The 57,671-nt window shown below is 42.5% G+C and carries 60 protein-coding genes, 2 tRNA genes and 1 pseudogene (1 of these 63 running past the window's edge); 24 read left to right on the forward strand and 39 right to left on the reverse strand.

Translation table 11 applies throughout. The annotated features are described in order from the left end of the window. Nucleotides 1-222: 222 nt before the first annotated feature. Entirely contained in the window at nt 223-1,206 is a 984-nt protein-coding gene (locus tag F9817_RS09825; protein ID WP_161154968.1) for an integrase core domain-containing protein, read from the reverse strand. Between the two features lie 626 nt (nt 1,207-1,832). Between F9817_RS09825 and F9817_RS09830 the strand changes: the two genes are divergently transcribed. After that, nucleotides 1,833-3,689, forward strand: coding sequence for an FAD-dependent oxidoreductase (locus F9817_RS09830; RefSeq protein WP_161154971.1), 1,857 nt, complete (start codon nt 1,833-1,835; stop codon nt 3,687-3,689). Between the two features lie 72 nt (nt 3,690-3,761). Here the strand turns inward: F9817_RS09830 and F9817_RS09835 are convergent, their stop codons facing one another. The 6 genes and pseudogenes from F9817_RS09835 to tsaA all read right to left on the reverse strand — a co-directional run. Further along, a complete protein-coding gene (locus tag F9817_RS09835; RefSeq protein ID WP_161154974.1) occupies nt 3,762-3,953 on the reverse strand; it encodes a DUF4250 domain-containing protein in 192 nt (63 codons plus the stop codon). Further along, the gene (locus F9817_RS09840) at nt 3,953-4,159 is read right to left on the reverse strand and encodes a YaeP family protein (RefSeq protein WP_161154976.1); all 207 of its coding nucleotides are present in this window, start codon (nt 4,157-4,159) and stop codon (nt 3,953-3,955) included. The genes F9817_RS09835 and F9817_RS09840 overlap by 1 nt, the downstream gene beginning before the upstream one ends. Before the next feature lie 116 nt (nt 4,160-4,275). Continuing rightward, nucleotides 4,276-4,926 carry a tellurite resistance TerB family protein gene (locus F9817_RS09845; protein WP_161154978.1) on the reverse strand — a complete coding sequence of 217 codons (651 nt, stop codon included), beginning with the start codon at nt 4,924-4,926 and terminating at the stop codon, nt 4,276-4,278. Between the two features lie 218 nt (nt 4,927-5,144). Then, nucleotides 5,145-6,860, reverse strand: a complete 1,716-nt coding sequence (locus tag F9817_RS09850; RefSeq protein ID WP_161154981.1) for a proline--tRNA ligase — start codon at nt 6,858-6,860, stop codon at nt 5,145-5,147. A 98-nt stretch (nt 6,861-6,958) separates the two neighbouring features. Further along, nucleotides 6,959-7,177 carry a hypothetical protein gene (locus tag F9817_RS24510; RefSeq protein ID WP_427916705.1) on the reverse strand — a complete coding sequence of 73 codons (219 nt, stop codon included), beginning with the start codon at nt 7,175-7,177 and terminating at the stop codon, nt 6,959-6,961. A 17-nt stretch (nt 7,178-7,194) separates the two neighbouring features. Beyond that, nucleotides 7,195-7,654 (reverse strand): annotated as a pseudogene (gene tsaA, locus F9817_RS09855) (tRNA (N6-threonylcarbamoyladenosine(37)-N6)-methyltransferase TrmO); the annotation flags it as partial. Between the two features lie 142 nt (nt 7,655-7,796). Here tsaA and F9817_RS09860 point away from each other — a divergent pair. Beyond that, nucleotides 7,797-8,042 carry a type B 50S ribosomal protein L31 gene (locus F9817_RS09860; protein WP_161154988.1) on the forward strand — a complete coding sequence of 82 codons (246 nt, stop codon included), beginning with the start codon at nt 7,797-7,799 and terminating at the stop codon, nt 8,040-8,042. A gap of 191 nt (nt 8,043-8,233) precedes the next feature. After that, the gene (gene ykgO, locus F9817_RS09865) at nt 8,234-8,359 is read left to right on the forward strand and encodes a type B 50S ribosomal protein L36 (RefSeq protein WP_161154989.1); all 126 of its coding nucleotides are present in this window, start codon (nt 8,234-8,236) and stop codon (nt 8,357-8,359) included. A gap of 165 nt (nt 8,360-8,524) precedes the next feature. Here the strand turns inward: ykgO and F9817_RS09870 are convergent, their stop codons facing one another. After that, nucleotides 8,525-8,974, reverse strand: coding sequence for a YaiI/YqxD family protein (locus F9817_RS09870; RefSeq protein ID WP_161154990.1), 450 nt, complete (start codon nt 8,972-8,974; stop codon nt 8,525-8,527). Beyond that, on the reverse strand, nt 8,971-9,267 hold the full coding sequence (locus F9817_RS09875) for a hypothetical protein (RefSeq protein WP_161154992.1): 297 nt from the start codon (nt 9,265-9,267) through the stop codon (nt 8,971-8,973). Before F9817_RS09875 ends, F9817_RS09870 begins: the two co-directional genes overlap by 4 nt. Before the next feature lie 971 nt (nt 9,268-10,238). On the opposite strand from F9817_RS09875, the gene F9817_RS09880 reads away from it, so the two are divergent. Then, a complete protein-coding gene (locus F9817_RS09880) occupies nt 10,239-10,769 on the forward strand; it encodes a GNAT family N-acetyltransferase (RefSeq protein ID WP_161154994.1) in 531 nt (176 codons plus the stop codon). Here F9817_RS09880 and F9817_RS09885 read toward each other — a convergent pair. Next, nucleotides 10,726-11,028, reverse strand: coding sequence for a DUF3301 domain-containing protein (locus F9817_RS09885; RefSeq protein ID WP_161154996.1), 303 nt, complete (start codon nt 11,026-11,028; stop codon nt 10,726-10,728). The genes F9817_RS09880 and F9817_RS09885 overlap by 44 nt on opposite strands. A 10-nt stretch (nt 11,029-11,038) precedes the next feature. Further along, the gene (locus F9817_RS09890; RefSeq protein ID WP_161154998.1) at nt 11,039-12,076 is read right to left on the reverse strand and encodes a DUF3549 family protein; all 1,038 of its coding nucleotides are present in this window, start codon (nt 12,074-12,076) and stop codon (nt 11,039-11,041) included. 142 nt (nt 12,077-12,218) lie between these two features. Here F9817_RS09890 and F9817_RS09895 point away from each other — a divergent pair, with 142 nt between their 5' ends. Together F9817_RS09895 and truC are read left to right on the forward strand one after the other, a co-directional pair. Then, nucleotides 12,219-12,533, forward strand: a complete 315-nt coding sequence (locus F9817_RS09895) for a YqcC family protein (protein ID WP_161155000.1) — start codon at nt 12,219-12,221, stop codon at nt 12,531-12,533. Continuing rightward, complete coding sequence (gene truC, locus F9817_RS09900; RefSeq protein WP_161155002.1) at nt 12,533-13,258, forward strand: tRNA pseudouridine(65) synthase TruC; 726 nt, start codon at nt 12,533-12,535, stop codon at nt 13,256-13,258. The genes F9817_RS09895 and truC overlap by 1 nt, the downstream gene beginning before the upstream one ends. A gap of 147 nt (nt 13,259-13,405) precedes the next feature. On the opposite strand, the gene dxs is transcribed toward truC, so the two are convergent. From dxs to xseB, 3 genes are read right to left on the reverse strand one after another with little or no spacing between them, the layout of a single operon-like run. Then, nucleotides 13,406-15,271 carry a 1-deoxy-D-xylulose-5-phosphate synthase gene (gene dxs / locus F9817_RS09905; RefSeq protein WP_161155004.1) on the reverse strand — a complete coding sequence of 622 codons (1,866 nt, stop codon included), beginning with the start codon at nt 15,269-15,271 and terminating at the stop codon, nt 13,406-13,408. A gap of 20 nt (nt 15,272-15,291) precedes the next feature. Beyond that, on the reverse strand, nt 15,292-16,176 hold the full coding sequence (gene ispA / locus F9817_RS09910; protein ID WP_161155006.1) for a (2E,6E)-farnesyl diphosphate synthase: 885 nt from the start codon (nt 16,174-16,176) through the stop codon (nt 15,292-15,294). 20 nt (nt 16,177-16,196) lie between these two features. Further along, entirely contained in the window at nt 16,197-16,439 is a 243-nt protein-coding gene (gene xseB, locus F9817_RS09915; RefSeq protein WP_161155147.1) for an exodeoxyribonuclease VII small subunit, read from the reverse strand. Between the two features lie 810 nt (nt 16,440-17,249). On the opposite strand from xseB, the gene pomA reads away from it, so the two are divergent. The 7 genes from pomA (at nt 17,250) to rlmM (ending at nt 24,157) form a co-directional block, all read left to right on the forward strand. Next, nucleotides 17,250-18,014 carry a flagellar motor protein PomA gene (gene pomA / locus F9817_RS09920; protein WP_161155008.1) on the forward strand — a complete coding sequence of 255 codons (765 nt, stop codon included), beginning with the start codon at nt 17,250-17,252 and terminating at the stop codon, nt 18,012-18,014. A 14-nt stretch (nt 18,015-18,028) separates the two neighbouring features. Further along, nucleotides 18,029-19,021, forward strand: a complete 993-nt coding sequence (locus F9817_RS09925; protein ID WP_161155010.1) for a flagellar motor protein MotB — start codon at nt 18,029-18,031, stop codon at nt 19,019-19,021. 225 nt (nt 19,022-19,246) lie between these two features. Then, complete coding sequence (thiI, locus tag F9817_RS09930) at nt 19,247-20,695, forward strand: tRNA uracil 4-sulfurtransferase ThiI (RefSeq protein WP_161155012.1); 1,449 nt, start codon at nt 19,247-19,249, stop codon at nt 20,693-20,695. A gap of 455 nt (nt 20,696-21,150) precedes the next feature. Then, on the forward strand, nt 21,151-22,059 hold the full coding sequence (locus F9817_RS09935) for a transcriptional regulator GcvA (protein WP_161155014.1): 909 nt from the start codon (nt 21,151-21,153) through the stop codon (nt 22,057-22,059). Further along, a complete protein-coding gene (locus tag F9817_RS09940; RefSeq protein WP_161155016.1) occupies nt 22,052-22,678 on the forward strand; it encodes an alpha/beta fold hydrolase in 627 nt (208 codons plus the stop codon). The genes F9817_RS09935 and F9817_RS09940 overlap by 8 nt, the downstream gene beginning before the upstream one ends. Continuing rightward, nucleotides 22,668-23,069, forward strand: a complete 402-nt coding sequence (locus F9817_RS09945; protein WP_161155018.1) for a DUF423 domain-containing protein — start codon at nt 22,668-22,670, stop codon at nt 23,067-23,069. The genes F9817_RS09940 and F9817_RS09945 overlap by 11 nt, the downstream gene beginning before the upstream one ends. Then, nucleotides 23,066-24,157 carry a 23S rRNA (cytidine(2498)-2'-O)-methyltransferase RlmM gene (gene rlmM, locus F9817_RS09950; RefSeq protein WP_161155020.1) on the forward strand — a complete coding sequence of 364 codons (1,092 nt, stop codon included), beginning with the start codon at nt 23,066-23,068 and terminating at the stop codon, nt 24,155-24,157. Before F9817_RS09945 ends, rlmM begins: the two co-directional genes overlap by 4 nt. A 64-nt stretch (nt 24,158-24,221) precedes the next feature. Here rlmM and xni read toward each other — a convergent pair whose 3' ends face one another. The 5 genes from xni to queF all read right to left on the reverse strand — a co-directional run bounded on the left by xni (nt 24,222) and on the right by queF (nt 31,550). Continuing rightward, nucleotides 24,222-25,007 (reverse strand): flap endonuclease Xni, encoded by a 786-nt coding sequence (gene xni / locus F9817_RS09955; protein WP_161155022.1) that lies wholly within the window; start codon nt 25,005-25,007, stop codon nt 24,222-24,224. Nucleotides 25,008-25,096: 89 nt separating this feature from the next. Continuing rightward, on the reverse strand, nt 25,097-26,455 hold the full coding sequence (ppnN, locus tag F9817_RS09960; RefSeq protein WP_161155024.1) for a nucleotide 5'-monophosphate nucleosidase PpnN: 1,359 nt from the start codon (nt 26,453-26,455) through the stop codon (nt 25,097-25,099). 372 nt (nt 26,456-26,827) lie between these two features. Then, nucleotides 26,828-28,126, reverse strand: coding sequence for a GGDEF domain-containing protein (locus tag F9817_RS09965; RefSeq protein ID WP_161155026.1), 1,299 nt, complete (start codon nt 28,124-28,126; stop codon nt 26,828-26,830). A gap of 292 nt (nt 28,127-28,418) precedes the next feature. Further along, nucleotides 28,419-30,686: a tetratricopeptide repeat protein gene (locus F9817_RS09970; RefSeq protein ID WP_161155028.1), complete on the reverse strand. Its 2,268-nt coding sequence runs from the start codon at nt 30,684-30,686 to the stop codon at nt 28,419-28,421. A gap of 15 nt (nt 30,687-30,701) precedes the next feature. Then, on the reverse strand, nt 30,702-31,550 hold the full coding sequence (queF, locus tag F9817_RS09975; protein ID WP_161155030.1) for an NADPH-dependent 7-cyano-7-deazaguanine reductase QueF: 849 nt from the start codon (nt 31,548-31,550) through the stop codon (nt 30,702-30,704). A gap of 96 nt (nt 31,551-31,646) precedes the next feature. Here queF and syd point away from each other — a divergent pair, with 96 nt between their 5' ends. Further along, nucleotides 31,647-32,192, forward strand: a complete 546-nt coding sequence (syd, locus tag F9817_RS09980; protein ID WP_237476219.1) for a SecY-interacting protein — start codon at nt 31,647-31,649, stop codon at nt 32,190-32,192. Between the two features lies 1 nt (nt 32,193). Then, nucleotides 32,194-32,970, forward strand: a complete 777-nt coding sequence (locus tag F9817_RS09985; RefSeq protein WP_161155038.1) for a Zn-ribbon-containing protein — start codon at nt 32,194-32,196, stop codon at nt 32,968-32,970. 226 nt (nt 32,971-33,196) lie between these two features. Here F9817_RS09985 and F9817_RS09990 read toward each other — a convergent pair whose 3' ends face one another. After that, nucleotides 33,197-34,255: a potassium channel family protein gene (locus F9817_RS09990; protein WP_161155041.1), complete on the reverse strand. Its 1,059-nt coding sequence runs from the start codon at nt 34,253-34,255 to the stop codon at nt 33,197-33,199. 321 nt (nt 34,256-34,576) lie between these two features. Here F9817_RS09990 and F9817_RS09995 point away from each other — a divergent pair, with 321 nt between their 5' ends. The 7 genes from F9817_RS09995 to F9817_RS10020 are packed head-to-tail and all read left to right on the forward strand — an operon-like array spanning nt 34,577 to nt 38,900. Then, entirely contained in the window at nt 34,577-34,963 is a 387-nt protein-coding gene (locus tag F9817_RS09995) for a DUF2170 family protein (protein ID WP_161155044.1), read from the forward strand. Nucleotides 34,964-34,980: 17 nt separating this feature from the next. Continuing rightward, entirely contained in the window at nt 34,981-35,091 is a 111-nt protein-coding gene (locus tag F9817_RS24015) for a PspA/IM30 family protein (RefSeq protein ID WP_237476220.1), read from the forward strand. A 12-nt stretch (nt 35,092-35,103) separates the two neighbouring features. After that, nucleotides 35,104-35,667: a PspA/IM30 family protein gene (locus F9817_RS10000; RefSeq protein WP_345789722.1), complete on the forward strand. Its 564-nt coding sequence runs from the start codon at nt 35,104-35,106 to the stop codon at nt 35,665-35,667. 28 nt (nt 35,668-35,695) lie between these two features. After that, nucleotides 35,696-36,349, forward strand: a complete 654-nt coding sequence (locus tag F9817_RS10005) for a YjfK family protein (RefSeq protein ID WP_161155047.1) — start codon at nt 35,696-35,698, stop codon at nt 36,347-36,349. Continuing rightward, on the forward strand, nt 36,350-36,787 hold the full coding sequence (locus F9817_RS10010; RefSeq protein ID WP_408063514.1) for a DUF350 domain-containing protein: 438 nt from the start codon (nt 36,350-36,352) through the stop codon (nt 36,785-36,787). A 10-nt stretch (nt 36,788-36,797) separates the two neighbouring features. Continuing rightward, nucleotides 36,798-37,706, forward strand: a complete 909-nt coding sequence (locus F9817_RS10015) for a DUF1190 domain-containing protein (RefSeq protein ID WP_161155050.1) — start codon at nt 36,798-36,800, stop codon at nt 37,704-37,706. Between the two features lie 27 nt (nt 37,707-37,733). Continuing rightward, nucleotides 37,734-38,900 (forward strand): glutathionylspermidine synthase family protein, encoded by a 1,167-nt coding sequence (locus F9817_RS10020; RefSeq protein ID WP_161155052.1) that lies wholly within the window; start codon nt 37,734-37,736, stop codon nt 38,898-38,900. 236 nt (nt 38,901-39,136) lie between these two features. On the opposite strand, the gene F9817_RS10025 is transcribed toward F9817_RS10020, so the two are convergent. The 3 genes from F9817_RS10025 to metN form a co-directional block, all read right to left on the reverse strand. Next, entirely contained in the window at nt 39,137-39,943 is an 807-nt protein-coding gene (locus F9817_RS10025; protein WP_161155055.1) for a MetQ/NlpA family lipoprotein, read from the reverse strand. 83 nt (nt 39,944-40,026) lie between these two features. Next, the gene (locus F9817_RS10030) at nt 40,027-40,701 is read right to left on the reverse strand and encodes a methionine ABC transporter permease (protein ID WP_161155057.1); all 675 of its coding nucleotides are present in this window, start codon (nt 40,699-40,701) and stop codon (nt 40,027-40,029) included. Then, nucleotides 40,691-41,725: a methionine ABC transporter ATP-binding protein MetN gene (metN, locus tag F9817_RS10035; protein WP_161155062.1), complete on the reverse strand. Its 1,035-nt coding sequence runs from the start codon at nt 41,723-41,725 to the stop codon at nt 40,691-40,693. Before metN ends, F9817_RS10030 begins: the two co-directional genes overlap by 11 nt. 545 nt (nt 41,726-42,270) lie before the next feature. Here metN and gmhB point away from each other — a divergent pair. After that, nucleotides 42,271-42,822 (forward strand): D-glycero-beta-D-manno-heptose 1,7-bisphosphate 7-phosphatase, encoded by a 552-nt coding sequence (gene gmhB, locus F9817_RS10040; protein WP_161155064.1) that lies wholly within the window; start codon nt 42,271-42,273, stop codon nt 42,820-42,822. A gap of 135 nt (nt 42,823-42,957) precedes the next feature. Here gmhB and F9817_RS10045 read toward each other — a convergent pair. The 3 genes from F9817_RS10045 to F9817_RS10055 form a co-directional block, all read right to left on the reverse strand. Further along, nucleotides 42,958-43,042: transfer RNA gene (locus tag F9817_RS10045), tRNA-Tyr, on the reverse strand. 70 nt (nt 43,043-43,112) lie between these two features. After that, nucleotides 43,113-43,197 (reverse strand) — tRNA-Tyr (locus F9817_RS10050). A gap of 272 nt (nt 43,198-43,469) precedes the next feature. Then, the gene (locus F9817_RS10055) at nt 43,470-44,069 is read right to left on the reverse strand and encodes a YitT family protein (protein ID WP_161155066.1); all 600 of its coding nucleotides are present in this window, start codon (nt 44,067-44,069) and stop codon (nt 43,470-43,472) included. A gap of 444 nt (nt 44,070-44,513) precedes the next feature. Here F9817_RS10055 and glyA point away from each other — a divergent pair, with 444 nt between their 5' ends. Further along, the gene (gene glyA / locus F9817_RS10060) at nt 44,514-45,764 is read left to right on the forward strand and encodes a serine hydroxymethyltransferase (protein ID WP_161155070.1); all 1,251 of its coding nucleotides are present in this window, start codon (nt 44,514-44,516) and stop codon (nt 45,762-45,764) included. Nucleotides 45,765-45,857: 93 nt separating this feature from the next. Here glyA and F9817_RS10065 read toward each other — a convergent pair whose 3' ends face one another. The 13 genes from F9817_RS10065 to leuS form a co-directional block, all read right to left on the reverse strand. After that, nucleotides 45,858-46,184 (reverse strand): hypothetical protein, encoded by a 327-nt coding sequence (locus tag F9817_RS10065; RefSeq protein WP_161155072.1) that lies wholly within the window; start codon nt 46,182-46,184, stop codon nt 45,858-45,860. Between the two features lie 217 nt (nt 46,185-46,401). Further along, nucleotides 46,402-47,367, reverse strand: a complete 966-nt coding sequence (gene lipA, locus F9817_RS10070) for a lipoyl synthase (RefSeq protein WP_161155075.1) — start codon at nt 47,365-47,367, stop codon at nt 46,402-46,404. Then, nucleotides 47,360-48,013: a lipoyl(octanoyl) transferase LipB gene (gene lipB, locus F9817_RS10075; RefSeq protein WP_161155077.1), complete on the reverse strand. Its 654-nt coding sequence runs from the start codon at nt 48,011-48,013 to the stop codon at nt 47,360-47,362. The genes lipA and lipB overlap by 8 nt, the downstream gene beginning before the upstream one ends. Nucleotides 48,014-48,209: 196 nt before the next feature. Continuing rightward, complete coding sequence (ybeD, locus tag F9817_RS10080) at nt 48,210-48,488, reverse strand: DUF493 family protein YbeD (RefSeq protein ID WP_161155079.1); 279 nt, start codon at nt 48,486-48,488, stop codon at nt 48,210-48,212. Nucleotides 48,489-48,607: 119 nt separating this feature from the next. Further along, the gene (locus F9817_RS10085; RefSeq protein ID WP_161155081.1) at nt 48,608-49,786 is read right to left on the reverse strand and encodes a serine hydrolase; all 1,179 of its coding nucleotides are present in this window, start codon (nt 49,784-49,786) and stop codon (nt 48,608-48,610) included. Nucleotides 49,787-49,878: 92 nt separating this feature from the next. Beyond that, a complete protein-coding gene (locus F9817_RS10090) occupies nt 49,879-50,664 on the reverse strand; it encodes a septal ring lytic transglycosylase RlpA family protein (protein ID WP_161155083.1) in 786 nt (261 codons plus the stop codon). After that, nucleotides 50,665-51,783 (reverse strand): rod shape-determining protein RodA, encoded by a 1,119-nt coding sequence (gene rodA, locus F9817_RS10095; protein WP_161155151.1) that lies wholly within the window; start codon nt 51,781-51,783, stop codon nt 50,665-50,667. Beyond that, the gene (gene mrdA / locus F9817_RS10100) at nt 51,783-53,666 is read right to left on the reverse strand and encodes a penicillin-binding protein 2 (protein ID WP_161155085.1); all 1,884 of its coding nucleotides are present in this window, start codon (nt 53,664-53,666) and stop codon (nt 51,783-51,785) included. Before mrdA ends, rodA begins: the two co-directional genes overlap by 1 nt. Nucleotides 53,667-53,672: 6 nt before the next feature. Next, nucleotides 53,673-54,143, reverse strand: a complete 471-nt coding sequence (gene rlmH / locus F9817_RS10105) for a 23S rRNA (pseudouridine(1915)-N(3))-methyltransferase RlmH (protein ID WP_161155087.1) — start codon at nt 54,141-54,143, stop codon at nt 53,673-53,675. A 3-nt stretch (nt 54,144-54,146) separates the two neighbouring features. Continuing rightward, a complete protein-coding gene (gene rsfS, locus F9817_RS10110) occupies nt 54,147-54,464 on the reverse strand; it encodes a ribosome silencing factor (RefSeq protein WP_161155089.1) in 318 nt (105 codons plus the stop codon). A 131-nt stretch (nt 54,465-54,595) separates the two neighbouring features. Next, nucleotides 54,596-55,621 carry a DNA polymerase III subunit delta gene (holA, locus tag F9817_RS10115; RefSeq protein ID WP_161155091.1) on the reverse strand — a complete coding sequence of 342 codons (1,026 nt, stop codon included), beginning with the start codon at nt 55,619-55,621 and terminating at the stop codon, nt 54,596-54,598. 21 nt (nt 55,622-55,642) lie between these two features. Beyond that, nucleotides 55,643-56,278 (reverse strand): LPS-assembly lipoprotein LptE, encoded by a 636-nt coding sequence (locus F9817_RS10120; RefSeq protein ID WP_161155093.1) that lies wholly within the window; start codon nt 56,276-56,278, stop codon nt 55,643-55,645. 176 nt (nt 56,279-56,454) lie between these two features. Then, nucleotides 56,455-57,671 carry the final stretch of a leucine--tRNA ligase gene (gene leuS / locus F9817_RS10125; RefSeq protein ID WP_161155095.1) on the reverse strand. The gene runs 1,357 nt beyond the window's last position, so 1,217 of the gene's 2,574 nt are visible here — the last part of the coding sequence; the start codon falls outside the window, past its right edge; the stop codon is at nt 56,455-56,457.

Raw genomic sequence — 57,671 nt, forward strand, 5'->3', positions numbered from 1 at the left:
TGTACAAAGTGGACATCGTTTACGTTTTAAACCGGGGACATGGTTTACACCTGTCCCTAGCTTAGTCGAACAATTCTCTTCTGTCTTTCATCCAATAATCCTATTTTCATGAAGGAAAAATAGACTTCACTGACATCATCATTAAGCTGACGAAGCCCAATTGATTCGCCGGTTAAAGCAGAGTGGACGTACACTAATTGACCTTTCCATTTAATTTCCCCGCTATGTCTGACTTTTCTTATTTCTAAGGTCGTAGTTGATTTCATACTTATTGGGAACATAAATCCTTGGTGAATATTCATAATGTTCTGCAGGTCTTGTTCTNCCTAGAGCTTCATGTGATCTCAGGTAGTTATAGTTATCTCTAAATTGATTAAAACTCATCTGTTGCTTTTCTAACGTATGCTGCATCGGGTTCATTGATTCTGCTTTTAATGTACGATGCATACGTTCATGCCTGCTGTTCTGTGTTGGTTTTCCTACTGCGATTCTTTCTGGCGTGATACCCAATTTGATGAACCAAATTGAAAGATAACTTAACCCTGCCAGTGCTTTTGATGCAAAAGGAACACCGTTATCACTTTTAATGACTAGTGGTAATCCAAATTCATGAAAGTGTCTTTCCATTACCGCATGCACGCCTTGGAAACCTGTACTCATAAGACCGTCCACACCAATTAAAAATCGACTGAAATCATCAGTAACAGTTAATGGATAACACCATTGTGAGTTTCCCAATAAAGACTGCCCTTTAAAGTCGATATTCCAAACATCATTTGGTTGAGTCGACTTAGTCAGGTTTGCAGAATAAGGAGTGACAGAACGCTTTATTCGTCTCGGTTTGACTAAACCAGCTTGAGAAAAAATGTGTGCGGTTGTGCTATCTGCTGGGCAATGAAGTCGTGGGTATTTTATCTTGAAGAGATCATTAATTTTTTTCGGTCCCCAATGAGGATGCGACCTTTTTAATGCCAATAACTTGTCTGATATAGCCGGTGGTGTTTGATTAGGNGATGAAGCGGGACGGCGACTTCGCTCATAAAGTCCAGAAGGGCCATATTGAGAATAACGCGCAATCCATTTATCAACAGTNGGACGACTAATAGAATACTTACTTGATAACAATGTCTTAGTGTATCTACCAGATAGCCAGTCGGATATAAATTTGATTTTTAAATCCATAACACAAGTCTCTTTCCAAGCCATAGTTAGTCCTCCTAACTATGAGTTTTAACTTATGTAAACGAAGTCTCCAGATCATTTTGTAAAGTATGTCCCCGGTTTGTACATGCTGTTTGGTTTGGTGGTCATTGATGCATTGGCATTCTCTGCAGCTACCGCAAGTGGCTAACAGGCTCCCGAGATTTTATGTATATAAATGAAATATATAGGTGATAGACCAATATGGAATATCGAAAATTAAAGTGGGCTTGGTGTTTTAAAACAATGAGTTAGGTCTTGTTTCTGCAAGGGGGAACAAGAGTCGATAATGTTTATTGAGCGAGGTCAAAGTAATCCGTAAATGCTGTGCAAGAATGAAGCAATTATTTATTAGTGCGTCTACCTGCATAGAAAATCAAGTCAAGTTTCTCACTGTGCAGTAATTATCGGGAAATACCAGTAAAAATAACGTTAAATGGTGACATTAAGCAGAGATGAACGCGTGCCACTACATAAAAACGAGGGTATCTGAAGACTTCATTTATTCACTCATAAAGAGTTTGGTGTCAGGGTGAAAAGAAAATGAGGCGAATGGATATCGCATACAGTCCATCTTAAATAAAACGGACTGCGGATGTATTTCCCCTTTGTCAGTCTAGTCAGAGGAAATTATGGTCTGTATTACTCTTAACGGAAAACCTTACCAAGTTAAAGCGGAACTGTCGCTACTCCAAGCGGCTCAGAATTGTGGTGTGATGATTCCATGCCTATGTGGCACGGAAGGCATTCATGGTCATTGCGGCCTATGTGATGTTGAAGTATCGGGCCAAGGTGTTGTTCCTGCTTGCGAACTCCATCCTACAGAGGGTATGGTTGTCGTAACCAATAGCCCTCAATTAGAGGCAAGGCGCAAACATATTCTTGAGTCGATTCTCGCGAACCCAGATATCACGTGTAGTTTGCCCCCTTGCCAAATAGCATGCCCAGCGAAAGTGGATGTCCAGCTTTATCTCTCTTTAATCGCCAAAAATGAATTTCATAAAGCGGTTGAAATCATCAAGAATACGTTACCGATGCCTATGTCGATTGGTCGTGTATGTCCTGCTTTCTGTGAGCATGGGTGTCTACGGAATAATGTGGATCAACCACTCGCTATACGACAATTAAAACGCTATGCCGCCGATTATGACATCGCCACGCAAGATACTTACCAACCAGAACGCAAAGTGCTAAAAGACAAACGAGTTGCCATTGTGGGGGCAGGTCCAGGCGGATTAAGCTGCGGCTATTTCTTAGCACGTGAAGGCTATAACGTAGATATTTTTGAATCCATGCCGAAAGCGGGTGGATGGCTACGTTATGGCATTCCAGAATTTCGTTTACCTAAAGCTGTGCTTGATAAAGAAATTGACCTTCTATGCCGTGGTGGTGTTACCCTGCACACTAACCAATCGTTGGGTGACGATTTTACGCTTTCTTCCTTAAGTGCTGATTATGATGCGGTTTGTCTAGCGGTTGGCGCATCACAAGCCAGCGATATGCGTTATAAGGGGAGCAACTTAAAAGGCTGTTTCTTAGGCGTTGATTTCTTGAAAGATAACGTCATGGACCGCAAGTTAGATGTGGGTAAGAAAGTCGCAGTAATCGGCGGCGGTAACACGGCAATGGACTGCGCGAGAACAGCATTGCGTCGTGGTGCTGAGGTGACTCTCATTTATCGCCGTACACGTGATGCCATGCCTGCAGAACCTTATGAAGTGGATGAAGCGGAACATGAGGGCGTGACGTTCCAGTTTCTCACCAATCCCGTGGAGAATATAGCGGATGAAAATGGGCGGGTAACACAAGTTGTCTTGGAGAAAATGCAATTAGGCGCGCCAGATGCCAGTGGTCGCCGCCGACCTGAACCAACCGGCGAAACGATTACTGAAGCGTTTGATACAGTGATTGCGGCGGTATCACAGCAAACCGATACGCGTTTTCTTGAAGGGGAAGATATTCATTTAAATATGAGCCGCTGGAATACGATCAATGTTGACGAAGTGAATATGTTCTCTGGCGTAGGGAATATCTTTGGTATTGGTGATTTTCGCCGCGGACCAGCAACAGCGATAGAAGCTATCGCGGATGCTCGTTCTGCCGCGCAAGGGATAGATGAGTTTCTTGGTGGTGATATGGAACGTTTGTATACTCGTTCGTTCCGTTCTCGTAATGTGCCAAGAACCCAAAATCTAGTCCGTACTGATCATGTTGAACGCTTGAAAGAAAGCTTGAAAAGCATCGCTCAAGGTAATAATCCTCAAGTGAAAGAAGCAAACTATCAGCGTGCGTTGCAGGGAATTTTTCGTGCAAAAATGCCAGAAATAGATATGAATCGACGGTTAAACACTTTTGATGAAGTAGAAACAGGGTTTACGCCTATTCAAGTCAGCGACGAGTCTCAGCGTTGTCTAAGCTGTGGTTGTAAAGAAGGGAATAACTGTAAGTTGCGTCGCTATGCTACCGACTATGATGTACAAGTCTCTTAATCAATTATATACCTAGCTCGACATAGAAAAGCCGCAAATGTGCTTACTTGCGGCTTTTCTTTATGCAGAAGATTAGCGAAATTGCCCTGCTTCTGGAATAAAATCAAACCCTGCTTTGGAGAGTTTTGCCTCTAACGCAGCGCGGTTAATATCGTAGTAGCTTGCTAGTTTGTCCAAGTCTCCATCAAAATCATCTCGTAATTTGGTATTAATGAGACTGAACACTAAGATTGGGTCCATATTTTCAAAGTTGGATAAGTTCATTACTGGTCCTCAAAATCAGAAATAAGCAAGTTTGCTGCGGCAAAAGCCGCTTTGTCACGGGTAGGTTGTGGCAGTGAATCATCGCCAGCTATATCATTGAGTGCTCTAACGGCACATTCAATGGCCTTGGGAATGTAGCCTTGTTCACCACTGCCTATTTGAGCGTAGAGCTCTCGTACTAATGTACAGCAATCATAAACTTGCATGATAGCGCCTTACAAAAATCAATAAATGATAACTGCTCTCAACTATACCTGAGCCATCAGTGAAGACAAGGATAGAACCTTCACGTTGAGATGGCTAGGTGATATTTTCATCGCTCCTAGCGAGATTTAGCTTGGTTGGTCAGTTCTGTTATGAGCTCTTTATCTAACTCAAGCTGATTCGCCAGTTCTGCCAGATAACTTTTTTCCATAAAGTTTTGTTCGTCCGCAACCAGTACGGAGGCTAAATAAACTTCGGCCGCTTGTGCTGGAGAACGCGCTAAAGAAGCGATCTCTACTGGATCAATCGGCTTACTGAGTTCTTCTTCAACTAATGCTTGTACGGAAGCATCTGCGCCTAATTCATCCATGGCTTGATTGATTTTTTCTTGTTCACTGGCATCGATATGCCCATCGGCTTTTGCAGCAGCAATCACAGCCTTGAGGATGATCAGTTCGTGTCGAGGGTTGTGCTCATCAAAAGTAATCGTTGGGTTCGGTATTTTTTGTTTAGCTTGATAGTCGTTGTAAACTTTATAGGCCAGAGCGCCTAAAGCTGCCGCCCCACCAACTTTCAATGCAGTACTCCCCATTTTTTTGGTCTTTTTTGAGCCAAGTAATGCACCAACCAAGCCACCACTGGCTGCGCCTAGACCAAAGGTTTTTAATTGATTTGTATCGGTTTTATGACTGAGTTCAGCCGCTTTTTGCTTTCCTTGTTTAACAAGATCTGAATTGAGTGCCTGATTAAGAAGACTTTTTAAATCCATAGTTCACCTCATGCCATACATGCTATATCAAACAATAGGTTTGATTTAATGTCAGCAATATAGCAATTCGAGCCTGAACCTAGGATTAATGAGGGGGTTAGGTTTGTATGTTAAAAGGCGCAGTTGTGGGGAAGAGATCGGCACAACCAAGTTGGTTGAGGTGCATAAAAAAGGGCCGGAAACTTCCAGCCCTTGATCAGTATGGCGTTAAAAGATTATTACGCCAATTGATCTTTAATGTGCTCAACGATATCAGTCATTGCGATTGGTGTTTTGTCACCAGTGCGACGATTTTTGTATTCGAAGTTTCCTTCGTCCATACTGCGATCGCCAATGACGATAGTGTGAGGTACACCAATCAATTCCATGTCCGAGAACATCACACCTGGGCGTTCTTTACGGTCATCAAACAGCACATCAACACCAAGATCTTTCAGTTCTTGATACAGTTTTTCTGCAGCTTCTTTTACGCGCTCAGATTTGTGCATGTTCATTGGTACGATAGCCACTTGGAATGGCGCGATAGCGTCAGGCCAAATGATGCCGTATTTATCGTTATTTTGCTCGATAGCAGATGCAACCACACGGGAAACACCGATACCGTAACAACCCATTTCTAGGATAACGTTTTTGCCATCAGGACCAAGCACGCCACAGTTCATTTTCTCAGAGTAGTTTTTACCTAGCTGGAAGATGTGACCGACTTCGATGCCACGTTTTAGCATCAGTGTGCCTTTACCGCATGGGCTAGGATCACCTTCTACCACGTTACGTAGGTCTGCTACTTTGCCTAGCTCAACGTCGCGACCCCAGTTAATACCGAAGTAGTGCTTACCGTCGATGTTTGCGCCAGCGCCAAAGTCGCTCATTACTGCGACAGTGCGGTCAACAATCACTGGTAGTTCTAGGCCTACAGGGCCAAGAGAACCTGGGCCTGCACCGATTAGAGCGCGGATTTCTGCTTCTTCAGCCATTTCTAGCGGAGATGCGACTTCTTCTAAGTGCTCAGCTTTGATTTCATTTAATTCATGGTCGCCACGAATCATCAACGCTACGATCGGTGCGTCGATTGCATCAGATGCCTTAACAAACAGAGTTTTCACTGTTTTTTCAACTGGTAGGCCGTGTTGTTCTACCAACTCTGCAATGGTTTTCGCGTTTGGAGTTTCAACTAGCGTCATCTCTTGAGTCGGTGCTGCTGCTTCTGCTGCAGGAGCAACTGCTTCTGCTTTTTCAAGGTTTGCTGCGTAGTCTGACTCAGTTGAGAAGGCGATAAGATCTTCACCGCTTTCTGCTAGCACGTGGAATTCTTGTGAACCATTACCACCGATAGCACCGCTATCTGCTAATACTGGACGGTAATCAAGACCCATACGATCGAACGCATTACAGTAAGCGGTATGCATAGCATCGTAAGATTTTTGTAGGCCTTCTTTGTCAATATCAAAACTGTAGGCATCCATCATGCAGAATTCACGTGCACGCATCACACCAAAACGTGGGCGGCGTTCATCACGGAATTTAGTTTGGATTTGGTACAAGTTCAGCGGAAGTTGTTTGTAAGAACTCACTTCATTACGAACAAGGTGAGTGATCACTTCTTCTGCTGTTGGGCTGAGTACAAAAGGACGAGTGTGACGGTCAGTAAAGCGTAATAGCTCTGGCCCCATCTTTTCAGAACGTCCAGTTTCTTCCCACAGTTCAAACGGCTGCACTACGGGCATTAACGTTTCGATTGCCCCGGCATTGTCGATTTCTTCACGAACAATTGTTTCGACTTTACGCAGTACGCGCAGACCAGTAGGTAGCCAAGTATAAAGACCTGAAGCTAACTTACGGATCATACCTGCACGCAACATAAGCTGGTGGCTTACGATTTCTGCGTCGTTTGGAGTCTCCTTCAGAGTAGAAAGAAGATAATTACTGGTACGCATTTATGGTATCCGTTCATCAAAGTTAAGGGGGATTTATCGTGTTACTAGCGACGATAAATGGGTTATTAGCCGCTAATAATATCAGTCAAATGCTTTTGTCAAAAGGGGTCAATCGCAGTAACTGTTACTAAGTTGTCCTGAACGGTGAATTTCACATTTAAATCGAACAAATTTACTGCATATTCTTTACTGTCAGGTTTGTTTTTCTTATACGCGGGGCGCGGGTCTTGCGCCAGTACTTGTTCAATAACTTGCTGCTCTTGTACACCGTTAGTTCGAGCCAAAATAGACAGCGTTGCTTCGTTACTCCAGGCCACACTGATTGTATTTGGCTGTTGTGAAGCGTAACCGCCGATGGCTTCTGGAATGGAATCCGAGTAGGGAATATATGGTTTGATATCGACAATTGGGGTGTTGTCGACCAAATCGACACTGCCTACTTCGATGTAATATTGATCGCCTTCTTTTATTACCCCTTTAAGTTCGACTGCCGACATACCAATGCCATTGGGGCGGAATGTTGCTCTTGATGCAAGTACTCCAATTCTTTCATTACCACCTAATCGAGGCGGGCGAACGGTTGGCTTCCATCCTGCAGCTAAATTTTGATCAAATAAAAATAAAAGCCATAAATGACTAAATTGTTCAAGTCCACGCACTGCTTCTGCACAGTTAAGTTCATCAACCAAACGGATGCGAGCGGTTGCAGCTGGCACTAAACGCGGCTGACGAGGAACAGCAAATTTCTCTTTGTAAGGGCTTTCAACGAAAGCTATTGGGTGTACTTCGAACATATGACCGATCATCAATATAGTAATGCCGGAAAAAATATCACAATTTTTTTAATAAAGCCCTTGCAATCAATTGAGAGTTGTTGATAATGCTTATCACTTAATATGTTATAACATAACAATTTGAAACACAGATGAGGATACCATGAAAGAAGGCATTCATCCGGAATACCGTAAAGTTGTATTTCACGATACCAGCATTGATCATTACTTTGTTGTGGGTTCTACAGTACAAACTAAAGAAACGATTGAGTATGAAGGTGAAACTTACCCATATGTGACTATTGAGGTGTCTTCTGAATCACACCCATTCTTCACTGGTAAACAACGTGTTGCTCAGCAACAAGGCCGTGTTGCGAAATTCAAAAAACGCTTTGGTCAATTTAGTTAAGAGTGACGTGCTATCCCTTAGTTATCCTTTGATAGTGATGTCGATTTAGCGAATTTGGCATGCGCTTTGGGATAGGACGAATTACTGCTTTTGCTGCGCTGTAAAGAATGCAGAAGAGCGAAGTGTATCTGAAGTTGAAGATAAATTTTGGGCTGTGCAACGCTAGCGCAGCTAAATTTTAGGAGATCACAATGAAAGTCGTAAAATCATTAAAAAGTGCTAAAAATCGTCACCCAGATTGCCAAATCGTAAAACGTCGTGGTCGTATGTACGTTATCTGCAAAACGAATCCACGTTTTAAAGCAGTGCAACGTTAATTCCAATATGACTGCTGACTATGAATCGACTCGAAGACCTGATTCATGATCGGCTTTTTGCAATACTTGTTAATGCCATAACAAGCCCAAAAATAGCCCTACAACAAGATGTTGTAGGGCTATTTTTATGTAAATACGATCTGTTTTAAATTTACAACTTGTGGATTACCGTTTGGCTTTCGCCAGAAAACGATCGAGTTGATTGGCAAATTCTCGACGATCGGTTTGTGACAGGCCTGCAGGTCCCCCTGTTTGAATGCCGCTCGAGCGTAATGTATCCATAAAATCGCGCATGTTTAAACGAGCGCCAATCGTTTCTTTCGTGTAGAGCTCTCCTCGAGGGTTAAGTGCATGAGCACCTTTGGCGAGGACTTCCGCTGCTAACGGAATATCAGCTGTGATAATTAAATCACCAGATTCACAACGTTGCACAATTTCATTATCAGCCACATCAAACCCACTTTGTACTTGTAGGCGGTGGATGTTTTGTCTTTGTGGTAACGGGATTGCATGATTGGCTACGAACGTACAGTCGATACCTGTTCGCTCTGCGGCACGGATTAACGTGTCACGGATAACTTTTGGACACGCGTCTGCATCGACCCAAATATTCATTCTTTGTTTCCTGATAATTGTGCTTCTAATGCGATGACACGTTGGGTTAAGTCTTGGACTTGTTGCTCGAGTTGGGTGATTTTTTCTTCAGCCGTTTTTTCTATTTGCGCCGCAATTTCGACTTTGGGAATTCGGGCTGCGCTTTTCCAAGATTTTATAGCGGAGATAATTGCAGGTATTGGCACTGAACTACTAAGACGAGCTTTTACTAAAGCAACCGTAGGGGGTTTTCCCTGCGCTTCAATACTAGAAAAAATCTGTTTAAGCTCATCGGAGATATCTTTTGTGAGCATAATGGTTCCCTTTGATGTAATTTTGCGGCCAGCGTAGCCAAAACTCTAGCTGTTATTCTAACGGTGAAGCCTCATAATCCCAAATAACTTCGGTAGTTCGTGAGGTGTGCACAGGTTTTTAATATGAGTGAAACGAATGGCTTAGAGCAAAAGAGGTATTTACTTGTAAGAGATCTCTCACATCTGTTGTAAGAAAAATCATTTTTAAATAGGGTAATTTAACTGAATGTTACTTTAACTATATGATTTTATTTGTTTAATATCTAATTAATAAAACTGACACAGTATTTTGTGCTCTGAGTCCATTGTTTTAAATACTCAGAGCGGTAGATTGAACGCGTCGGAAGGATACTGACAAGGATAAATTGCTACGGAACAGTGGCGGCTTTGGGATGAAGCATCGATAACAGGAATTGTCGTAGCAAGGAAGTATTAGGACTCAGTACGGATACTTTCAATCAACATGGATAAGTTGATTGCAGGGATGAGCATGGACACACCTAAGGATTAGCGGAGTACCATCAGGATGATGGCAAGGACACCGCTCAAGGAACAAGTGATGTGCGCGATTCCGGATTGAGGTCGCAGTATGGATGCAAAGGACACCGCTAGGAAGGCGATGGATGGATATGGCAAAGGGCAATGCCGCTATTATGGATGATGCATGGAGCTTTTTTGTGGCCGGACTGCTGCGAGTGAGAATCAAGCCCCGATACTTTTGTGTCGGGGCTTTTCTTGGTTTGTGTTTAGCTAAAGGCAATGGGTATTAGCCCCGTTAACTGCTGGTTTTTTGATCTAGCTGCCTGTCATATGCACTAAGAAAGACGACAATATAAGCACCGATTGATTAAAACAATGATGAAAGCGATAACGCTGTGGTCGGTGACTTCTAATGATGCGACTCCCCAGGTCAGTGGATGACAGGGAGATCGCTCAAACTTAAAGAACATTTGTATCAACAAGGATAGTCCGTGACTATAGTGACACGCAGGACGCTATTAGTGCCCTATACCGACGCATTAGAATCTGAATTTTTAATGCTAAATTGTTGCGCTAAAAACCGAGCGCAAATGAATGGCCCTAAAACCGTTGCTTCTGCTCGACGTTTATTTAAAACGGTATTACACGATCCTGACATGCATTCTATGGCCGTTTTAGATAACTATAACCGTGAATACATGGGGCATGTTGTCATTGAAACTTACCTCAACGGTGACGCGGAGTTATCCTACCTCTTTGATAAAGCGTATTGGGGAAATGGTTATGCTTCGGAAGCCCTTAAAGCTTACTTTCCCCATATTTGTAAACAGTTAGCACTATCAATGGTGGTTGCAAAGGTAAATATTGGGCATGAGCCAAGCATCGCTATCCTAAACAAGCTAGGTTTTAAGCTGCAAGGTAAAGAAGAAAATGAATTCGGTCCTTATTATCGTTTCGAGTGGTATCAACGACCTGTGGTTAAGGAAGATGATGAGGTGGCAAGTGAAATTTTTGGGCTCTGAATCCTTGCATGACTAACTGACCTTGGTAGCAATCGTCTCCAAGGGCGGAAAACTCAAACCAGTAAACGGTATGCCAACGCCACTCTCCTTGTGGCGTTTTTAAATGATGACGACCAAATGAGACGCTCACTAGTTGTAAGTTGAGTTGGTCGCATTGGCGTTTAATGACATGTTTAGCGATTTCTGCCTGACGACGTTGTTGCCAAAATGCGTAAGAGAAAAGGCATACCAGCAGTATCCCCAGCAGATAATCATTCATTCCTAATCTCTCAACCTTTGGTATTACGCTGCAATTCCATCAGCGCCTGTGTGAGCTCTGGTGATGGGCTTGCATGCAATAGTGGCAGGATCACCATTCGCAGTTGAGGGAGCATCACTAAATCAGCGAACAACTGGTTGAATAGGGCTTGATTCCCTGTTTGTGCTAAACGCAGCAAGAAACGTTGTGCTCGGCCGCTATCAGCGAGTACATGCCATGAACGTCCCGCGATACCGATCAAAATTTCCTGATGGCTTAATTGCTCTGAACTTAAAAGTTTATCGACAATGTCTGTCAGATGTTTTTCAGGAGCGCCAGCTAATGCTCTCACTAAGGCGGAAAGTAAAAACAGATCGGGCTTATCACTGACGATCTCTTTATTCGCCATTTCAACGATTCGATCAGCTAATTTTTCAGGAAGATCAATGTGTTCTAACGCACCAAGTAAGGCATAAAGTGGCTGGGTTGGTAAATGCGCGATGGCCTTACGCAGTAATACGCCATTCTGTTCTTGTCCGATATGAGTACAGATATCAGTGATACCTTGTAGCCCAACTGTTTGCCAGTTATCCCATCCTAATCCACCTTTGAAGTAGTGCTGGGCATGCTCATAATATTGACTGCATGGCAGGGCTAAGTGAGAACGAATTAGGCTATGAAAGAGCGCCATTTTATCTTCATGGGGTTTGAAGGTGTATGGGTTGTTAGTCAGTTTTTGTTGCTGTTCTTCACTTAACTCATTCGTGAGCCGAGAGCCCATAGCCTCTAATACATATTGAATAAATTGGGTGACGTGAGATTGCTGTAATAAACCGCGTTCGTCTAATTCAAATTTTAAAAACCAGATCCAAGGTTGATTCGCTTCGTTCCAATAAGCAATGGCAATTTGCGCACTGCGCTGCACCGGATATGGATAAGGTTGAGAACCTTGTTCAACTTGGTGAAATTGTTCATTGGGAATAACTTGGATACGTCGACCGAGGTCGAAAACTTTATAATGATTGCCACTGGTTTGCAGTAGCTGACTTAATGTTGCGATGTTGTCCATGATACTCAATGGTCCGGAATGTCTTATCTAAGGCAATGGTAACCTATACTGAGGTCAGAATAAAATGTTCTCCAGTGATTGCATTTAAAGGTAAATTGAATACTATCGGGCACGATAGAAAAACAAACACCTTAGGACAGGAATGAGTAGATCTGTAGAAAGTTTGGTTACCATGCTAGAAGAGCTGGAATATGAATTACGTCGTATAGGCTTGTGGCAAACCCAAGTACCAAATATGGCGGCACTACAAAGTGAACAGCCATTTGCCCTAGACACGCTAGAGCCTCATGAGTGGTTACAATGGATCTTTATTCCTCAAATGCTTCGTTTGTTAGAACACGATCAGGTTCCGAGTGGTTTTGCGATTACTCCTTATTTTGAGCAGGTGTGGTCTGGTAAATATGAATACCGAGCTATTCTACGGGTATTAACGTGTATCGATGAAGTGGGGCAATAATGTTAGAAATCATTTATCAAGATGAACATTTTGTTGCCGTAAATAAACCGGCAGGAATGTTAGTACATCGCTCATGGTTAGATAAACATGAGACGCAATTTGTGATGCAGACACTGCGAGATCAAATTGGCCAACATGTATTTCCTATTCATCGTTTAGACCGACCAACGTCAGGGGTGCTGCTGTTTGCCTTATCGAGTGAAGTGGCGCGAGATGTTATGCCAATGTTTGCTAATCACGATATTGAGAAAACCTATCATGCGGTCGTTCGAGGTTGGCTAAAAGAAGAAGGGGTGCTTGATTATCCCTTGAAAGAAGAACTGGATAAAATTGCTGATAAACAGGCAAAGCAGGATAAAGAACCGCAAGAAGCCATCACTCACTATCGGCCCATTGCACAAGTGGAGGTTCCACACTCCACTGGGCGTTTCCCGACGACACGCTATGGAATGGTTGAACTCAAACCTAAAACTGGTCGTAAACATCAATTGCGTCGCCACCTAGCCCACCTCAGACATCCGATTGTCGGTGATACTAACCATGGGGAAGGGAGGCATAATCGTTTATATCGTGATCATTATGATTCACATCGCTTGCTATTACACGCTAGCCATATGAGTTTTAAACATCCTTATTCAAAACAAATCATAGAGCTACGAGCTGAGTTTGATGAAGTGTGGCATCGATTGTTTGGTGAATTTGCTTGGGAGCATCCGCACCGTTAATCGATGGACATAGCCCAAAAGCAGAGTTTGATAAGCAAGGAGGAGGCCGTTGAATGTCATTCCCTTGCTACGTTATTGATATCGATACAGAGATAAAAAATGCTCAGCCTTAGCTGAGCACTTTTTGTATTCAATACAACCGAAGTTCTATTTAGCTAGATAATCACGAATGGATTTTTCGATACCAGCGCCATCAAGGTCTAACTCTGCATGCAGCTCTTGCTGAGTTCCCTGGGCAATGAAGCGATCCGGTAAACCAATGTTTAGTACTGGTTTTAGCAGTTTCTCTTGCATCAGAAATTCGTTCACACCAGCACCGGCACCGCCTGCGATAGTATTTTCTTCTACAGTGACCAAAACATCATGTTCAGCAGCTAATTGACGAATTAATGCTTCATCTAATGGTTTTACAAAACGCATATCAGCAACGGTCGCATTTAATGTTTCTGCAGCTTCTAGAGCACTTGGTAAGAAGGTACCAAAGTTAAGAATCGCCACTTTTTCACCACTGCGCACCATGCGGCCTTTACCAATGTCGAGAGCGGTAAATTGAGTCTCAATTTCTGCACCCATACCACTGCCACGAGGGTAGCGTACTGCACAAGGACCTTGATGTTGATGACCGGTATACAGCATCTGACGACATTCATTTTCGTCTGCTGGAGTCATGATAGTCATATTAGGGATACAGCGCATAAAGCTAAGATCGAACGCACCTTGGTGGGTTTGGCCGTCTGCACCCACGAGGCCTGCGCGGTCAATTGCAAACATAACCGGTAAGTTCATGATTGCAACATCATGGATAAGTTGATCATAGCCACGTTGCAAGAACGTCGAATAGATAGCGACGATGGGGTGATAACCACCAATAGCCATCCCTGTCGCTAGCGTCACTGCATGCTGCTCTGCAATAGCCACATCAAAGTATTGTTCTGGGTATTCTTTGGAAAAACGAACCATCCCTGAGCCTTCGCGCATTGCTGGTGTAATAGCAAGCAGTTTTGGATCTTGCGCTGCCATATCACATAAGAAATCGCCAAAAATGTTCGAAAACGTTGGCTGGGTCGATTTACTTTTCGGCAGGCTATCCGTATTTGGGTCAAATTTAGGGACGCCGTGATAACCAATCGGATCTTTCTCGGCTGGTTCGTAACCTTTCCCTTTTTTGGTCATGACATGCAGGAACTGAGCGCCTTTCAAATCGCGCATATTTTTGAGGGTTTTAATCAGTTCTAGAACATCGTGACCATCAACAGGGCCAATATAGTTAAATCCCAGCTCTTCAAATAAAGTGCCCGGTACTACCATACCTTTAAGGTGTTCTTCGGTGCGACGAACAAGCTCTTTGATTGGCGGAATTCCGGAAAGCACCTTCTTACCGCCTTCTCGAATAGACGTATAGAAGTTACCGGATAACAATTGAGCAAGGTGGTTGTTTAATGCGCCAACGTTTTCCGAGATCGACATCTCGTTGTCGTTCAAAATCACTAGCATATCAGGGTTGATACCACCGGCATGGTTCATGGCTTCAAATGCCATACCCGCCGTAATCGCCCCATCACCAATCACGCTAACAACTTTACGTCCTTCACCTTCTTTCTCTGCTGCAACGGCCATACCAAGTGCAGCACTGATAGACGTTGATGAGTGACCCACTGACAGCGTATCGTATTCGCTTTCTTCACGCCAAGGGAAAGGATGTAAACCGCCTTTTTGGCGGATAGTGCCCATCTGTTCGCGACGGCCAGTTAAAATTTTATGCGGGTACGCCTGATGGCCAACATCCCAAATTAACTGATCATTAGGAGTATCGTACACATAGTGAAGTGCCACGGTTAATTCGACGGTGCCTAATCCGGAAGCCAAGTGACCACTGGATTGACTGACTGAATTAAGCAAAAATGTTCGTAGCTCATCGCACAACTGAGGCAGAACCTCCTTTGGCAGGCTACGTAAATCATCCGGAGTGTTAACAAGTGCTAACGTCGGATATTTAGAGATATCTAGAGTCATAGTTATGCGCGCTGATTGTGTTAGTTTTTGCGCTCGATAACGTATCGTGCGAACGCTTCGAGATACTCTGTGTCATAGGGAATTGCTTCTAATGCTTGAAGCGCTTCTTGCAACAGAGTTTGCGCTTTATCTATTGCACCTTCGAGCCCTAAAAGAGCCGGGTAAGTGCTTTTATGTAATTGTTGATCTGAGCCTTGTGGCTTTCCTAGTGTTTGTGTATCACTAATAATGTCGAGGATGTCGTCCTGAACTTGGAAAGCAAGTCCCACTGCGTCAGCATATCGATCAAGTTGAGGGAGAACCTCAAGACCTTTTTCGCCAGCTGCCATCGCACCAAGGCGAATAGCGCAACGCATTAGCGCACCAGTTTTATTGCGGTGGATATGTTCCAATTCTTGTAAACCAACCGAGCGATTCTCTGCCGCTAAATCCAGTGCTTGGCCAAGGCACATACCTTGCGCACCAGACGCTTGAGCTAAGGCCTGAATCATTTTTACTCGATTTTTTTCACCATTTAGGGATAAAGCGCCTTCAGATAAAATGGTGAACGCCAGAGTTTGCAGAGCATCTCCGGTTAAAATGGCTGTCGCTTCATCAAACTTAATATGGCAAGTGGCTTGGCCGCGACGCAATTCGTCATCGTCCATTGCTGGTAAATCATCATGAATCAGAGAGTAAGCATGGATACACTCTATGGCTGACGCTGGTGTATCGAGATCGTCTAACTCACAATTGAGCATTTGACCCGTGATATAAACCAAAAATGGGCGGGCACGTTTCCCTCCCAAAAGCAGTCCATAACGCATTGCCTGAATTAGGCTTTGGTTCTGATCTGGTAAATGGTTTAACCATAAATCAAGCTGTTGATTGTTTCTTTTCTGTAAAGAGGTTAAGGCCTCATTCATAGAGCTCTTTTCATCCATCATCATTCTTGCGAGTCGGCAAAATCACTCAGTGGTGCTTCATCACTATTACTAAGCAGAATACTGACACGTTGCTCTGCTTCATCAAGTTTAGTTTGTCCTGAACGTGCGAGGGCGATGCCTCGTTCAAACTTTTTCAGAGCATCGTCCAGAGGAAGTTCACCATTTTCTAGCTGCTCAACCAGAGTGTCGAGTTCGGTTATGGTTTCTTCAAAGGACATATTTTCCGGTTTTTTACTCGCCATAATGATTTTACCTTGAGAAAGATGCACGAAAGTTACCTTAGGGATTACCTACGGTCAAATTTAACCAAATAATTTTGTCACAAATAAACAAACTCTGTTAGCACTTAACGTGAAAAAATGCCTAAGTTGTTTAAGAGACATAATGATGCAATAGGGTGAATTGCAATATTTGTAAGCGAAAATTAGCTAGAGTGTTTAAAGAGTGACCTATCTGATTGAGTTGCAGAGCATTCTATCATGTTTTCAGGTGACACCGATGCGTAGTTATGCAACGATTTATTGGTTAATCTATTGAGCTTTAACGTTAATACTTAAATTGGCAGCTTATCTTATATGTACGATGCTGTGTGTGAATTTACGATAGAAATGAGATTACTGAACGGTGTTCACAAACCCTTGTTATTAACACGGGCATCAGGTTCATTTATCTATAGTTTTCTTAAAGAGCATCGTAATGTGGCATGAATGGAACTGTACTAAGGGCGAATACATTCTCGTTGAAACAGTCTCTTGAGGTTATTTGGGTATATATTAAATTTAACGTATCGCATGTTTCGGTTATCAAGGTGCGCTTCTATACTGCGTAGCTGATTTTTTGCATAGAATGACGATGTCTTCAAATCAGATTTTTACCTCAGAGTGAATACTTTCTCTTTGAACCCAAATTCTTGGGCTGACTTGGGTAGATAAGGTGAGAAAATCTGCATTTTACATTGCACTATATATAATTAACTCAAGGATTTGATAATCTTGCCGATAACGTTGAGTAAACACTTAAACGCGAATAAACAGTAGCATGAGGAGTGCTTCGTGGATTTAGCAACGCTAATAGGCCTTATTGGTGGCTTGGCTTTCGTAACAATGGCGATGATTTTGGGCGGCAGCATCATGATGTTCGTCGACGTCACCTCGATTTTGATCGTAGTTGGTGGGTCTATCTTCGTTGTTATGATGAAATTTACCATGGGGCAGTTTTTTGGTGCCGCAAAAATTGCGGGCAAAGCTTTCATGTTTAAGGCAGATGAGCCTGAAGATTTAATCGCCAAAGTGGTTGAAATGGCCGATGCTGCTCGTAAAGGGGGGTTCCTTGCCCTTGAAGAAATGGAAATTACCAACTCTTTTATGCAAAAAGGGATTGATTTACTTGTCGATGGCCATGATGCCGATGTCGTTCGAGCCACACTGCAAAAAGATATTGCACTGACCACTGAACGTCATGAAACTGGCGGCAATGTGTTCCGCGCGTTTGGTGATGTAACGCCAGCAATGGGGATGATCGGTACACTCGTAGGTTTGGTGGCAATGCTATCTAACATGGACGACCCTAAATCGATTGGCCCTGCGATGGCAGTCGCCTTGTTAACCACGCTGTATGGTGCTGTGTTGTCTAACATGGTGTTTTTCCCAATTGCGGATAAGTTAGCATTACGTCGTGATCAAGAAACGTTGAATCGTCGTTTGATTATGGATGGAGTGCTGGCTATTCAAGACGGTCAAAATCCTCGAGTTATTGATAGCTACCTGAAAAACTACCTCAATGAAGGTAAACGTGTGTTAGATGTTGATAACGAATAGTGGAATAAGTAGATATGGATGACGAAGAAAAATGTAAATGTCCGCCCCCCGGTTTACCTTTATGGATGGGAACATTTGCGGACTTAATGTCATTGCTGATGTGCTTCTTCGTACTGCTCCTTTCGTTCTCAGAAATGGACGTGCTGAAGTTTAAGCAAATTGCTGGCTCAATGAAATTTGCCTTTGGTGTGCAAAATAAACTGGAAGTGAAAGATATCCCAAAAGGGACCAGTATCATTGCGCAAGAATTCCGTCCAGGTCGTCCAGAACCTACACCTATCGATGTTATTATGCAGCAAACCATCGATATCACTCAGCAAACCCTAGAGTTCCAAGAAGGTGAATCGGATCGTGCTGGTGGTAGTCAGCGTGATGCAGGTAAACTCGATGGGGGACAATCGCCTGAAACTTCAACGGAAATGAACCAGAATACGGAATCGGTTCAACAGCAACAGCAATCTGAAGCGATGTCGGAAGAAGATGTTGATTCAACCGTTGAGAAGATTCGTAAAGCACTTCAGCGAGAAATCGCGGAAGGGGCCATTGAAGTTGAAAATCTTGGCCAACAAATTGTTATCCGCATTAAAGAGAAAGGGGCTTTCCCTGCAAGCTCGGCATTTTTACAGCCGAAATTCCGCCCATTGGTTCGCCAAATTGCTGAGTTAGTCAAAGATGTTCCGGGTAAGATTCGAATTACAGGGCATACCGATAACCAACCGATAGATTCGGAACTGTATCGTTCACTATGGGATCTGTCTGCTCAACGCGCGGTTTCAGTGGCACAGGAAATGGAAAAAGTGAAAGGCTTTAACCATGATCGCTTGCAAGTTCGTGGTTTAGCCGATACCGATCCATTGGTTCCCAATGATACACCTGAACATCGTGCGGAAAACCGTCGGGTTGAAATCAGCATTATGCAAGGTGAACCTCTATATAGTGATGAAGTGCCATCCATTCCCGGAGATGGGGGCGCTGGGCAAAATGCGCCAGCAACACCGAATCAATAATTCTGGTTATTGAACCCTTGTATACAAAGCGAGCTATGGCTCGCTTTGTTATTTTTAGTGAGTAATTTACTTACTCAAGCGCCTTAATCACAGCCATTTAGGCATAAAGCTTTTGACGCTATTCGAGATCGTGTATAATCCCGCCCCCTTAGCGGTGACGCTTGAGTCCTCGATTACTGAAATACTCTGCGTACCTGATGTCTAACTGAGATTGCGAATACACCTATGAAATTTATTGTTAAGCCTCATCCAGAAATTTATGTTAAAAGTGAATCAGTTCGTAAGCGTTTCACTAAGATTCTAGAAAGCAATATTCGCATCATTGTTAAGCGCAGAACGGAGTCTGTTTCGGTATTTAACCGTCGAGATCATATTGAAGTGGCCGCTGAAAGTGATGAATATTTCAACGAAGTATTGGAGATTTTGACCCATACTCCGGGCATTCACCATATCCTTGAAGTGAAACAATCGACTTTTACCGATTTGCATAATATCTACGAACAGGTTCTTGAGCACAGCAAAGATAAAATCGTAAATAAGACCTTTGCGGTACGGGCTAAACGTCGTGGTAAGCACGATTTTACCTCCATTGAACTTGAGCGTTATGTTGGTGGTGGTTTAAACCAAGCGGTAGAAAGTGCGAGTGTTAAACTGAAAAAGCCAGATGTGACTATCAATATTGAAGTTCGCGATGAGCTGTTGAATCAAGTTGATGCCCGTCATAAAGGGTTAGGTGGCTTCCCTCTTGGTACGCAAGAAGATGTATTAAGTTTGATCTCGGGTGGTTTCGACTCAGGTGTATCGAGCTACTTACATATTAAACGCGGTTCAAAAGTTCACTACTGCTTCTTTAATTTAGGTGGGCCTGCTCACGAGATTGGTGTGAAGCAAGTAGCACACTATCTTTGGAATAAATATGGTTCATCTGCCAAAGTGCGCTTTATTGCGATTGACTTTGAACCTGTTGTCGCTGAAATCTTGGAAAAAGTCGATGACGGCCAAATGGGTGTGGTGCTAAAACGCATGTTCATGCGTGCTGCTGGAATGGTGGCTGAAAAGTTCGGCATTCAAGCTTTAGTGACCGGTGAAGCGTTAGGTCAGGTATCGAGCCAAACCTTAACGAACTTACGTCATATCGATGGCGTAACCGATTCTTTGATTCTTCGCCCACTGATTAACTGGGATAAAGAAGATATCATTAATCTAGCGCGTGATATCGGCACGGAAGATTTTGCGAAAACCATGCCTGAATATTGTGGCGTGATTTCTCGTAAACCAACTGTAAAAGCGGTGAAAGAGAAATTAGAGAAAGAAGAAGCGAAATTTGATTTCGGTATTCTTGATCAAGTGGTTTACGACGCTCGTCAGATGGATATTCGTGATATTGCTAAAGAGAGTGAAGAAGCTGCTCCAGAAGTGGAATTAGTTTCTGCCGTGCAAGATCAAGCCGTCGTTCTTGATATTCGTAGCCCTGATGAGGAAGATGAACAGCCGCTAGAAATTGAGGGTGTTGAAGTTACCCATATCCCATTCTACAAACTGTCGACTAAGTTTGGTGATTTGGATCAGTCTAAAACTTACTTGCTGTATTGCCACCGTGGTGTCATGAGCCGTTTACAAGCGCTGTATCTAAAAGAGCAAGGGTTTGAAAACGTGAAGGTGTATCGCCCTTAATCGATAGAAATAATTCATCTATCACAAAAATTCAAACGTCACTGACATTATGCAGTGGCGTTTTTTTATGTCGGTAAAAGGGTATGTAGTAGGTGAATTATCAATAATGGATTGATAGATTATTGTGATGATTTTAATCTAATCTATTGAAATTTAGATAAAAAAACACCGCCCTGTTAGGCGGTGAAAATAAATTTGACAGACAGGTCAAAAAATAAATACAGGAAGTAAGTTCTGCACAGGGGATAACTGTACAAAACTGGATGGTAGAAACTACCTAACTCGAAATTCGAGTTTGCAAACACAACATCGCAACAAAAACCAATTGATTCAAAAAGAACCAAGCCGTTCAGGTTTTCGTTGCGGGGTGAAATATAGATTTTCTCTGGCTCGTTAGCAACGGACAATTTATAATGTTTCAGATAAGAAAAACTAATCCATGATAGAGCAAGCTAATGTCTAGAAGATTACCGCCACTGAATTCGCTCAAAGTGTTTGAAGCCGCCGCTCGACATTTAAGTTTTACCCGCGCAGCAGAAGAGCTGTTTGTGACTCAAGCGGCAGTGAGTCATCAAATTAAGGCGTTGGAAGAATTCCTTGGTTTAAAACTCTTTCGCCGCCGTAATCGCTCTTTGCTGTTAACAGAAGAAGGGCAAAGTTATTTTTCGGATATTAAAGATATTTTTACCTCTATCGCTGAAGCAACGGACAAGCTATTAGAGCGGTCTGAAAAAGGGGCGTTGACTATCAGTTTGCCACCAAGTTTTGCTATCCAGTGGCTGGTTCCTCGTCTGTCGGATTTTAACCAGCAGGAGCCAGATATTGATGTTCGGATTAAAGCGGTAGATTTAGATGAAGGTTCGTTAACCGATGATGTTGATGTTGCCATTTACTATGGACGTGGAAATTGGCCGGGCTTGCGTTCGGATCTTTTGTATCAAGAATATTTAATTCCTTTGTGTTCACCCACGTTATTACTTGGTAATAAGCCATTGGATAAATTGGCAGATTTAGCTAATCATACCTTGCTCCATGATACCTCTCGTCATTATTGGAAACAGTTTGTGAAAGATAATCACTTAGAAGGGGTAAATGTGAATCATGGCCCCATTTTTAGCCACACGACCATGGTGCTACAGGCGGCAGCTCACGGTCAGGGCATTGCATTAGGTAATAACGTATTGGCTCAGCCTGAGATGGAAGCCGGTCGCTTGATTGCGCCATTTGATGAAATATTGATGACCCCTAATGCTTTCTATGTCGTGTGTGATGAGAAACAAGCCGACATGGCGAGAGTGGCGACTTTTCGCGACTGGATGATTAAAAAAGCCCGCAGTGAGCAAGAGGAGATGTTAGATGAGTAATGAATGGCAAATGAATGGTGAGCCAGAGGCTCCCCTGTTTATATTTGCTCATGGAGCTGGCGCAGGAATGAATCACGAATTCATGGAAAATGTTGCGTTAGGATTAGTCGATAAGGGCATTCGTGTCTTACGGTTCAATTTTCCATATATGATTAAACGCGCTGAAGATGGAAAAAAACGTCCGCCAGATCGTGCACCAAAGTTATTGGCTGCATTTGAAGAGTGGATTGATAAGTTTGCCGATGAGAAGGTGGTTATAGGTGGTAAGTCGATGGGAGGACGTATGGCCTCTCATCTGGCAGAACATCCTAAGGTTGCTGCAATTGCGTGTTTAGGGTTTCCTTTCCATCCTCCGGGAAAGCCGGAGAATTTTAAAGGCGAACATTTAGCGACAATCACTAAACCTTGCCTTATTTTACAAGGTGAGCGAGATACCTTTGGCAAACGTGAGGAGTTCGCCGATTTTTCGTTTAGCGATAAGGTGCATTATGAGTTTCTGCCTGATGGTGACCATAGCTTTAAACCTCGTAAAGCATCGGGTTTTACCGAGCAAGGTAATATTGCACTTGCTGTAGAAAAATTAAGTCAGTTCATTTTTGAGGTGTACGATGCAAGCTAAATCTTTACTCGCGATTGGTGGGATATTTTCAGGATTAGGCGTTGTTTTGGGGGCGTTTGCTGCCCACGGATTGAAGAGCATCGTTACCCCAAAAATGGACGCAGTTTTTCAAGTGGGCGTACATTACCAATTTATTCATGCAGCGGCGATTTTGCTGGTAGGCGTGCTGATGTTATTACCTAACTTTGGTGCCGCGGCGCAAAAAAATTTCAGTCGTGCGGCGATTTGCTTTATCATCGGCATCTTTTGTTTTAGTGGTAGTTTGTATGCCCTTGCCTTAACCGGTGTGAAGTGGATTGGCCCGATTACTCCTTTGGGCGGATTACTGTTTATTCTAGGTTGGGTATTCTTTGTGGTAGCAGCGCTAAAAAGTAATGAGGTGAATTCGTGAAACAAGTCATGCTCTATTGTCGCTCTGGTTTTGAAAAAGAGTGTGCGGGAGAGATTCAAGATAAAGCGACGCAGTTGGAAGTATTTGGTTTCCCGCGGTTAAAAAGTAATAGCGGCTTTGTTTTATTTGAGTGCTACCAAGATGGCGATGCTGAAAAGCTGATTCGCCAAATCGATTTCCAAGCGCTGATTTTTGCTCGTCAAATGTTTGCTGTAGCGGCAGAGTGGCAAGATCTACCAAAAGAAGACCGTATCTCACCTATGTTAGCTGATCTGGCTGATGTAGAGTCTTTACCGCGTTGTGGTGAGCTTCGTATCGAAACACCAGATACGAATGAAGCCAAAGAGTTATTGAAGTTTTGTCGCAAGTTTACTGTGCCACTTCGTCAAGCGATGCGTGGTAAAGGTTTATTGCACAAAACAGAAAGCAATAAAAAGCCAGTTATGCACGTGTGCTTTGTTGCGCCTGGTCATTGCTTTGCAGGTTTCTCTTATCCAGGAAATAACTCGCAGTTCTTTATGGGGATTCCGCGTCTGAAGTTCCCTGCGGATGCACCTAGCCGTTCAACGTTGAAACTGGAAGAAGCATTTCATGTTTTCATTCCTCGTGATGAATGGGAAGAGCGCTTGGCGCCCGGTATGTGGGCGGTCGATTTAGGTGCTTGTCCGGGAGGATGGACTTATCAACTCGTCAAACGTTCGATGTTCGTTCATGCGATTGATAACGGTATGATGGCCGATAGCTTGATGGAAACAGGGCAAGTTCATCACCATATGGTTGATGGGTTTAAATTTGAGCCTCCGCGTAAGAATGTTACTTGGATTGTGTGCGACATGATCGAGAAGCCATCGCGAGTTGCTCAGTTAATGGGAGAATGGCTTATTTCTGGCTGGGCGAAAGAAGCTATCTTTAACCTTAAGTTGCCAATGAAAGGTCGTTACGACGAAGTGTTAGATGATATTGAGAACTTGAAGGTTTTCTTGAAAGAAAATGATGTGAAATTCCGTCTTCAAGCGAAACATCTTTACCATGATCGTGAAGAGATTACGGTTGCGGTACAAGTGTTATCGAATATTTCGCCACACTAATTAAGAATGAATAAAGAAAGGGCGCCGCAGTGACTGAGGCGCTCTTTTTATTTCTACTCGGTGGTTATGCTTGTTCGTTATCCGCTGGGTTAAAACGAATATCTTGCAGGTTAAATCCAAGCTCGATATCGGTTTTAAGCTTTGAAACCTGACGGCAAATACGTGCCATTTCTATATGTTCATCCAACTTTTTACGATATTTTTTTGGGAGTTCTTCACTGGCATAGGCACTTTCGATATCTGGAAATTGGGTTAAGATCTCTTTGGCGGCTTTAGGACCAATTCCCGGTACGCCAGGTACTTGGCTTGAGCTTACCCCGGTTAATCCCCAGTAGTCTGCAAGCTGCTCAGGTTTAACGCCAAATTCATCGGCAATAAACGGGGCATCTAACCAGCGTTGCTGAAAGTAATCTCTGATTTGTAGTGTAGGAGAAAGAATTTGGCAGTAACCTTTATCGGTCGAAATGATGGTCACTTTTTCTTGATGAGCAGCCACTTTTGTCGCTAGTGTCGCAACCAGATCATCAGCCTCATCTCCGCTAGAAAGCAGTGAATCAACGCCTAATTCCCACCATGCATCTTGAATGGACTCCAGTCCTTGTTGTAGTGGTTCAGGCATCGGTTTTCTTCCTGCTTTATACTCGGGTAGGAGCTCCGCGCGCCAACCTCTATCTTGTAAGTGATGATCAAATACCGCAATGATATGGGTAGGATCTGATTCGTTGATGATACGAGTGAGTGTTTTACTGGTGGTATCGATTGTGCGGGCAATATCCGTCGGATCCGTTTGGACCGCGTGATTGCGACGAATAAGGTTGAGAGCATCGATAATAACCAGATGAATAGACATAATAAATAAACAATAAGGGCTGATAAGCCCTTATTGTAATGATATTAAATGGAATTACTACCAGGGATAGTGGTTAGACATCTCAGGTATTATTGCACGATTTTATAGCAGGGTTCGTAGGCACTTCCTCCAGGAAGCTTCATACGATTTTGCGCAACAAAATCTTTGAGTAATGTATCCATTTTTTTCATTAATGATGGTTCTCCATGGATTTCAAATGGGCCATGTTGTTCAATTTCGGCAATCCCTTCGGATTTAACATTACCTGCAACAATGCCAGAAAATGCACGCCGTAAGTTAGCGGCTAACTCCTGCGGGGCCTGGTTAAGGTGCAAGTCCAAATTGGCCATATTTTCATGGGTCGGTTCAAATGGCATTTGGAATTCAGGAGCGATCTTTAATGACCAGTTAAAGCTGTATGCATCTTCCATATCTTTACGATGTTGACGAACCATAGGCATGGATTTTTTCATGATACGAGCTGCTTCTGCGGGATCGCCAATTACAATTTTATACAGTTTTTGGGCATCTTGGCCTAATGTATCGCCAACAAATTGATCGATAGAACGGAAGTAAGCTTCACTCTCTTTCGGCCCTGTCAGTATGATAGGCAATGGTTGTTCTGAATTATCAGGATGCATCATTATACCTAAGATGTAGAGCAACTCTTCAGCAGTGCCCGGCCCCCCAGGGAAGATAATAATGCCATGGCCCAAGCGAACAAAGGCTTCCAGACGTTTTTCAATATCTGGCATGATAATTAATTCATTCACAATCGGGTTTGGTGGCTCAGCCGCAATAATGGATGGTTCGGTTAGGCCGATATAACGTTGGTCGGCATAGCGCTGCTTTGCATGACCGATAGCTGCGCCTTTCATCGGGCCTTCCATCGCACCAGGGCCGCAACCAGTACAAACATTGAGTTTGCGCAATCCGAGCTCGTTGCCCACTTCACGAGTGTACTGGTACTCAATTTCGTTAATAGAATGTCCGCCCCAACATACCACTAGATTTGGAGTTAAGCCTGGAATCAGTGCGCCTGCATTACGTAAAATGGCAAAGACTAAGTTAGTGAGGTAAGTGGTGTCTGAATTATCGGCATTCGGACCACTTTGCAATTGCATATTGACGTAAACAATATCGCGTAGCACAGAAAAAAGGTGCTCTTGAATGCCGGTAATGATTTGACCATCAACAAAAGCATGTTCTGGTGGGTTAACCAGTTCTAGTTTTATGCCTCGTTCGCGGCGCATAACGTTGATGTCGAAGTTTTTATATTTATCAAGCAGCTCTTTTGAGTTATCGGTGTGGCTACCTGAATTAAGAACAGCGAGGCTGCAATTACGGTACAGTTGGTACAGTTCGCTAGTCGCTGTATTTTTAAGTTGTTCTACTTCCAGCTGCGATAACAAATCCATACTGCCTGCAGGGCTGACTTGTGTAATCATACTGGCCTCCTTACTACGAGGAAAATAAAACCACTTCTGTGTTAGCCGCTTTGAGCGCTCAGAAATGGAAGTGGTCGGTTAATTAAAGCTCAATATGTCCAATAAAGAAATGTGACCGTCGGTTACGCCTAAATCTTTGTTGGTTAGAAAGTGGATTAAATATAGCTAATATCACTTATTCAATCACTTAGCTCGTATAGTTAACAATCTAGTGTGCATTTTTAGTGATCGGGAATCGTTCATTTATCAGGATGTGAGAGGGCGCACGTTATTCTTGCTAAATCGCTGGTTTTTTGTACACGGTGTGTTTAGGCGGGGTTATGCGAAAAAACCAGCATTGAATGTGCAAAGTGATTTGAGAGTAGGAGTCTCTTATATCCAAGCTAATTGATTAGAGCCAAAGTTCTTTATTTCTGTTAATGATTTTCCGAGTTGATCGAGCAAAATATCAGGAGTGTCAGCATCTTGGAATGCAGAACATGCAACGCTTACTGTGATTTGTAAACTACGGTCGCGAAACTTAAATGGTAATAACGCGATGTTACGTTGGATTTTTTGTATCAACACAAGTGCTTCTTTATCTGAATGATTGGGCAGAATTAGGCTAAATTCTTCTCCACCGAAGCGTGCTAACACATCGTTTTGTTTCAACTCTTTATTGATGGTACGAGTGATTATTTTTAATGCCTTATCACCCGCACTATAGCCAAAATGTTCATTCACCTGTTTAAAATTATCAATGTCGATTAAGGCAATACGCAGGCTATGTTGATTACGAATCCAGCGGCGATACTCAATTTCTAACTGATCGTTAAATGCATTGCGATTTAATGTATTGGTTAACGGGTCCATTAACAGTCGTTGAGCTTGGTCTGCTAGACGACGACGATATTCTTGCGTGCTATCACTCAACGCTTCTATTTGTCTTTGTGAATATTGAATTTGTTCAACTAACAATTGTTCTCTACGTTGGGCTTGCTCAAGTTGATCGGTTAGGCTGGCCAGCTCGCTTATCAAGGGAGTCATACGAGTTTGTAAAGATGAAAAGTCTTTATCGTTTACTAATGATTGCTGACTGCGGTGTACGACACTTTTCAGACTTTTTTTGAGTGCTTGTCGATGTATCAGATCCGATTGGCTTTGCTGTGCGACTTGTTCGGTTCCGTGGCGCAATTTCTGCAATGATTCATTCGTTTGATCAAGAAAACGTTCCGAGCTTTTCCGTTCACTTTCGGTACCTAATACCACTAATTGAAGTACCTGAAGTGTGAGTTCTAGTAATGCGCTCGCACTCACACCAAGTAGCAATTTGGCACGGATGTCGACTAAAAGATCGCCATATTCCCCTTCAAAATCCAGTTCAGTAATGACATGTTGTAGCTCCTTATTCAGGCTCTTTAGCTGTTCACTACTGGTCTCATATCCCACTATTTCTTGGATAGTGCTTTCACGATTTGAGGTTAGGATCTTAATTGTAATGTCATAAAGATTGAGTAACTGGCATGCTTTTTCTGTATCTGAACTTTGATGAGTTGACGAAAAACTCAGCAAGTTATGCAAGTCACGTTTTATACGTTCTGGGAGGTTAGGAACTCGGAGTAAACAATCACTACTGCGCTTTAGCTGAACCGCTAATTTAGTAGGGGACTCTGTTGTAGAGCTGTACTGCATGACCAAGTTTCCTGAAACAGTTCAAACGGCATACTTGCAAGTCAACGTTAAGACTGCAAGTATGCAAAGAAGAGGATGAGATGGGCGTTGTGCTTACTTAACAATATCTAACGATCGTACGATTTTCGGTGAAAATGTGTGGGGTAAGCCGACTTAATGGGTGGCTTATCTAAGCATCAACTTGAAATCAAAAGAAAAGAAACAACGCTATTCATAAAAGTGATGATATCAAATAATAATGGTTTACGACAAGGAACATCTCCATTATTAGTACGATATACGCTTTGGCGATTTATCCTTCTTTAAGTAATTTTCTTAAGGTCTCTTCATTCTTGTAAGAGGATTGAATTTTCACCAAACCTTGGTTAATCGCATACTTACAGGAGCGTCGAATATTATTGGAAGCAAAACTTGCCGCAGGTGCGTTATCAATCGCTTTGAAATATACCCATTGGCTCGTATCTTCAAGGAGGCTTAAACCGCGCGCCAGATCAGTGGCCATCAGCAAAATATCTAAAAGTTCTTTATCATCAATGGCGGTATAAGCTCGTGGTAAGAATGGGTAATCAGCTACACCAACCCGAATATTGCGATTTAAGTGGCGATGAGGTTCGAATTCATCTATCCATGCTTGAAACTGCTCGAACATCTCTTCTGGTGGACGGTTGCGATCAGTATTGGTTTCAATATAAAGAAGGTTCGAGTCTGAAAAATGATAGATGCGTTGATCATCATTGAGTTTGGATTTTAAAAATGCGCCAAAAGCATGTTCTAATTCTAAACCGACGATATATCCGTGTTGCAGATACATATTGCGCATAAACGGAATATCAATCATGACAAAACGTAGCCGGTCATTGAGCGGTTCGTTAATTAATTCACCAATATGCCACTCTTCAAAACTGCGGCTGCTTTTCTCTAATGATGTAGCCAAACGAGCGTTAAGCATGCGCAAGTTACGTAAGCGCGAGCGTGAATGGGTAAACAGGTTGCTGTTTAGTTCCTCAATCTCATCTTTTTGGCGCTGAATGACATAACCGCGGCGCAGTAGTAACAAGAAAAACAGGGCAGAGGTAATAAAGAGACCAAACGCTATTTTTTGGAACTTACTGTATTCTTGTTTCAGTTTTTTCAGCTGCTGTTCTTGTCCTGCCATATGCAGTGTTTGCTCGACGAACTCTTTCTGCTGACGAAATGCATCTTCACTGATTCGGTTAAGCTTTTCTTGTCTTAACTGAGATAAGTGGTTGTGGTATTTCATATTTTGTAATGCGAGTGCGTATTGCTCTGATTGCTCATAGCCTTGAGACAGTAAAAGGTAAGCTTGTTCTTCCAGCGCTTTGTTACCCAATGCTCGGCTTATTTGTAACCCTTTAATCGCGTATTTGATGACATCATCAGTTTGTTTCTGATGAAACGCCAGACCAGCATTGAGCAAGGCTACTTTTGCTTTTAATAGTGGGATATCACTATAACTTAGGAGCTCTTCAGCACGTTTAAGATATTGGTCGGCTAATGGGTAGTTGTACAACTGCAAATAGGTTGAGGCTAGGGATAGACGTGTTTCGATGACATCGGCAATATCACTGTTGCTGGTTTCATGATCGATCACATTGAAGTAATGAACTAAAGCAAGGTTGAATTTACTTTGCAGAAAGTAGGTGTCTCCCATGCGTTTCAGCACTTTCGCTAACAGCGGTGATTTGTCGTATTTACCATAGAAATCAGCTGCCTGAGAGAGGTGAACTAACGCTTTATCGAGCACTTGTCGTTCGAAAAATAGCCGCCCTAATAGCGCATTGGTTTTGGCTAACATTGCACCCGAATCACTTTCGATTGAATCCCAATACGATTTTAACAATTCGGAAAGCGCTAAATTGTATCTTTCATGGTTTAAGTAATGTTGGCCGACTAATAGGTGATAGTCGATGTTTACACGTGTGGATTTAGCAATGTTTAAATAGGATTTTGCTTGATCAAATAATTTGTCAGCGATGGAAGTTTGGTCAGCTTTAGACGCGACTTCTGCCCGTAACATAGTCAGTTTGTAGTTAACACCAGCGGCGAGTTGGTCAGAGTTTTTGATCTGTTTAAATTGTTTCTCGATCTTATCAATTCGTTCATTGGCATTTGCTGCACTTTCATCATCGAGCCAATGCAGCTTTGCTTGCAACAGTTTGACGTCTAAATGCAGATAGGGAAGTTGATAGTCATGGGTCATTTTTTCCGCATGATCGAGTGTGTCGTATGCTGTGAGGGCATTACCTAAATTAAATTCCGCTTGTGCGAGCAATTGTAATGCGTCAACTGTACTCCCAGGTGTTCTGATTCGTGTATCAGTTTCATCTCTTGCGATGGTATTCGGTGCTTTTTCTGCTTTATCGGTTAAGCGGCGGTTTTGCAAATACTCGCTGGTCAGCTTTTTCGCTTGAGCAGGACTGATATCAATCAATCCTGCGGCTTCATTGAGAGAGGGCGCGGAATAAATGGTCGCGTAGGCTCCACAAGAAAACCATATCAGAAGCAACGTAAAACAAGATTGCCAGCGAGTAAAAGTCATTATGTAATCAGTCCTTTATTGACGAGCTAGACGTTGAGTATTAGCGGGAGTTGCCGTTTCTGTTGAGCGGAATGGGTTGATATCCAGCCCTCCACGACGAGTATAACGAGCATATACCGTCAGTTTGCTTGGCTGACAGAAGCGCATGATATCGGTGAAAATACGTTCTACGCATTGCTCATGAAATTCGTTATGTTCACGAAAAGAAACAATGTAACGCAATAGTGCTTCACGGTCTATTTGCTTGCCGGTGTACTCTATTTCAACACTGCCCCAATCTGGTTGACTGGTAATTAAGCAGTTCGATTTCAATAAATGGCTATGTAATGTTTCGGTGACCGAATCGCCGGCCAATGTTGCGCCTTCTAACAATGAGGCGTCGAATTGATAATCGTTGATCTCAATGTCTTGTTCATCGATGCAATCACCGCGCATGGTGGCGATAGGTTGAGAGGTAAAATGTTCAATAGGCATGATTTCAACAGTAACGCTTTCACCGGCACATGCTGATAAATCATTGATCAAAGTGGTTTGTACTTCGTTCCAATCAGCAAAGCGAGTTTGGTTAAAGCTGTTCAGATATAACTTAAACGACTTAGATTCGATCAGATTCGCACTAGTAGCAGGAATAGCAACGTGCCCAAGCGCAACTTGAGGCAGTCCACGTTGGTTTAACCAAGAAAGCTCATACAATGTCCAAATATCACATCCCTGAAATGGAAGAGACTCACCTAGATGTAGATCATCACGGTTTAGACTCCGCGGGACGGGTTGTAATAGAGTTGCATCGTATTGAGTCGCGTACGCGGTTTTTTTCCCAAGTGTTAGACCAGCTAACTCTTTTGCATCTGAATATTTGCTCATTTTTTACTGTTAATTCGATTAGAATACTGAGAATTTTACGCAATCCCTGCGCGTGTGTCATTAACGAGTAGAGGACAAATAACAATGGAGAAGAATATGTCGTCAGCAGATTCGGCTTTATTTTCGTTGAGCCAACGATTTGTTGAGCTATGCCAACAACAAACTGGCCACTTACCACAAGATAATGATTTGGTAGGTTTACCTTCTCCCTGTATTGAAGAAACCACCGATCATAGCGTGTATTGGTTACCTGTTGTGCGCGACTCTCAGGCTGATTTTTCTAATATAGAAGAGGCAATAGAGCTGACGTTACATCCTGATATTGCTTTGTTTTATGGAAGTCAATATAGCGCAGATATCCCCGCTCAGTGGAATAATAACGCGTTGACTTTGTTGCAAGTATGGAGTGATGAGGATTTCATTCGGTTACAAGAAAACATTCTTGGACATTTAGTCATGCAAAGGCGTTTGAAACAAAAACCGACGGTATTTATTGCTACGACAGATGATGAAATGCAGGTTGTTTCAATCTGTAATATAAGTGGTGAAGTTATTTTAGAAACGTTGGGGAGCAAAGAGCGCCAAATATTAGCGCCAACGCTGGTGGAATTTTTGACCCAAGTAAATCCTGTGGTGTATTGATATGTATGTAGTAGAGCTTGAATTTGAGTGTTTTGACAACACGACCATTAGCGCCGTTGAGAAATCGATTAATGGCTTGATGGAAGCGTTACGCTTTAATGGCCAGATTCTTGGACGTGAATTCCCTGTTGTTATGGGGGAAGGGGAGTTTTTTGTTCGCGTCGTCTGCCCAGAAAAAGAGAGCTTACATCCTCGTAATCACTCCGATTATGTTCATGTCTGCCTTGAACGATTGAATGATGCTTGCTTACTCGCACCAAAAGTTCGTTTATTAGGCCGAGATATGAATTCAGAGCAAGCTGCTGAGAATATGGCTCCCAGTTGGCAAGTGCTATATACCACTTATGTGCATACTTGTTCACCATTGCGTAGCGGTGAAAACTTATTGCCGATCCCTCTTTACCGCAATAAGCCGACGTTTAATGGTGACCATAAGTCTGTTGTGAAATGGCAAACGGAATGGCAGGCGTGTGATGAAATCCAAATGGCGGGCAGTTGCAAGGCAGAGCATGCTGCGCTGCATGAAATCTGTGATGTAGATAGTGACTTGTTTATTCGCGGTTGGGATATTCGTGGGCGCATTGAGTATTTAACTAAGGTGCCAACGTACTACTATCAGTATCGTGTCGGCGGCAAAAGTTTAGCGGAAGAAAAATCACGCCGTTGCCCTAAATGTGGTGGGGAATGGTTGCTTGATGAACCGCTTCATGACATTTTTCATTTCAAATGCGACAAGTGCCGGATTGTTTCTAATATCTCTTGGGATCATTTGAAATAGAGTTCGAGCAAGAGCGAATAGGTTGGCTGAAAGCCAACCTTATTATATCCAAGTAATCTCAAGATGAGGTTTCAGTGAGAATGTATTCGCTCTTGTGCAAGGCATAGATTTGCAGATAGAGTAATTCTACGTTGAAAGGGGATAACCATTCCTTCCGTGATAGAGCTTGACCTCGGTTCGCTGATGATGCACTCACTCCTGCATCTTGAGATCATTTGGGTATAGACTATCTACACTGCCAGTCGAGTTGCTTCGAATGTAAGCGCTCACTTGAAATATAATGTAGATACATTCCCGATGTAACCAGAGTTTCTGGTGCAGGATTCAGCACAACATCATCACCTGATTGCATGTGAGCAATGGCTATGAGCATCGCATTATATTGTTCTTTAAAGTAGCGAGAAATCTCTGCAACAGATATAGGTTCTATCTCTGGTACTTTTAGTGTGTATTGAGTTGCGCCAATATTTGGGCTCAATAACTGGTTTAGTACGCGTGACGCACCTGGGTCTTGCATTGAACGTGCTAATAATTCTGCAGATCGGTTAGTGCTACATTCGATATTTTTGTAGTGTTTATCCAAAAGAGCGGCTTTAGCAGCATCGTTGAAGTAAGCGACAATATGGCATTCGTCTTTCACTTGGTTTGCGATACCCAACGCCGTAGTTAATGTTCGTTCATCATTTTGATCATAGATAATAACCCGATTAGCTGTATTTAAAGCCAAGCGCTGCTGCTCGCTACTATCTGCAAAACTGCTCACGACAGCAAAGTCGACTTCTTTATATTCTTGTAAAGGGTGGAGCATAGTTTCATCTTCAACAGCGAGTATGATGCGGCCATTTTCGCGCTTTTTATCTGCCAAGATGCAATCCACAAGCGTTTTGGTGTGAGGAACATGCCAGCCGATGATAATCACGTGTTGTTGATAGTGAGCGAAATCTTTCATACCTTTTATATTCCTTTCAATAAAATCTCTGATTTGGCTTGATATTTTTGCAAGCACTACACCAAATAATGCAATGCTAACCGGCATTTGATACCACGCTAAAAACTGTTGTCCTGTTGTGGTTATTGGTGAGTAATCACCATAACCAACTGTTGAGCCAGTCACATTCATAAAGTAAAAAAAGCGAGGTATTTGAGTTAGCTCGTTTTCTCCTAATGCATTGAATGTTAACCAGCAGATTCCATAGTGAAAGACTGTCGTAACCAATATTCCTAGCCATGTAACACGCTGTAAATGTAATGCAACGAGTACCGATATGCGTTTGAGTATGTGCATGTATCTATCACCTATTTTTGGTGTTTTTATTGTTCTCTCCCAGAGGTTAATCGAGTCTCAATTGCTATCGTATAACCTAAATTTAGGGAACCTTTGCCAACGTAGCGAAGTGTACATGAAAGTGAAAAAGAGGCTCCACTCCCTTATCGAAGTATCTCCAACATGGTGTACTATTTGGAACACACATCTAGGTTTTACCTGCTACCATTTTTAATTTTAGACGTAGAATTGCCTTAGTTTCGGTTAACGAATATTATCCGAAAAAATATTAAAAAGTGATTTATCACACGTTAACGTCAACGGCTAAAAAGAGAGATATTAATGAATATCGAATTGATCAAGAGTAGCTTGTCTGAAGCTTACCCAACATGGAATATTAGCGACAATGATTCATGTTTAGTTATTACTAATCATGATGGTATTACTGCTTACTTAGCAGTGTCTGGTAGTCAAATAGTTGTAGAAACTCTACTATTTCCAGTGAGTAAAGTTAGCGATAAAACTGCATTGAACACATATATCCTTCAAACGCATAAAATTATTCCATTAACAACAGTTGGTTTATCTGAAGTTGATAGTGAATGGTATTATTCAGCGTTTGGTACTTTATCTTCCCAATCAAAATTAGAAAGTGTCCAGATTGAAGTGGAAACATTATTTAATAATGTTGCTGAGCTGATCGGTATGTATGAAGAGTTTTTAATTTAATTGAGAAGGTAACCACAATGTCTGTATTTAAAAAATTATTTTCTGCCTTTAAAGGCGGTATTAATGATGCTGCTGAATCAGTAGTAGATGCAAATCAATTACGTATTCTAGAACAGGAAATTCGCTAAGTTCGTTCTGCTATTCGTGATGCTGATGAAAGTTTGGTATCAATTATGGCTAAGCGTAAAATAGCGGAGAAGAAAGTTTCTGATATTCAATTAAGCATTACTCAATATGAGCAAAATGCTTTGTCAGCAAGTGAAAAGGGTCACCAAGATCTTGCGCTTGAATGTGCTCAGCGAGTCGTTGAACTTACCCAAGAAAAAGATGTTGAGCAGTCTCAGCTCGATGTTTTTCTGCAAGCAGAAAATAAGCTTCGTACCAACGTATCATCGTCCAAATCTAAATTGAAACAACTAGAACAACAGTTGGATTTAGTCAAAGCGACGGGTCAGGTACAAAAAGCCCAAGCCGCTACAAATGCTTCCGTTTATGGAGCCTCCTCAAAAACCTCAACAGCACTGGATTCATTAAATAGAATCAAGGAATTACAATCACAGAAGCAAGCTGAATTGGAAGCTCAAGAAGAGCTACATGACGCTGAGTCTGGTCAAGATTTAGATAAGAAACTGGCAGATGCCGGTATCAATGGCGAACGTTTGGATGCGCAATCTGAACTTGAGCGAATTCTCGGTAAAAAGTAACCAATGATCTGACAGTTGAGGTATTGTGATGAGCTTTTTTAAAGCCTTATCTGGTCTCTTCTCCGGTGATGATAAACAAGACAAGCAACAGGCAAGTATCCCTGAGGTACTTGGCTTACGTCTTGGTGGTGCAATTGAGCTAGATAGTTTAATGCTCAAACTCAATGAAGAGTTCTATACCTTTACGGGGGCTGCAACCATTCAGTTTATTCAGGCTGTCGGAGTCGTAGAATTAGGTGAAAATACACGTTTAGTTCGTTATTACACTGATGACGAAGGGTATATTCAAATTCTACAAGAAGGTAAAAGTGATGCTGGAGTTATTGAAGTTAGCTTATGGTATTTTTTTGATACGAAAGTCGTGGATTATGAACCGGCTTGGAATGAATTATTACAACAAGAACTTATAAATACATCGGCTCAATTAGATGGTGAGACGTTTAATAAATATTGGCAAGATACAAGGCCGGTATTTATGAAGGAAACGACATATAGGCAAAGTGCTGATTTAAATACGACTGATCAGTTCGCCATGCTTTATTCAAGACCTTTAGCTAATGGGCAACATGAAGAACTATTACTCGTGGCAGAAGAAAGGCTCATTAATAATAATTTTGAACGGTCTTTCGTACGTTCAACAGGTATTCAATTAAAACAAACAGATTTTAAAGCGGTGGCTTAAATGATTGAACTAGCAAGTGAGAAAATGGCAATGGATACATTTATTCATGGCTTAACAAATTTTGGTGCTTATTTCGCTCTATCAATTCTATTTTTAGTGGTTTTTAAAGTTATTTATCTATTTGTTACTCCATACGATGAGTGGAAACTCATTAAAGATAACAAAAATATTGCAGCCGGAATTGCACTCGGTGGCGCAATTATTGGTTATTCAATTGCTATTGCGGGGGCGGCAAGTAACTCTGTGGGGTTAACCGACTTTGCACTTTGGGGGCTAGTCGCTTTAGTTGCTCAAATTTTAGGTTTTACTGTTTTACGTCTGATTGTGATGCCTAAATTGGTTCAACGTATCGAATCTAATGAAGTCGCGGCTGCAACTATTGTTGCTTCTGTCTCTATTGCTATCGGTTTGATGAACTCAGCATGTATGAGTTATTAAGGAGATAGTGATGACAGAGCATAAAATTAAACGCAGCCATAGGACGAGCTTTCCTGCAAAGAAAAAGCAATTGGCCTATTTTGCCATTCCATCCGTCGCTATGGTTGCCCTTACCGGGTGTGGTCCTGAAAAGCCTAAGTTCTCCATTTTTGATGATGAGCAAGCTTGTAAAGATACTAAAGCCGTAAATGCTGCTGAATGTGAAGCGGCTTATCAGAAAGCGGTCAAAGAAGCACAGCGCACGGCGGAGAAATTTTATAAGCAACAAAGTTGTGAAATAAAATATGGCGTAAAAAACTGTATTGCGACTGCTGACGATAAAGGGTTTATGCCTAAAATGTCGTCCTTTATTTATACCCATATTGATAGTGATGAGGTCGCTGAATATTTTGGATTTTCTCCTTACTGGGAACATATTTATGCTCAGCCGCTTTTTTCTGAGGTCAATGAATATCAGCAAGATGCACCAAAGCAATTAGTATTGGCTAATGGTGATGCAATTGGGTTAGACCAAGATACAAAATCACTAAAATATGCACTGCCAAAAGATTACCTTAAACGGTTTCCTACGGTAAAACTGGGAGAAGTTCTGGTCAGCTATAACGGTCAACAAGATGTGGTGTCCGTACAAAAAGATGATCAGCATACTGGCAATATGTTTAATACATTTGCGGCGGGCTATTTAGTTAGCCGAATTATCGATCATCATCGTTATCGTCAGCGCGATCGTGATAATGATTATTACACAACGTCCTCTTCATCTTCTTGGGGAGGAGGAAGCAGTTCCAGTTCTCACTATTCGAAATCAAGTAGTAGCTATAAGTCGAGCTCTTCTTATTCTTCTAAATCTAGTTATTCAACCAGCTCTCGTGGTGGGTGGGGCTCGACATCGTCAAGTCGCTCATCTTGGGGTGGGTAATCGGTCTTTGCAAGAGAGGAATTGAATATGTTTCAAATTGCTACCGCACCAAGATTTGATTGGAAGGAAACAGCTAGGCAGTATGGTTTTGGCTTTCATACCATTGATGGCGAACCTTATTGGACTGAAGATCATTACTATCAATTTAGTTTACAACAGATTGAGAATGATCTTGAAGATCCAACAGAAGAGCTTCATCAAATGAGTTTGAAAGCGGTTGAACGTGTGGTGAATAGCGATGAATTACTCCGTAAGTTTCAAATTCCTGAATTGATGTGGCCTTTAGTTCGCCGTTCATGGCAGCGTCGCGAACCTTCTTTGTATAGCCGGTTGGATTTTGCTTATGATGGAAAATCACCAGCAAAGTTGTTGGAGTTTAATAGTGATACACCTACGTCGGTATTCGAACTTGGCTTATTTAGTTGGGTATGGTTAGAGCAAAAAGTTGATCGGGGTGAAGTGCCTCGCCATGCTGACCAGTTTAATTTGTTGCAAGATCTACTGGTAGCGCGCTTTCGCCAGTTTAAAACAGAACTAAAAGATAATGTGCTGCACTTTTGTTGCTGTAAAGATACAGATGAGGACCGGGGTACGGTTCAGTACTTGCAAGATTGTGCAGAGGAGGCTGGCTTAGAAACTGCATTTGTGTATGTTGAGGATATTGGCATTAGCACTTGTGGCCAGCACTTTACTGATTTAAACGATAAATCGATTGATGCGATGTTCAAACTTTATCCTTGGGAATTTATGTTACGCGAGGAATTTAGTCAGTATCTACATACGGCTGAGGTACAGTGGTTTGAACCTTTATGGAAGTGTATTACTTCGAATAAGGCGTTGTTGCCGTTATTGTGGGACATGTTTCCTAATCATCCTAACCTACTTGAGGCGTATTTTGAGGATGACCCAAGAGCTAAACACATGACTCATTACGTACGAAAGCCGATATTTAGTCGAGAGGGCAGTAATGTTTCGATTCATTTTGGCGATGAAATGGTAGAGGAAGTCGCTGGGCCTTATGGTGAAGAAGGCTATATTGTTCAGGCTTATCATTCGTTACCGAGGTTTAATGAGCATCATGTATTAATCGGCAGCTGGCTGGTGGATGATAAAGCAGCTGGAATTACGATTCGTGAGGATATTGGACGTATCACCAAGGATACCTCATTATTTGTTCCTCACATTATTGGATAATATTGCCTATGACTTCCAATATGCAGGATTCAGAGTTTTATCAATGAGTTTGGATAAGCTTAATCACGAAAAGGAATGGCCATTCCCTATCAACGTGGTATGACTTGGATATTAAAAGACATAAATTAGGTAATAAAAAAGGTTAGCAAGTGCTAACCTTTTTTACTATTTGGCAGAAGCGATTTGGGAAACAACAAGTCGCTTGTGGCACCTTAATTCCTGTCAGGGAAATAGGATTACCAACCTTTAACGATACCGCCAAATGCTTTTTGCGCAGCTTGGTAAACTTCGTCAGTTTGGTAAGCTTTCACAAATGTTTTTACGTTTTTATTGTTCACGTTGTCTTGACGAGCAACGATTAGGTTCACATATGGTGAATCTTTGTCTTCAACGAAAATACCATCTTTGTTCGGTGTTAGGTTGATAGAACTTGCAAACGTGTTGTTGATGATTGCTACAGTTACATCGTCTAATGAACGAGGAAGTTGTGACGCGTCTAGCTCAACAATTTCAAGGTTTTTAGGGTTTGATACGATATCACGAGTAGTCGCGTTAAGATCTGCGCCATCGCGTAGCTTGATCAGACCTTGTTTTTCTAGCAGCATTAAAGAACGACCTAGGTTGGTTGGATCGTTAGGTACTGCAATACGGTCACCGTCTTTGATTTCAGAAACAGATTTGATTTTGTTTGAGTAACCAGCAATTGGATAAACAAATGTGTTACCTGCAATCGCTAGTTTATAACCACGGCTTTCCATTTGTTGATCTAGGTATGGTTTGTGTTGGAATGCATTCGCATCAATTGAACCATCGGCTAGAGCCGCATTAGGTGTTACGTAGTCGGTAAAAGTAACCAGTTCAACATCTAAGTTGTATTTTTCTTTGGCGATTTTCTTCGCTACTTCAGCAACTTGTGCTTCAGCACCCGCGATAACCCCAACTTTAATTTTGTTTTGGTCTGCTGTTTTGTCGCCACAACCGGATAGCACAAGTGTAGATGCTACTGCTGCGACTGCTAATAAAGCTTTAACGCTAAATTTCATTCCTGTTCTCCTGTTAAGATTTTTATTTTTAACTTTATACTTATTTTATACCTGAGCATGAGTCATGCTCAGGCTTTTTAATATTATCGATGATCTACTCGGTGTACTAAGGCATCACCGATTGACTGAATGATTTGCACTAAGATAATCAATAGCACCACAGTCACCGCCATAATAACTACATCGTAACGGTAGAAACCGTAGCGAATTGCAACGTCACCAAGGCCACCGCCGCCCACTGTTCCCGCCATTGCTGAATAGCTCACTAATGTGACTAGCGTTACAGTTACGGTGTTAACAATTGTCGGTAGTGCTTCAGGGATCAGTACCTTACGAATAATTTGAAGTGGGCTTGCTCCCATTGATTGTGCCGCTTCAATCAGACCTGCGGGTACTTCCATCATTGCCCCTTCAATTAAGCGAGCAACAAATGGAATTGCACCGATGGTCAGAGGGACAATCGCTGCGGTGGTGCCGATAAAGGTACCGACAACCATTTTAGTGACAGGAATAATCGCTACCATTAAAACCAAGAATGGCACTGAGCGACCAATGTTTACAATTGCGCCTAACACGTTGTTTAGTGCAGGGTTAGAAAGTAGACCACCCTTTTTAGTCGTGTGTAAAACGACACCAAGTGGAATGCCAACAGCAAAGCCAACAATCCCTGATACCGCTACCATATAAATTGTTTGCCATGTTGCTTTTAAAATCAGGTCACTGTTGAGTGATACCCATGATGCTAGTTCATGAAACATAACCAAGTACCTCAACTTTTACTTTGTTGTCGCGAATGTATTGAATAGCAGCTTGGGTGTCAGCCGGCTGGCCAAGAATTTCTGCTACCATCATGCCGAATTTAACCCCGCCTGCGTAATCTAAATCTGAGTTTAGAATGCTGACATCAATATTAAATTCGCGAGATACTTGTGAGACGACTGGCGCGTCAACACTTGCGCCGGTGAACTCAAGTCGAACCAATGGGTGTGTTCCTTCAACTTGTTGTTCTTTCAAGCGGTTTTCATAATCTTCTGGAATAGAAAGATCCAGTGTCGAGCGAATGAATTCGTGTGCAAGTTCTGTTTTCGGATATGCAAAGATATCGCCTACAGTGCCTTTTTCTACCAATTCACCACCACCGATGATTGCCACTTCGTGACAGATGCTTTTAACCACATCCATTTCGTGTGTGATCAAGAGCATCGTAATATTAAGGCGGCGGTTAATTTCTTTTAATAGTTCTAAAATTGATTGAGTGGTTGCAGGGTCTAGCGCACTGGTTGCTTCATCACAAAGTAAAACTTTAGGATCTGAGGCCAGTGCACGTGCAATCGCCACACGCTGTTTTTGACCACCACTTAAATTCGCAGGGTAGGTATCTTTTTTATCCGCCAAACCGACAAGATCAAGCAACTGAGAGACTTTCTCTTGGATGTGGTTGTCATCTTTTCCTGCAAGCTCAAGAGGTAATGCAATATTAGCAAATACGGTACGAGAAGCGAGTAGGTTGAAGTGTTGGAATATCATGCCGATATTGCGACGAGCGTGTGAAAGCTCTTTTGATGATAGCTGAGTTAAATCTGTACCATCTACGACAACAGAACCAGAGGTTGGACGCTCTAGCATATTCACACAACGGATCAGTGTACTTTTCCCTGCACCTGAAGAGCCGATTACACCAAAGATAGTGCCTTGTGGTATTTGAAGGTCAATATTCTTAAGAGCATGAATTTCCTTTTCACCCTGGTAGAATACCTTGTTGACATTAGTTATTTGAATCATTCGAAAACCTGTGCAGGGAAATACTTAAGTTACCCCATTTTTTCTGTAGTCTTTTCGACCCACAGAGTAATGTATTTGTGACTTCTATTATGGATGATGATGCTATGGTTTCTGACCTTTCAAGTCAATAGATATTTTTACGTCTAGACGTCTAAATAGTGAAAATGTCAGAACTGAATGGAATGAGATATTGATGAAAGCAATAAGTCATCTTTATAACCCCAAATAACCTTGATATGCAGGATTCAAAGCTCAATCAACGGATATAGATCAAGCCCTATCACGGAAGGAATGAGCATTGTGTTTTCGTGTGATTGTCTACCTCAAGATTCCAATATCATCCTCGTGTAGGAATAGTTTTATCGTTTAAGAATGACTATGAATTATCTAACATTGGATTTTTTGATGCTATTCTGAAATCTGTATCTTGATGCTACTTGAGTATAGAATACCTCTATTCACATGCATTCATCTCTATTCGTTATCTCAGCGCTGGCGCTTGAGATTAATCGGTAGTTTAACACAGCTCGTAAGTGAGAGTAATTTTGGCTAAACCAGCGGTATTTTTGGACCGTGATGGCGTGATTAACGTCGATCATGGTTACGTACATGATGAACACGATTTTGAGTTTATCGATGGAGTTTTTGAAGCTACAAAAGCTTTGCAAGATATGGGCTACCTTCTTGTGTTAGTGACTAATCAGGCAGGTATTGCACGTGGATTGTATAGTGAAGATCGCTTTCTTTCACTGACGCAGTGGATGGATTGGAACTTCGAAGATCATGGTGTCGAGTTTGATGGTATCTATTATTGTCCACATCATCCTGAACATGGGATTGGAGAGTATAAGCAAGATTGTGATTGTCGGAAACCAAAACCAGGCATGTTTATTGATGCGCGTAATTTCCTAAAAATAGACATGGAAAACTCGGTTATGGTTGGTGATAAAGCTGAAGATTTGATGGCAGCAGAAGCGGCAGGAGTCGGAACTAAAATTTTAGTTCGTACCGGAAAGCCTGTGACTGAGAAAGGTGAAGCGCTGGCATCGATAGTATTGGATAGTATTGCGGATGTGCCTGCGTATTTGAAAAAATAGCCATGACGTACGTCATCATTATAAAAAGGTTGCGAATGCAGCCTTTTTTGTTGGCTATGTATGGGCAAATAAATCACTGTTATAAGTTAAGTGCGAAAATGCAAAAAGCCAGCTCAATGAGCTGGCTTTCTAATATGGTGGAGGGGGACGGATTCGAACCATCGAAGGCGGAGCCGGCAGATTTACAGTCTGCTCCCTTTGGCCACTCGGGAACCCCTCCAGGGGATTTTTATACTTAATTGAGGTTTTCCCAACACNTTCAATCAAGTGTTTCTCATAAGAGAAGAATATGGTGGAGGGGGACGGATTCGAACCATCGAAGGCGGAGCCGGCAGATTTACAGTCTGCTCCCTTTGGCCACTCGGGAACCCCTCCAGGGTATTTTTATACTTAAGTGATGTTTTCCCAACTCATCCCTCAAGTGCGGAGCGCATCATAGCAAACTCTTTGAAGCTGTAAACCCTTTTTTTATGATTTTGAATTGAATGCTGGCTTTTTGGGCAAAGATGCCAGTTATTCGCCATTTTTATGGTTTTTTATCTCCAAGAGTTTGTTTTGTCGAAGATTGAAGTCAACTGGCTCTAATGAGGTTATTGGGTTATACGCAAGTAACCTCAAGATGCTGTTTCAGCGAGATGTATTTGCTCTTAGCGGTAATTAACGGTGTAGCGGGTGGGTTTATGGTTCATTGCGAGAACGCTATTGACAACAATTGCGCCAAATACAGAGAGTACAAGTAACCAGACAGGAACATAGAAGTATGAAATGAGTAATATTGAACAGTCAATAAACACCTGTGTTTTACCCACTGAAATGCCCCATTTGTCCTGAATCGCCAAACACATCACATTAAATCCACCTAGACTTGAACGATGGCGAAATAAAATCAACATGCCAATCCCCATTAGTAACCCACCAGCAAATGCACAATAAACATCATTGATTTGATCAAGATGAATAATATGGTGAAGTTGGTCTGTAAAAATTGACACTAATGCGCCGGATACCACGCTATTGATGGCGAATGCTTTACCAAAACGTTTCCACGCTAAAAAGTAAAAAGGCACATTTGTGACAAAATACAATGTGCCGAAACTGATAGGGATAAGTTTTGCCAACAGCAAAGATAAGCCAGCGGTGCCGCCTGTGAGTAAATGGGCGGCTTGAAGAAAGAAAACGCCTTGCGCTGTGATTATCGAGCCTGTAAGCATTGCTATAGCGTCTTCTTTAAGTGTGTGTTTTTCCATAAATGTGTTGTAGTCCTGCAGTGGCTCTGTGTGATCACACAGTAAAAATCTGAGATTTGATGAGATAAGAGGCGATACTAATAAAAAGATACTTTTTCCGGTAGATAGTGAGGGGAAATTAAGGTACATCTATGTAACGGCCAATTTACAGGGCGTAAAGTGGTAAGTTGACAGTCAGAAGAGACACAAAGAAGAAGGTGCACGGTATTGAGTGAGCCCTTGCTGATTAATGTTGATAGTAAGCCTTTCTGCCTATTTACAAGGTTTATGAAACGATTTGTCACTCATTATGAAAAAACTGCATAATAAATTGTGTAAATTGTGCTTTATGATGAAGATCAATTTATGTAAAATGCGCGCCATTACGGTGACGAAAACGTTTGCGTTTAGTCGTTGTGCGGTTTTTTCCCTAAAATTTCAGTTAATCTGAGTCAGGAGATACAGATGCTTAAGCGTGATATGAACATCGCTGATTACGATCCGGAGCTATACGCTGCCATCCAGGAAGAAACTCTTCGTCAGGAAGAACACATTGAACTTATTGCTTCTGAAAACTACACAAGTCCACGTGTAATGGAAGCACAAGGCTCTCAGCTAACTAACAAGTACGCAGAGGGTTACCCTGGCAAGCGTTACTACGGCGGTTGTGAGTATGTTGATAAAGCAGAAGCATTGGCTATTGACCGTGCTTGTAAACTGTTCGGTTGTGAATACGCAAACGTACAGCCACACTCAGGTTCTCAAGCAAACAGCGCAGTGTATATGGCGTTGTTGAACCCTGGCGACACCGTTCTAGGCATGAGCCTAGCACACGGTGGTCACTTAACTCACGGTTCACCAGTTAACTTTTCTGGCAAACACTACAATGTGATTCCTTACGGCATCGATTCTGATGGTCAAATCGACTACGATGAAATGGAAGCGCTAGCACTACAACACAAACCTAAGATGATTATTGGTGGTTTCTCTGCTTATTCTCAAGTTGTAGATTGGAAACGCATGCGTGAAATCGCAGACAAAGTAGATGCTTACCTGTTTGTTGATATGGCACACGTTGCCGGCCTAATTGCTGCTGGTGTATACCCAAGCCCAATTCCATTTGCTGACGTTGTAACAACGACAACTCACAAAACATTGGCAGGTCCTCGTGGTGGTCTTATCCTTTCTAACGCAGGTGAAGATCTGTACAAGAAACTAAATTCTGCAGTGTTCCCTGGTGGTCAAGGTGGTCCTTTGATGCACGTTATCGCTGCAAAAGCGGTTGCTTTCAAAGAAGCAATGGAGCCAGAATTTAAAGCCTATCAAGAACGTGTTGTAGAAAACGCTAAAGCGATGGTTGCTCAATTCCAAGAGCGTGGCTACAAAATCGTATCTAACAGTACTGAAAACCACCTGTTCCTTGTTGATCTGATCGATAAAGACATCACTGGTAAAGAGGCTGATGCGGCTCTTGGCGCTGCTAACATTACAGTTAACAAAAACTCTGTACCAAACGATCCACGTAGCCCATTCGTAACGTCTGGTATTCGCGTTGGTACTCCATCAATTACTCGTCGCGGCTTCAATGCTGAAGATGCAAAAGAGTTAGCAAACTGGATGTGTGATGTACTTGATAGCATCAATGATCAATCTGTTATTGATGCAACAAAACAGAAAGTTTTAGAAATCTGTAAACGTCTTCCTGTTTACGCTTAATTTCTATACTTAAGTTATAAAACAAAGGGCCCGCATTAATATGCGGGCCCTTTTTGTCTGTTTGTAAGCGATTAACTGTAGTGTTGCTCTATGTTATTTTGCAACACTAAGCAATGCACCTGATTTACATTGGAACATATAGTAGTTACTGCTTTCAGAAAATTTTCCAAGCCCTTCGCCAGAACAATAATCCGCGTTGATATCACGCATGGTATCAAGAGTTTGTTCGCTTTGAAGTGAGAACTTAGATCCATCAGCACACACGATACGAACTCGGCCGTCATCACTAACTGAATAGATTTTGACGTCAGTATTACAGAGCTCGAACGACGCTTCTTGGAAGTTATCTCGTTGCTCGTTCGATGCACATCCCGCCAACACTCCTGTAATAATTAGAGCCAAGAGTCCAAATTTATTCATGATGAAATCCTTTACGTTGTTACGTGTACCGAACCGATGATAAGAAATCATCGTTGCTCCTATGATTTTTACCCGGTCGCGGTTAATTAATATCTACATTTTAGTATAAGCCAACGCCAGCGTATAAAACTTGTTCGAGAGCTGCAAGTAGTGAATGCCGATAAATGAAAAAAGCCGATATGGATTCCATATCGGCTTTAGTACTCAGGAGTATGAATTATTTAACTTCCATACCTTGAGCTTGGAGATCTGCATGGTAAGAAGAACGTACGAACGGGCCGCAAGCTGCATGAGTGAAGCCTAACTCTAATGCAACTTCTTTGAGTTCTTCGAATTCTTCTGGTGGCACATAGCGAGCCACTGGTAGATGGTGGCGACTTGGTGCTAGATATTGACCGAGAGTCAGCATTGTCACGCCATGAGAGCGTAGATCTTTGAGTACTTCAATGATTTCTTCTTTGGTTTCGCCCAGCCCCATCATCAAACCTGATTTAGTTGGAATGTCTGGATGCTGTTCTTTGAATTTACGTAGAAGTTCTAGTGACCATTTATAGTTTGCACCTGGACGAGCCTTACGATATAGACGTGGGGCAGTTTCTAAGTTGTGGTTGAATACATCTGGCGGATTGTCTTTCATTAACTCAAGCGCAGTATCCATACGACCACGAAAATCAGGTACGAGTGTCTCAATACGAATTTCTGGGTTAAGAGCGCGAATTTCACGGTTACAGTCTGCAAAGTGTTGTGCGCCACCATCACGAAGGTCATCGCGGTCAACAGAGGTGATCACCACATACTTCAACTTCATATCTTTGATGGTTTGTGCCAATTTTTGTGGTTCATTAGCTTCTGGTGCAACAGGGCGACCATGGGCAACGTCACAGAACGGACAACGACGGGTACAGATAGCACCTAAAATCATGAAGGTAGCAGTACCATGATTAAAACATTCGGCGAGGTTAGGGCAAGAGGCTTCTTCACAAACAGAGTGAAGGTTGTTCTTGCGCATCGCTGATTTTATGTCTTTGATACGTTGACTATCAGAAGGCAGCTTGATTTTCATCCACTCAGGTTTACGTAGAACCTCAGTTTGTTCTTCAGGCATGTTCTTAACTGGAATCAGTGCCATTTTGTCGGCATCGCGGTATTTAACACCACGTTCCATCTGAATTGGTTTACTCATGATTATAGGCTTCTGTGCTGATTTCGACTTTCTCGTAGCCTAGCAGGCTAACAAGTTCTTTGACTAGTATATGCTCGACATGTTCAATGTCGGTTGGTCCCTTTAAATCGCTCACTTGAACCATTTCCATTCCCGCATAGCCACATGGGTTAATACGTAGAAACGGCGATAAATCCATATTGACGTTGAGTGCCAACCCATGGAAAGAACAGCCTTTACGAATACGTAGGCCGAGTGAACAAATTTTTCTCCCGTCGACGTAAACGCCAGGAGCATCAGGTTTCGCTGCTGAGTCAATCTGATAGTGTTTAAGCGTGTTGATCACGAGTGTTTCTATATCGGTGACTAATTCGCGAACCCCAAGTTTTTTACGACGTAGGTTAATTAAAAAGTAGACGACGAGTTGACCGGGGCCATGGTAGGTGACTTGTCCGCCGCGATCACTCTGAACAACGGGAATATCCCCCGTATTCAATAAGTGTTCAGGTTTTCCCGCTTGGCCTTGGGTGAATACAGGGTTGTGCTCCACTAGCCAGATTTCATCCCGGGTTTCTGAATCGCGTTGATCAGTAAAGTCATGCATTGCTTGCCAGACCGGTTGGTAATCCCGGCGGCCTAAATGCCTGACGACCAGTTCACTGTCCATTATTACGTCCATCGGTCTTATATAAAGTTTTTGGATTATAAACTTCTTAGATGCTTTGAACTACTTTTTATAGCGTTTTTTTTAACACTTGTGAAACGTGTTGTTTTTAACTATCTGATAAAAAAGGGAAAAGCAGCTTTCGCTGCTTTAAAAAAAAGTTTACTCATTTCAAATAAAATTGAAAATGATTGGGCGTTTATAGTACTAAGCGTACGATTTCGATATCGCCTAACTCTTTATAAAGGGTTTCTACTTGCTCGATAGATGTTGCTGTAATCGTTACCGAAATTGAATGGTAGTTACCTTTGCCGCTTGGCTTTACTCGAGGGCTGTAGTCACCTGGAGCATGGCGTTGAATGACTTCTAATACCAGTTCAGGTAGTTCTGGTTTCGCATGGCCCATGACTTTGTATGTAAATGAGCAAGGGAACTCGAGAAGGTCTTTCAATTTTGCATCAGAGTTGAGTGTCAACATAAGGAAACTCCAAGGTTTACTAATAATAGAAGCGGTGCAGAATAGTACAGCCAATTGATGTGGATCTCAAGTCAACAAAAAAGCCGCGTTAGCGGCTTTTTTAAAGACGATGAGAGCCTTTAGAATAAGCCTTTGAACAATAGAACAATGTAGTCCCAAAGACGGCTGAAAATGCCACCTTGGTTAACATCTTCTAAAGCCATTAAAGGATATTGAGCAACATCTTTACCATCAACTTGGTAGAAGAGTTTACCTACTACGTCACCTTTTTTGATTGGCGCTTTTAGCTGTTTATCCAGCACAAAGTTTGCCGTCAGATCTTTAGCTTGTCCGCGAGGTAAAGTGACATAAGTATCTTCATTGACACCTAGAGCAACTTTGTCTTTATCGCCCATCCAGATGCGTTCTTTAACAAATGTTTGGCCTTTCTTATGTGGCTCAACAGTCTCAAAGAAACGGAAGCCGTATCCTAGTAGTTTTTTACTTTCTGCTTTACGTGCATTAGAGCTCTTTGTACCCATTACAACAGAAATAAGGCGCATTTTACCTTCGTACGCTGATGTCACCAGGTTGTAGCCTGCATGGCTAGTGTGGCCTGTTTTGATGCCATCGACGTTCATACTTTTATCCCACAGTAGGCCGTTACGGTTGTACTGTGTGATACCGTTGTAGGTAAATTTCTTATCTGAGTAGATTTTATACTCTTCAGGAACGTCACGAATTAACGCTTGCGCAAGTACTGCTAAATCGTGTGGTGTAGTGTACAAGTTAGGGTTATCAAGCCCGTGTACGTTAGCATAATGAGTGTCTTTCATGCCTAGCGTATTCGCCCAAGCATTCATAAGATCGACAAATGCATCGGTAGAGCCAGCGATGTGTTCTGCCATAGCCACACAAGCATCGTTACCTGAATCAATAATAATGCCTTTGTTTAGTTCTCCCACTTTTACAGTGGTACCAACTTCGATAAACATTTTTGAAGATTCTGGGAAGTTTTTCGCCCAAGCATTGCGACTGATGACAACGTCGTCATCACGGCTAATGTTACCGCGCTTAATCTCTTGACCGATAACGTAGCTCGTCATCATTTTTGTCAAACTAGCTGGCGGTAGTTTCTCGTTCATGTTTTTTTGAGCAAGAATTTTACCGGAATGGTAATCCATCAAAATGTAGCCATTTGCTGCAATTTGAGGTGCATCTGGTACAACAACTGGAGAGGCAGCCACTGCTGAACCCGAGAAACTTGCTGATAGCGCAACAGAAGACGCTAAAACAGTATTTAAAATCGCTTTTTTCATGGTGAGTTTGACTTTTTTACTTAATTATCCGTTATCTTATCAGAAATGATGCCTTAAAACAGACCCTGTCACTTCTGATCCGATCCAGTGTATCAATGCGAATGGATGTGCTTTCTAACGAATGCTGTCTCATAGCCGAGAGATTTTACTCGTTCAAGGCTTTGTTGCGTCAGAGTATAGTCAACAAACGGACCTAAAAAGACACGGTGGTTACTTTCTTTGCTATCAACAAAAGTACGCACTGATAAGCTTTGACTTAGTTTTTGCGCTAAAGTTCGCGCATTTTTTTCATTTTGTGTCGATGCCACTTGTACGTAGTACTTATGGCCTGCATCTGATGGTTCTTTACTCTTTGATTTTCCTGGAGTAATGACCTCAATTTTTACATTGGCTGTACCTGTTTGCAGCACACCTAATTTATAAGCTGCCGCATAACTTAAATCAATAATCCGCCCTGTATGGAATGGTCCCCGATCATTGACCCGAACAATAGCCGTTTTGTCGTTATCGGTATTGGTCACTTTCACATAGCTTGGTAAAGGCAGTGTTTTGTGGGCTGCTGTCATCGAATACATATCGTAAATTTCACCATTCGACGTTAAATGTCCGTGGAATTTTTTACCGTACCAAGATGCTTTGCCTGTTTCAGTATACCCTTCAGTATTTTTTATAATATGGTAAGTTTTACCACCAAGTGTATAGTCCTTATTACCACCAAGACTATAAGGCTCATTTTGTGGATGAGCATCCTCCACATGATCTACAGAGATGGGCGCATTTGGCGCCACATCATTATCAATCGAGTATCGTCCAGACGAACTACAGCCGGCCAGTAGCAAAGCTAACATGGCCGAGAATGGCAACAGTAACTTTGTCATTTAGTTCGCCTTTGAAAATGCTTTTCTGTGAGTGTGTATTGACATTAAAATCCCAAATCCTGCAAGTAGTGTCACCATAGAGGTACCACCATAGCTGATTAATGGCAGAGGAACGCCAACAACAGGTAAAATTCCACTCACCATGCCAATATTAACAAACACATAAACAAAAAAGCTTAACGTTATGCTCCCTGCCATCATACGACCAAATGCAGTTTGTGAGTTGGTAGCTAAATATAATCCGCGTCCAATCACAAATAGATAAACAGAAAGTAATACCAACACACCAATCAGTCCCCATTCTTCTGCAATCACTGCGAAAATGAAGTCAGTATGTCTCTCTGGTAAAAATTCTAGTTGAGATTGCGTGCCATGCAACCATCCTTTTCCAAGTAACCCGCCAGAACCAATCGCAATTTTACTTTGAATAATGTGATAGCCCGCACCTAACGGATCGGACTCTGGATTAAATAATGTCCTAACTCGCGTTTTTTGGTAATCGTGCATCAGGAAAAACCACAGCACAGGGATAAAGGCGCCGACAGCAACACAAGCCGCGATAATGTATTTCCAGCTAATACCAGCGAGGAAAATAACAAACACGCCAGAAGCAGCGATCAATATAGAGGTACCAAGGTCCGGTTGTTTTGCTATCAGAATGGTCGGAACGAATACCATCGCGAGCGATAGAACCAATGTACGAAAGTCTGGCGGTAGCTGACGATGACCAATAAAACGCGCCACCATCAGCGGTACTGCTAATTTTAGTAGCTCTGAAGGTTGAAAACGGACAAAGCCCAAGTTCAGCCAACGCTGAGCACCTTTAGATATTTCACCAAACAGCAGAACACCAACGAGAAGGATAACCCCAACAAAAAAGAGTAGAGGAGCCATTCGTTCATAGGTGCGTGGAGGAATCTGAGCAATGCCGATCATGATGCCAAGCGCGAGTAGCATACGCATTGCTTGGCGTTCCATCATTGCCATGTTCTGCCCACTAGCGCTGTACATAATGACCAGACCAAAAAACATCAGTAACATCACTGCAAGAAGCAGTGGTAAATCAATATGAATACGCTGGAAAAATGAGCGGTTCTCTTGAGTAGGATCGATATTCATCATTTGTCGCTCTTTCCTTTACCAAGTAGCATATAGTCAAAGATTTTACGCGCCACAGGTGCACCATGACTCGACCCGCCCCCCGCGTTTTCTAATACAATAGTCACGATTGCTTTTGGATTTTTTACAGGTGCAAATGAAATAAACAAAGCGTGGTCTCGTAAGTGCTCGGCCAGTTCTGCTGCATTGTATTTTTGACCCTCCGCTAAACCAAAGACCTGAGCCGTACCTGATTTACCTCCACTGGTATAAGGTGCACCATGGAATGCGCGGCGAGCGGTACCACGAGGACCGTTGTTCACCAAATACATACCGTGCAGTGCGATGTCCCAGTATTTTTCCGGTACATTTTTTATAGGGGGATAGGTCACGATCTCCGCATCGCGTCGAGTAGAAAATGCGTCACCATTATTGATGGTCGAACGGAGTAAGTGAGGTGCGATGACTTCGCCATGATGTACGAGCACCGACAACGCTTTAGCCAATTGAAGCGGAGTTGCTGTCCAGTAACCTTGCCCGATACCAACAGGGATAGTATCACCCTGGTACCAAGGCTGATGGAATTTTGCATGTTTCCATTCTCTGGTTGGCATATTGGCTTTACTTTCTTCATAGATATCAATACCGGTATAATCGCCAAAACCAAATTTCTTCATCCAAGTCGAAATACGGTCAATACCCATCTCGTATGCAACGTGATAGAAGAAAGTATCGACAGACTCTTCTAAGGCTTTGGTGACATTTACTTTGCCATGTCCCCAACGTAACCAGTCGCGGAAAGGGCGAGTGTTCGAGTTAGGAATTTTCCAATAGCCGGGGTCGTTACGGGTATACGTTGGTGTAATAACACCTTCGGTCAATGCCGACACTGCCATAAACGGTTTCACTGTGGAACCCGGAGGGTAGATACCTAATGTACTGCGGTTAACAAGAGGTCGATCTTTATCATTCAGCAATTTAGCGTACGCTTTTCCTGAAATACCATGAACAAATGCATTCGGGTCATAACTTGGACTGGATACCATAGCAAGAACACCGTTGTCTTTAGGATCGAGCACAATGGCTGAGCCGCGACGTCCGTCTAATAACTTGCTGACATACAGTTGTAAGTTGATATCGATGTTTAACACGATATCTTTCCCTGGAATTGGCGGTACGTACTTCAAGGTACGAATAATGCGCCCTCGACTGTTCACTTCTACTTCTTGATAACCGGCCGTACCATGTAGGACATCCTCGTAATATTTTTCAATACCTAATTTACCGATGTCCCTCGTTGCTTGATAGTTAGCGGTTTTTCCTTCGCGCTCTAAGCGTGACATGTCTTTATCGTTGATACGAGACACATAGCCTAAAACGTGGGTGAGAACGGAACCATAAGGGTAGTAACGTTTCAAAGCTGCAGTGACTTGCACGCCAGGAAATTTGTATTGATTGACTGAGAATTTAGCGACTTGCTCATCAGTTAGCTGAGAAAGTAGTTGGACCGAATCAAAGCGACGTGTACGCCGGCGCTCTTTTTGAAACTCATCAATATCGTCTTGGGTAATGGGCAGTATTGTCTGTAAACGCTTGAGGGTATCGTCCATATTTTTCACCTTTTCAGGGGTGATTTCTAGACTGAATACAGGGCGATTTTCTGCGAGTAGTTTACCATTTCGATCATAAATTAATCCGCGGTTAGGAGAGATTGGGACTATTTTGATTCGGTTATCATTGGAACGGGTTTTATAATCTTGGTATTGATTGACTTGGATATTGTACAAATTACCAATCAATACAATAACTAATAGAATAATGCCAACAAAGGATACTACCGCACGGCTACGAAATAGCCGTGCTTCTGCTAAGTAATCTCGAATTGGGCTATGTTTGCGTAACATCTATGCCTATTCTCGATGGTAAGGGTGATTGGCGGTTATGCTCCACGCTCGATACAGGCTTTCAGCCATCACCACCCGAACGAGTGGGTGAGGGAGCGTTAACGGCGATAAAGACCAAGATTGGTCTGCGGCTTGTTTACATGCTGGAGCAAGTCCTTCTGGACCACCAATTAAGATAGAGACATCGCGTCCATCTAATTTCCAACTTTCCAGTTGACCAGCCAATTGCTCGGTATCCCAACGTTTTCCGGGAATATCGAGCGTAACAATACGGTTGCCTTTTGGCACAGCCGCTAGCATGGCTTCGCCTTCTTTTTGCAAAATTCTTGCAATATCGGCATTCTTGCCTCGTTTACCGGCTGAAACTTCAATGAGATCGAGCGGCATATCGTGGGGAAAGCGACGTTTATACTCTTGAAAGCCTTCCTCTACCCACTTGGGCATTTTAGTTCCAACAGCGATTAATTGAATCTTCAACGCTTAGCTCCAGAGCTTTTCTAACTGGTACATCTCGCGTTGTTCTTCCTGCATCACGTGGATCATTGTGGTGCCCAAATCAACAACTACCCATTCTCCCTCGGTTTCACCTTCAATACCAAGCGGATCTAGGCCTGATTTACGAGCTTCACTGGCCACATGGTCGGCAATGGAAGCTACGTGGCGTTTAGAGGTGCCAGTACAAATGATCATAAAATCTGTGATACTAGATTTACCTTGCACATCAATAGTAATGATGTCTTGTGCTTTCATATCATCTGCTTTATCAGCAAGGAATGCGGTTAATTCTTCGCGTTGCAAGTAACTATCCTCTGAAATTTATCGTTGTTCTAAGTAAAAAGAGCGTCGGAGTATACCATACCGATCACTGTATTTATCCGTACGATATTACGTGTTAGGGACATCGTAGCGTATTGAGTCAGTCTTTACTCTTACAGTGGTAACGGTATGTTTGCATCAGTATGACAACACTCAAAGGTGATTTGTTGCAATAAAGGCCAAACAGGTTGCTCATATTGAGTTTTTGTCAATATTTCGCATTGGGCAAGTAATTGCACCAAATGGCGCAGTTTTTTTGTGGAAAGACGCTTTAATGCTGCAGCGTACAGGGGGCGTTTATTTTGCCAGATACGAAATTTTTCCATCACAGAGCCTAAGGGCATTGTCGTTAAAGCTTGCTGCATTTGAACTAATTGCATCAGCTCTTTTTGAATGGTTCGAATCAGGATTATAGGTTCCATATCTTCCGCTTGTAACTGGCGTAAAACGCGTTGTGCACGTTTCTCTTTTCCTTCCAGTAAAGAATCAGTCCAATGAAAAGCGGTGTAGTGGTTATTACGACTTAATGCTTCCTCTAGGCGAATCATCGTGATTTGTCCGTCTGGATAGAGCAACACGAGTTTTTCTAAACTCTGAACGAGGGCAAATAGATTCCCTTCATGCCAATGGGCTAACATTTGCACAGCTTCAGTATCAGGAGTCAGCCCAATCTGTCGGCAGCGAGTGATTACGAATTGTGGTAAGCGACTAATATCTGGAGTTAAACAGTTAACCAAGCAACCTTGATTTGCTATCGCTTTACACCAAGCCGAGTTCTCTTGTGCCTTCGTCAGCCTGCCACCAATAATCACTAACATCACATCAGGATTAAGGCTTTCGACGAGCGTTTTAATTTCTTTACCTATTGCCGCATTGATTCCTGCTTCCGGTAAAGTTAGCTCGATAAGCTGACGATTTGAAAATAAGCTCATTGACTGACAACAGTCGTAGACCTCATTCCAATCTAGACTTGCATCAACGGCAAACCGATGTTTTTCTTCAAACCCTAGGGTAAGAGCTGCTTTTTCAATCGCAATCCGTGATTCATCTAACAGCAGCGGCTCGTTGCCGAAGACCAAATAGCTCGGCAACAGCTGCTTGTTTAATAAATCCGCTAACTTATCTGCGTATATTCTCATGACCAATCAAAGTGCTCAGTCTTAGTCGACAGAATCAGAGTTAGAAAGATCACTGCCTAACTCTTGCTGTTTTTTCTGTTCTTGCTGCTGTTCATGCAGCTCCTTGGTTGTGATCTTATTACCGTCTTTATCCAAATTCATAGTGCCTGCTTCGATGTTCGCTTTTAAGCGTGCCATTTGACGGATAATTTGGCTTGCTGCGAGGTGGCGCATTTCATCTTCAAGTTTGTCTTGTTCGACCGATTTTGCCAATGCACTGAGTGGGTTATCCAAATAGCTTCGTGTCACACTGGTGGTAAAGGTTCTATCACCAATATCAGGGATAGTAACTCGATAACTCGCGGAAAAGGTTAGCTCAATTTCTGCTGCACGAGTGCTTTGATAAAGGGACAGCGTACGATCACTCAGACTTTCACTTAACAGGTGAAGGTTCGGTATATTTTCTGCTGGTGGCACTATGTTAATGTCATTCATACGCAACTGACGAGTGATAATACGCGTAAAGTCGCTGTACTGGTCATAACTGGTAAATGACATCGTATCTAGAGCTTCAGGAACATCATAATCACCACGAAGGTGAAAGCCACAAGCACTCAAAAGAGTGGCAAGAAAAAAGACCAAAGAAAATTTAATTGGAGAAAACTGTGTTAAGCGCATTGGTTATCTATTCTCTATTATCGAAAGACTTAGGTTAATTCACCCAAAGGGAAAACTAACGTAAGGCTTTGCCGTCGTATAACGCCTTAGCTCAGACGCAGGAAAAGTTGCCGCAAGCGGCAACTTTAGTCATGAAGTCTGTCAATGTAAAACCGCAGACCTTAGTGTGTAATCACTTAGTTTGCAACGATATTCAATAGCTTACCAGGAACGTAAATGACTTTACGTACTGTTTTGCCATCTGTGAATTTCTTCACGTTTTCATCATTCAAACCAAGCTCTTCCACTTGTTCTTTTGGCGCATCAGCTGCCACGGTGATTTTACTGCGAAGTTTACCGTTCACTTGAAGGATGATCAGTTTTTCATCTTCAACCAATGCAGCTTCATCGAACGTTGGCCATTGAGCATGGTCTGCATCTTGCTCACCTAGCGCTTCCCACATTTCGAAACAAATGTGTGGAGTAATAGGGTAAAGCATGCGAACGATAGCTTTTAGTGCTTCGTCCATGATGGCACGATCCTGACCTTCCGCCAATGGCGCTTTAGTCAGTTTGTTCATCAGTTCCATGATTGCAGCGATTGCAGTGTTAAATGTTTGACGACGTTCAATATCGTCTGTCACTTTTGCGATCGTTTTATGTACTTCGCGGCGCAGTGCTTTTTGATCTGTCGTTAGAGTTGCAGCATCAAGCGCAGGTACTTCACCGTGTTGAATGTGCTCATTAACCAGTTTCCATACACGACGAAGGAAGCGGTTAGCGCCTTCAACACCAGATTCTTGCCATTCTAAAGTCATGTCGGCTGGAGACGCGAACATCATGAATAAGCGCACGGTATCGGCACCGTACTTATCAACCATTTCTTGTGGGTCAATACCGTTGTTTTTAGACTTAGACATTTTGATCATGCCTGAGTGTTCAACGTCACGGCCAGTGCTGTCTTTCGCTGATGTGATGTGGCCTTTACCGTCACGCTCAACTGTCACGTGAGTAGGTGCAACCCACTCTGTGCCACCTTTCTCGTTCTCGTAAGAGAATGCATCAGCCAATACCATGCCTTGACATAGTAGACGCTTGAACGGTTCATCAGAGGTTACGTAACCGGCATCACGCAGCAATTTGTGGAAGAAGCGAGAGTACAGTAGGTGCATACATGCGTGTTCGATCCCACCCACGTATTGATCGGCTGGTAACCAGTAGTTTGCTTTTTCTGGATCTAAAATGTCATCCGCTTGTGGAGAACAGTAGCGCGCGTAATACCAAGAGGATTCCATAAAGGTATCAAAGGTATCTGTTTCACGTAATGCTGGTTCGCCGTTAAAGGTGGTTTTTGCCCATTCTTTATCGGCTTTAATTGGACTAGTTACACCGTCCATTACCACATCTTCTGGAA

Origin of the sequence: Vibrio eleionomae (genome assembly GCF_009874545.1) — a bacterium.
Classification (GTDB): domain Bacteria; phylum Pseudomonadota; class Gammaproteobacteria; order Enterobacterales; family Vibrionaceae; genus Vibrio; species Vibrio nitrifigilis.

Coding starts and splice junctions, on each gene's coding strand:
- F9817_RS10025 (WP_161155055.1), bottom strand. CDS start 39,943: ATGAAATTTAGCGTTAAAGCTTTATTAGCAGTCGCAGCAGTAGCATCT.
- lipB (WP_161155077.1), bottom strand. CDS start 48,013: ATGGACAGTGAACTGGTCGTCAGGCATTTAGGCCGCCGGGATTACCAA.
- F9817_RS09925 (WP_161155010.1), top strand. CDS start 18,029: ATGGATGACGAAGAAAAATGTAAATGTCCGCCCCCCGGTTTACCTTTA.
- dxs (WP_161155004.1), bottom strand. CDS start 15,271: ATGACTCTAGATATCTCTAAATATCCGACGTTAGCACTTGTTAACACT.
- F9817_RS09940 (WP_161155016.1), top strand. CDS start 22,052: ATGAGTAATGAATGGCAAATGAATGGTGAGCCAGAGGCTCCCCTGTTT.
- ybeD (WP_161155079.1), bottom strand. CDS start 48,488: ATGTTGACACTCAACTCTGATGCAAAATTGAAAGACCTTCTCGAGTTC.
- queF (WP_161155030.1), bottom strand. CDS start 31,550: ATGAGCAAATATTCAGATGCAAAAGAGTTAGCTGGTCTAACACTTGGG.
- F9817_RS10005 (WP_161155047.1), top strand. CDS start 35,696: ATGAGCTTTTTTAAAGCCTTATCTGGTCTCTTCTCCGGTGATGATAAA.
- F9817_RS10010 (WP_408063514.1), top strand. CDS start 36,350: ATGATTGAACTAGCAAGTGAGAAAATGGCAATGGATACATTTATTCAT.
- F9817_RS09995 (WP_161155044.1), top strand. CDS start 34,577: ATGAATATCGAATTGATCAAGAGTAGCTTGTCTGAAGCTTACCCAACA.
- F9817_RS10020 (WP_161155052.1), top strand. CDS start 37,734: ATGTTTCAAATTGCTACCGCACCAAGATTTGATTGGAAGGAAACAGCT.
- F9817_RS24015 (WP_237476220.1), top strand. CDS start 34,981: ATGTCTGTATTTAAAAAATTATTTTCTGCCTTTAAAGGCGGTATTAAT.
- F9817_RS09945 (WP_161155018.1), top strand. CDS start 22,668: ATGCAAGCTAAATCTTTACTCGCGATTGGTGGGATATTTTCAGGATTA.
- F9817_RS09885 (WP_161154996.1), bottom strand. CDS start 11,028: ATGAATGATTATCTGCTGGGGATACTGCTGGTATGCCTTTTCTCTTAC.
- F9817_RS10065 (WP_161155072.1), bottom strand. CDS start 46,184: ATGAATAAATTTGGACTCTTGGCTCTAATTATTACAGGAGTGTTGGCG.
- syd (WP_237476219.1), top strand. CDS start 31,647: ATGTCGTCAGCAGATTCGGCTTTATTTTCGTTGAGCCAACGATTTGTT.
- F9817_RS10120 (WP_161155093.1), bottom strand. CDS start 56,278: ATGCGCTTAACACAGTTTTCTCCAATTAAATTTTCTTTGGTCTTTTTT.
- F9817_RS09990 (WP_161155041.1), bottom strand. CDS start 34,255: ATGCACATACTCAAACGCATATCGGTACTCGTTGCATTACATTTACAG.
- F9817_RS09895 (WP_161155000.1), top strand. CDS start 12,219: ATGAGTAGATCTGTAGAAAGTTTGGTTACCATGCTAGAAGAGCTGGAA.
- mrdA (WP_161155085.1), bottom strand. CDS start 53,666: ATGTTACGCAAACATAGCCCAATTCGAGATTACTTAGCAGAAGCACGG.
- F9817_RS10030 (WP_161155057.1), bottom strand. CDS start 40,701: ATGTTTCATGAACTAGCATCATGGGTATCACTCAACAGTGACCTGATT.
- F9817_RS09870 (WP_161154990.1), bottom strand. CDS start 8,974: ATGAATATTTGGGTCGATGCAGACGCGTGTCCAAAAGTTATCCGTGAC.
- F9817_RS10090 (WP_161155083.1), bottom strand. CDS start 50,664: ATGACAAAGTTACTGTTGCCATTCTCGGCCATGTTAGCTTTGCTACTG.
- F9817_RS09935 (WP_161155014.1), top strand. CDS start 21,151: ATGTCTAGAAGATTACCGCCACTGAATTCGCTCAAAGTGTTTGAAGCC.
- xseB (WP_161155147.1), bottom strand. CDS start 16,439: ATGGCGAGTAAAAAACCGGAAAATATGTCCTTTGAAGAAACCATAACC.
- xni (WP_161155022.1), bottom strand. CDS start 25,007: ATGTCTATTCATCTGGTTATTATCGATGCTCTCAACCTTATTCGTCGC.
- metN (WP_161155062.1), bottom strand. CDS start 41,725: ATGATTCAAATAACTAATGTCAACAAGGTATTCTACCAGGGTGAAAAG.
- rodA (WP_161155151.1), bottom strand. CDS start 51,783: ATGAATATCGATCCTACTCAAGAGAACCGCTCATTTTTCCAGCGTATT.
- F9817_RS10055 (WP_161155066.1), bottom strand. CDS start 44,069: ATGGAAAAACACACACTTAAAGAAGACGCTATAGCAATGCTTACAGGC.
- F9817_RS09835 (WP_161154974.1), bottom strand. CDS start 3,953: ATGAACTTATCCAACTTTGAAAATATGGACCCAATCTTAGTGTTCAGT.
- F9817_RS09985 (WP_161155038.1), top strand. CDS start 32,194: ATGTATGTAGTAGAGCTTGAATTTGAGTGTTTTGACAACACGACCATT.
- F9817_RS09965 (WP_161155026.1), bottom strand. CDS start 28,126: ATGCAGTACAGCTCTACAACAGAGTCCCCTACTAAATTAGCGGTTCAG.
- F9817_RS09860 (WP_161154988.1), top strand. CDS start 7,797: ATGAAAGAAGGCATTCATCCGGAATACCGTAAAGTTGTATTTCACGAT.
- glyA (WP_161155070.1), top strand. CDS start 44,514: ATGCTTAAGCGTGATATGAACATCGCTGATTACGATCCGGAGCTATAC.
- F9817_RS09850 (WP_161154981.1), bottom strand. CDS start 6,860: ATGCGTACCAGTAATTATCTTCTTTCTACTCTGAAGGAGACTCCAAAC.
- truC (WP_161155002.1), top strand. CDS start 12,533: ATGTTAGAAATCATTTATCAAGATGAACATTTTGTTGCCGTAAATAAA.
- F9817_RS10015 (WP_161155050.1), top strand. CDS start 36,798: ATGACAGAGCATAAAATTAAACGCAGCCATAGGACGAGCTTTCCTGCA.
- F9817_RS09830 (WP_161154971.1), top strand. CDS start 1,833: ATGGTCTGTATTACTCTTAACGGAAAACCTTACCAAGTTAAAGCGGAA.
- thiI (WP_161155012.1), top strand. CDS start 19,247: ATGAAATTTATTGTTAAGCCTCATCCAGAAATTTATGTTAAAAGTGAA.
- F9817_RS09890 (WP_161154998.1), bottom strand. CDS start 12,076: ATGGACAACATCGCAACATTAAGTCAGCTACTGCAAACCAGTGGCAAT.
- lipA (WP_161155075.1), bottom strand. CDS start 47,367: ATGAGTAAACCAATTCAGATGGAACGTGGTGTTAAATACCGCGATGCC.
- holA (WP_161155091.1), bottom strand. CDS start 55,621: ATGAGAATATACGCAGATAAGTTAGCGGATTTATTAAACAAGCAGCTG.
- F9817_RS09875 (WP_161154992.1), bottom strand. CDS start 9,267: ATGCTCACAAAAGATATCTCCGATGAGCTTAAACAGATTTTTTCTAGT.
- ykgO (WP_161154989.1), top strand. CDS start 8,234: ATGAAAGTCGTAAAATCATTAAAAAGTGCTAAAAATCGTCACCCAGAT.
- F9817_RS10085 (WP_161155081.1), bottom strand. CDS start 49,786: ATGAAAAAAGCGATTTTAAATACTGTTTTAGCGTCTTCTGTTGCGCTA.
- ppnN (WP_161155024.1), bottom strand. CDS start 26,455: ATGATTACACAAGTCAGCCCTGCAGGCAGTATGGATTTGTTATCGCAG.
- F9817_RS09970 (WP_161155028.1), bottom strand. CDS start 30,686: ATGACTTTTACTCGCTGGCAATCTTGTTTTACGTTGCTTCTGATATGG.
- F9817_RS09840 (WP_161154976.1), bottom strand. CDS start 4,159: ATGCAAGTTTATGATTGCTGTACATTAGTACGAGAGCTCTACGCTCAA.
- ispA (WP_161155006.1), bottom strand. CDS start 16,176: ATGAATGAGGCCTTAACCTCTTTACAGAAAAGAAACAATCAACAGCTT.
- F9817_RS09845 (WP_161154978.1), bottom strand. CDS start 4,926: ATGGATTTAAAAAGTCTTCTTAATCAGGCACTCAATTCAGATCTTGTT.